The organism is Natranaerobius trueperi (assembly GCF_002216005.1).
In the GTDB taxonomy this organism is placed as follows: Bacteria; Bacillota; Natranaerobiia; order Natranaerobiales; family Natranaerobiaceae; genus Natranaerobius_A; species Natranaerobius_A trueperi.
Genome location: NZ_NIQC01000021.1, coordinates 1 through 42,062 on the forward strand (window position 1 = coordinate 1; position 42,062 = coordinate 42,062).

At 33.3% G+C, this 42,062-nt stretch carries 34 protein-coding genes, 4 tRNA genes and 6 pseudogenes; 9 read left to right on the forward strand and 35 right to left on the reverse strand.

The window, feature by feature from the left end:
* Positions 1-399: IS66 family transposase (locus CDO51_RS09125; RefSeq protein ID WP_143824706.1), on the forward strand; the 399-nt coding region annotated here is incomplete at its 5' end.
* Between the two features lie 245 nt (positions 400-644).
* Here CDO51_RS09125 and ltrA read toward each other — a convergent pair.
* From ltrA to CDO51_RS09165, 7 genes and pseudogenes are all read right to left on the reverse strand, one after another.
* Positions 645-1,919 (reverse strand): annotated as a pseudogene (gene ltrA, locus CDO51_RS15435) (group II intron reverse transcriptase/maturase).
* A gap of 764 nt (positions 1,920-2,683) precedes the next feature.
* Positions 2,684-2,935, reverse strand: a complete 252-nt coding sequence (locus CDO51_RS09140) for a zinc ribbon domain-containing protein (RefSeq protein WP_089023973.1) — start codon at positions 2,933-2,935, stop codon at positions 2,684-2,686.
* Positions 2,936-3,267: 332 nt separating this feature from the next.
* Positions 3,268-4,533: a M20/M25/M40 family metallo-hydrolase gene (locus CDO51_RS09145; RefSeq protein ID WP_089023974.1), complete on the reverse strand. Its 1,266-nt coding sequence runs from the start codon at positions 4,531-4,533 to the stop codon at positions 3,268-3,270.
* A 1,338-nt stretch (positions 4,534-5,871) separates the two neighbouring features.
* Positions 5,872-5,949: transfer RNA gene (locus CDO51_RS09150), tRNA-Cys, on the reverse strand.
* Between the two features lie 7 nt (positions 5,950-5,956).
* A tRNA-Gly gene (locus CDO51_RS09155) sits at positions 5,957-6,031 on the reverse strand.
* Between the two features lie 6 nt (positions 6,032-6,037).
* Positions 6,038-6,114: transfer RNA gene (locus tag CDO51_RS09160), tRNA-Asp, on the reverse strand.
* Positions 6,115-6,182: 68 nt separating this feature from the next.
* The gene (locus CDO51_RS09165) at positions 6,183-6,851 is read right to left on the reverse strand and encodes a redox-sensing transcriptional repressor Rex (protein WP_089023975.1); all 669 of its coding nucleotides are present in this window, start codon (positions 6,849-6,851) and stop codon (positions 6,183-6,185) included.
* A gap of 211 nt (positions 6,852-7,062) precedes the next feature.
* On the opposite strand from CDO51_RS09165, the gene CDO51_RS09170 reads away from it, so the two are divergent.
* Positions 7,063-7,737: a manganese catalase family protein gene (locus tag CDO51_RS09170; RefSeq protein ID WP_089023976.1), complete on the forward strand. Its 675-nt coding sequence runs from the start codon at positions 7,063-7,065 to the stop codon at positions 7,735-7,737.
* A 19-nt stretch (positions 7,738-7,756) separates the two neighbouring features.
* Here the strand turns inward: CDO51_RS09170 and CDO51_RS09175 are convergent, their stop codons facing one another.
* From CDO51_RS09175 to CDO51_RS15440, 3 genes and pseudogenes are all read right to left on the reverse strand, one after another.
* Entirely contained in the window at positions 7,757-8,425 is a 669-nt protein-coding gene (locus CDO51_RS09175) for a DUF2225 domain-containing protein (RefSeq protein ID WP_158212409.1), read from the reverse strand.
* 4 nt (positions 8,426-8,429) lie between these two features.
* Positions 8,430-9,008: a 2'-5' RNA ligase family protein gene (locus CDO51_RS09180; protein ID WP_089023978.1), complete on the reverse strand. Its 579-nt coding sequence runs from the start codon at positions 9,006-9,008 to the stop codon at positions 8,430-8,432.
* Between the two features lie 139 nt (positions 9,009-9,147).
* A pseudogene (locus CDO51_RS15440) lies at positions 9,148-10,090 on the reverse strand (IS30 family transposase); the annotation flags it as partial.
* 93 nt (positions 10,091-10,183) lie between these two features.
* Between CDO51_RS15440 and CDO51_RS09195 the strand changes: the two are divergent.
* The 3 genes from CDO51_RS09195 to CDO51_RS13825 all read left to right on the forward strand — a co-directional run bounded on the left by CDO51_RS09195 (position 10,184) and on the right by CDO51_RS13825 (position 11,393).
* Entirely contained in the window at positions 10,184-10,843 is a 660-nt protein-coding gene (locus tag CDO51_RS09195) for a transposase (RefSeq protein WP_089023981.1), read from the forward strand.
* Between the two features lie 55 nt (positions 10,844-10,898).
* Positions 10,899-11,072 (forward strand): hypothetical protein, encoded by a 174-nt coding sequence (locus CDO51_RS15445; RefSeq protein ID WP_420811490.1) that lies wholly within the window; start codon positions 10,899-10,901, stop codon positions 11,070-11,072.
* Between the two features lie 165 nt (positions 11,073-11,237).
* Positions 11,238-11,393 carry a hypothetical protein gene (locus CDO51_RS13825; RefSeq protein ID WP_158212410.1) on the forward strand — a complete coding sequence of 52 codons (156 nt, stop codon included), beginning with the start codon at positions 11,238-11,240 and terminating at the stop codon, positions 11,391-11,393.
* Between the two features lie 630 nt (positions 11,394-12,023).
* On the opposite strand, the pseudogene CDO51_RS09205 reads toward CDO51_RS13825, so the two are convergent.
* Positions 12,024-13,044: pseudogene (locus CDO51_RS09205) on the reverse strand (IS6 family transposase).
* 46 nt (positions 13,045-13,090) lie between these two features.
* Between CDO51_RS09205 and CDO51_RS09210 the strand changes: the two are divergent.
* Positions 13,091-14,452, forward strand: coding sequence for an L-cysteine desulfidase family protein (locus CDO51_RS09210; protein WP_158212411.1), 1,362 nt, complete (start codon positions 13,091-13,093; stop codon positions 14,450-14,452).
* Positions 14,453-14,497: 45 nt separating this feature from the next.
* On the opposite strand, the gene CDO51_RS15050 is transcribed toward CDO51_RS09210, so the two are convergent.
* Entirely contained in the window at positions 14,498-14,632 is a 135-nt protein-coding gene (locus CDO51_RS15050; protein WP_276207017.1) for a hypothetical protein, read from the reverse strand.
* 154 nt (positions 14,633-14,786) lie between these two features.
* Here CDO51_RS15050 and CDO51_RS09215 point away from each other — a divergent pair.
* Positions 14,787-15,537 (forward strand): annotated as a pseudogene (locus tag CDO51_RS09215) (IS30 family transposase).
* A 49-nt stretch (positions 15,538-15,586) separates the two neighbouring features.
* On the opposite strand, the gene CDO51_RS09220 reads toward CDO51_RS09215, so the two are convergent.
* Both CDO51_RS09220 and CDO51_RS09225 read right to left on the reverse strand, forming a co-directional pair.
* Complete coding sequence (locus CDO51_RS09220) at positions 15,587-16,330, reverse strand: ABC transporter permease (RefSeq protein WP_089023984.1); 744 nt, start codon at positions 16,328-16,330, stop codon at positions 15,587-15,589.
* Positions 16,323-17,306: an ABC transporter ATP-binding protein gene (locus CDO51_RS09225; RefSeq protein WP_089023985.1), complete on the reverse strand. Its 984-nt coding sequence runs from the start codon at positions 17,304-17,306 to the stop codon at positions 16,323-16,325. The genes CDO51_RS09220 and CDO51_RS09225 overlap by 8 nt, the downstream gene beginning before the upstream one ends.
* A 158-nt stretch (positions 17,307-17,464) precedes the next feature.
* On the opposite strand from CDO51_RS09225, the gene CDO51_RS09230 reads away from it, so the two are divergent.
* Positions 17,465-17,779, forward strand: coding sequence for an ArsR/SmtB family transcription factor (locus CDO51_RS09230; protein WP_089023986.1), 315 nt, complete (start codon positions 17,465-17,467; stop codon positions 17,777-17,779).
* Between the two features lie 187 nt (positions 17,780-17,966).
* Here CDO51_RS09230 and CDO51_RS09235 read toward each other — a convergent pair.
* The 16 genes and pseudogenes from CDO51_RS09235 to CDO51_RS14725 all read right to left on the reverse strand — a co-directional run.
* Positions 17,967-18,052: transfer RNA gene (locus CDO51_RS09235), tRNA-Leu, on the reverse strand.
* 49 nt (positions 18,053-18,101) lie between these two features.
* The gene (locus CDO51_RS09240) at positions 18,102-18,665 is read right to left on the reverse strand and encodes a lytic transglycosylase domain-containing protein (protein WP_089023987.1); all 564 of its coding nucleotides are present in this window, start codon (positions 18,663-18,665) and stop codon (positions 18,102-18,104) included.
* 84 nt (positions 18,666-18,749) lie between these two features.
* Positions 18,750-19,349: a dephospho-CoA kinase gene (gene coaE / locus CDO51_RS09245; protein ID WP_089023988.1), complete on the reverse strand. Its 600-nt coding sequence runs from the start codon at positions 19,347-19,349 to the stop codon at positions 18,750-18,752.
* 16 nt (positions 19,350-19,365) lie between these two features.
* Entirely contained in the window at positions 19,366-19,983 is a 618-nt protein-coding gene (ytaF, locus tag CDO51_RS09250; RefSeq protein ID WP_158212412.1) for a sporulation membrane protein YtaF, read from the reverse strand.
* A gap of 1,075 nt (positions 19,984-21,058) precedes the next feature.
* Complete coding sequence (gene mutM / locus CDO51_RS09255) at positions 21,059-21,898, reverse strand: bifunctional DNA-formamidopyrimidine glycosylase/DNA-(apurinic or apyrimidinic site) lyase (RefSeq protein WP_089023990.1); 840 nt, start codon at positions 21,896-21,898, stop codon at positions 21,059-21,061.
* Positions 21,899-21,904: 6 nt separating this feature from the next.
* Complete coding sequence (gene polA / locus CDO51_RS09260; RefSeq protein ID WP_205842191.1) at positions 21,905-24,619, reverse strand: DNA polymerase I; 2,715 nt, start codon at positions 24,617-24,619, stop codon at positions 21,905-21,907.
* Between the two features lie 29 nt (positions 24,620-24,648).
* Positions 24,649-25,287, reverse strand: a complete 639-nt coding sequence (locus CDO51_RS09265) for an anti-sigma factor family protein (RefSeq protein ID WP_089023991.1) — start codon at positions 25,285-25,287, stop codon at positions 24,649-24,651.
* Positions 25,288-25,291: 4 nt separating this feature from the next.
* The gene (locus CDO51_RS09270; RefSeq protein ID WP_089023992.1) at positions 25,292-25,906 is read right to left on the reverse strand and encodes an RNA polymerase sigma factor; all 615 of its coding nucleotides are present in this window, start codon (positions 25,904-25,906) and stop codon (positions 25,292-25,294) included.
* 105 nt (positions 25,907-26,011) lie between these two features.
* Entirely contained in the window at positions 26,012-27,118 is a 1,107-nt protein-coding gene (locus CDO51_RS09275; RefSeq protein ID WP_089023993.1) for a M20/M25/M40 family metallo-hydrolase, read from the reverse strand.
* Between the two features lie 90 nt (positions 27,119-27,208).
* Entirely contained in the window at positions 27,209-28,507 is a 1,299-nt protein-coding gene (gene yfmH, locus CDO51_RS09280; protein WP_089023994.1) for an EF-P 5-aminopentanol modification-associated protein YfmH, read from the reverse strand.
* Positions 28,507-29,805, reverse strand: coding sequence for an EF-P 5-aminopentanol modification-associated protein YfmF (gene yfmF / locus CDO51_RS09285; RefSeq protein WP_158212413.1), 1,299 nt, complete (start codon positions 29,803-29,805; stop codon positions 28,507-28,509). Before yfmF ends, yfmH begins: the two co-directional genes overlap by 1 nt.
* 162 nt (positions 29,806-29,967) lie before the next feature.
* Positions 29,968-30,819 (reverse strand): glycine betaine ABC transporter substrate-binding protein, encoded by an 852-nt coding sequence (locus tag CDO51_RS09290; RefSeq protein WP_205842192.1) that lies wholly within the window; start codon positions 30,817-30,819, stop codon positions 29,968-29,970.
* Positions 30,820-31,088: 269 nt separating this feature from the next.
* Positions 31,089-32,354, reverse strand: a complete 1,266-nt coding sequence (gene hisD, locus CDO51_RS09295) for a histidinol dehydrogenase (protein WP_089023997.1) — start codon at positions 32,352-32,354, stop codon at positions 31,089-31,091.
* Positions 32,355-32,490: 136 nt separating this feature from the next.
* Positions 32,491-32,805 carry a divalent-cation tolerance protein CutA gene (cutA, locus tag CDO51_RS09300; RefSeq protein ID WP_205842193.1) on the reverse strand — a complete coding sequence of 105 codons (315 nt, stop codon included), beginning with the start codon at positions 32,803-32,805 and terminating at the stop codon, positions 32,491-32,493.
* A 21-nt stretch (positions 32,806-32,826) separates the two neighbouring features.
* Complete coding sequence (locus CDO51_RS09305; protein WP_089023998.1) at positions 32,827-33,420, reverse strand: exonuclease domain-containing protein; 594 nt, start codon at positions 33,418-33,420, stop codon at positions 32,827-32,829.
* Between the two features lie 356 nt (positions 33,421-33,776).
* Positions 33,777-33,893, reverse strand: a pseudogene (locus tag CDO51_RS14725) (IS30 family transposase); the annotation flags it as partial.
* 351 nt (positions 33,894-34,244) lie between these two features.
* Here CDO51_RS14725 and CDO51_RS09310 point away from each other — a divergent pair.
* On the forward strand, positions 34,245-35,660 hold the full coding sequence (locus tag CDO51_RS09310; protein ID WP_089023999.1) for an FMN-binding glutamate synthase family protein: 1,416 nt from the start codon (positions 34,245-34,247) through the stop codon (positions 35,658-35,660).
* Positions 35,661-36,001: 341 nt separating this feature from the next.
* Here CDO51_RS09310 and CDO51_RS09315 read toward each other — a convergent pair whose 3' ends face one another.
* The 5 genes and pseudogenes from CDO51_RS09315 to CDO51_RS09350 all read right to left on the reverse strand — a co-directional run bounded on the left by CDO51_RS09315 (position 36,002) and on the right by CDO51_RS09350 (position 41,740).
* A complete protein-coding gene (locus tag CDO51_RS09315) occupies positions 36,002-37,177 on the reverse strand; it encodes a permease (RefSeq protein WP_089024000.1) in 1,176 nt (391 codons plus the stop codon).
* Positions 37,178-37,239: 62 nt separating this feature from the next.
* Entirely contained in the window at positions 37,240-37,470 is a 231-nt protein-coding gene (locus CDO51_RS09320; RefSeq protein ID WP_089024001.1) for a thioredoxin family protein, read from the reverse strand.
* A 74-nt stretch (positions 37,471-37,544) separates the two neighbouring features.
* Entirely contained in the window at positions 37,545-37,847 is a 303-nt protein-coding gene (locus tag CDO51_RS09325) for an ArsR/SmtB family transcription factor (protein WP_089024002.1), read from the reverse strand.
* 1,062 nt (positions 37,848-38,909) lie between these two features.
* Positions 38,910-40,471: pseudogene (locus CDO51_RS15455) on the reverse strand (IS3 family transposase).
* A gap of 111 nt (positions 40,472-40,582) precedes the next feature.
* Positions 40,583-41,740, reverse strand: coding sequence for a YkvI family membrane protein (locus tag CDO51_RS09350; protein ID WP_205842194.1), 1,158 nt, complete (start codon positions 41,738-41,740; stop codon positions 40,583-40,585).
* Between the last annotated feature and the right edge of the window lie 322 nt (positions 41,741-42,062).

The following is a 42,062-nucleotide window of genomic DNA, read 5'->3' on the forward strand; positions in this document are numbered from 1 at the left end:
TGGCTAGAAGAACAAAAATCTAAAGCTTTACCTAAAAGTGCATTTGGAAAAGCTATCTCTTACTGCCTAAATCAGTGGAAAAAACTAAATACATTTTTAGAAGATGGCAATTTAGAACTAAATAACATCAGAGCTGAAAGGTCTATAAAGCCTTTTGTCATAGGTAGAAAGAACTGGATGTTCGCTAATACACCTAAAGGAGCTAACTCTAGTGCTTTAATTTATAGCATTATTGAAACAGCCAAATTAAATGAACTTAATCCATTTAATTATTTACAGTTCTTATTTGAAAATTTACCTCAGATTGACATTAACGACCAAGAAAAATTAGATAAATTTTTACCTTGGTCAGAAGATCTACCAGGAAACTGCAAGTTGCAAAAAACTCAAAGCAAATAGCAAAAGTCAATCATAACAGGCACTCCCACTTATTTAATGAGATGGGAGTTTTTTATTAAATCAATGTGGGGATAGTTTGACGCTTACGAAAGTTTTTACATAAAACATTGCGGTTTTATTATCTGATTTAAACATTATAAATATACAGTGAGAAATCACTCATAATAATTAAGATAGGGGGCGGTGACTAACCGCCGTCCCTCTTACACCACCGAACATACGGATCCGAATACGGCGGTTCCAAATTATGTCTGACGTAAGAATTCATATCTAGACACAAGACTTTTAAGCCCTAGACCAGTCCAATAGGTTCGGTCTAGGGTTCTTTGTAGTATTGGACTTTTAGCTATACGCCAATAAGCTTTCCGGGAATTACCCCATTCATACGCTTTACATGGAGAAACTCCAAGTGAGATAAGATTCTTTACCTTTGTTCGTGAAAACCTCCATTCCTTCCACCTAATCATTCTCAACCTACGACTTAACCACGATTCGAGACTCTTCAGTTTGCTTTAAGTATCATTTAGTTGATAATAGCCAATCCATCCTATTAGGTAGCGATTCAGCTTCTCTATTCTTTTCTGCATACTAATCCGGTCCTTTGCGAGATGTTAGTTGTTTAATTTTAGCTTTAAAAACGGTTTATTATTTGTACTAGCTAGTCGTATCTTAGGGTTCTTTTTGTGATGAGTGAAGCTAAATCCTAGTAGTTTACGCTTCCATGGTCTATCCACCGCACTTTTCTCTTTGTTTACTTTTAGTTTTCAGTTTCTTCTCAATATAAGTTGTAATAGACTGTATTATTCTTTCTCCTGCTCTTTTGGATTTCACATAAATGTGAAAATCGTCAGCATAACGAACGAATTTATGACCTCGTTTTTCAAGTTCTTTGTCTAATTCATCTAAAACTATGTTAGAAAGTAACGGACTTAATGGACCACCTTGAGGCGTACCTTCTGTGTTGGGACTGACTAGGCCTTTTTCCATAACTCCTGCTTGAAGATATTTGCGGATTAATCTTAGTAATTGTCTATCTTGGATTTCCTCTGATAGTCTGGCCATGAGTCTGTCATGATTAACCTTGTCGAAAAACTTCTCTAAGTCCATGTCTACTACCCAACGATATCCTTCTTTGATGTATTCCTTCGCTTGGTTAACTGCATCGTACGCCCTTTTTCCAGGACGGAAACCATAACTATGTTCCGAGAATGTTCCGAGAACGTTCCGTCGAGTAGAAGAGATAGTTGTTGGGCTATTGCTTGTTGGATGAAACGATCTGTTACTGTAGGAATACCTAACTCCCTAGTGCCTCCATCTAACTTCGGGATTTCGACTCGGCGGACGGTTTCTGGTTGATAGGTACCCGACAGAATCTGTTCACTTATTTCAGTCCAATTTTGATTGAGATGCACTCGTAGGGATTTGACGGGTATCTTGTCAACACCATGACTACCCTTATTCTTTTCTACCCTCTTTAGAGCTTCGTTTAGATTCTGCCGTAACATGATCAATTTCAACATTAGATATGACCTCCTACGTGAATCACTCATACGATTGTGTCATCTGTTCTCTCCACCCTCCTCAAGTCCCCCGTGGGAATCACCACTTCCTTCTCAAGGTAGGAACTTTGTTTTCTGCTTCTTTGAGACAGATGAACGCCTGGTAATGATTCTCCATAATTAGTTCGGTCCTTCTTTGATATCTTAAGCTACCAAGTACTATAACCTCTGCTGACGTCTGCTGTTCAACATAGCCTCTCGACCATGCTTACCACTTATCTGTGGCGTTCCAGCAGATTCTCCCCGGGTAAGGGCATAAACTTTCTTTCCATATCCCCGCCTCATTTACTCGGTAACACCTTCGGTAGTAAGGACTTTGTCTTGATATGCAGACTAATCCAGTGTTGCCTAGTCTTGTATGAGATTCGTTTCCCTCGGGGCGGAAATTTGCCGCTGACTTCCTTCAGATGATAGAGTCACCTCCACCACCCTTGTCTTGAGCTACAGCTGCTACTACCTTCGCTGTTCGGGACTTTCACCCTATAGCTTATACCCATGCCGGGCACACACAATAAAAGCTAGCTATTAATAAAATAGCTAGCTTCAAATTATCTCAAAGCATTTTATATTTTTTCAAGCTCAATTAATTTAACTATTAGTACCTGTACTATCAATCATTGGGATATGATCCAGTTTTGTTTTGATAACTTCTTTCCATAACTGGTTTTTTTCATCTAAATTTAAAGTAGTGATTAACCAGTAGTACCTGTAACTACAAGAGGATGTCAACCAAATAAAACATCAGCTAGATCATTCCCATCAAGACCAGTTTTATTTCTTAGAATATTCATATCATACATTTCTGAATATCCACAATAATCACAAGAAACAGTAAGAAATTTATTATGCTGAATATCAAATAATTTTGAAAGTCCAGTTCCAGTTACAGCTATTTCTTTTAAGACTGGATTCGTTCCTTCACATTTACTACATACAAATCGCTCTTCAATGGCATTTTTAATTTGTCTATCTTCCAATTAACTTCCCCCCCTTTATAAATATATGAAATTTATACGAAACTGTAATAAAAAAAGTTTCCAAATAAAAAACTCCCTAAATGGGAGCTTTTAACGATTAATATGTTTGAAAATGTTACTTCACCAATCATTAAAAATTACCATCTTAAAATAATCCAACTCCAAAAGCCTGAATTTCTTAAAACCTAATAATCAAGTTACACCATCTTAATTGCTGATACATCTTATTCCAATAGATCTAAAACCTTCTGACTACTACATAGTCAGCGAAATTATTTAAATTTGCAAACAAAAGATCTTTTTTTAAAAACTTAACAACCCAATTATTCATACTAAAAATTAAGAGTCTCTTGTTTATCTAAATCTAAAACTACTTTTATCAACATATCAGAAACTATTTTCAATTTATTCGGATCAACCTTTTCAGGGGTGTCTTGTGGACTATGGTAATAAATATCATCAGGTCCCCATATCCAAGTGGTAGGAATACCTGCTGCTGAAAATTTACCGCTATCTGGTGTTCCAAAATCATTGAATCCATATTCCACGGCATACCCATGTTCCCGCGCTTTTTCGTAAATAAACTGACAGACTTTGTCTGGGAAATTTACTGTTTTGTCTGGCCATTCACCTCCTTTCATAACACATAGTGAATTCCCACTACCAACCATATCTAATTCAACAGCAGCTTTTATATTATTAAGTTCATTTTTATGCCTATTTATATATTCCTGTGCACCTGCAGCCCCTAATTGTTCTTCTGCCCCCGTGGATAAAAATTCTAAAGTTCTATTTAATTTTATATCCTTAAAAAGACGAGCAAGTTCCAACATTATAACTGTTCCTGATCCATTATCATTCGCTCCAGGAGTTCCAGCAGAATCTCTATGTCCATATATAAGAATTTTTTCTTTATTTTTTTGGCTTCCGGCTTTAACCCCCCTTATATTGGATGAACGCATTTTTTCGTTTAGCGTGTTAACGAAAATATCTACAATAACTTTTTCTCTATTCATTAAATCAAGGATCATTTCACCTTTATTTTTGCTAACAATAACAGATGGGATTTGATTTGGTTCTATAGGCAAAAATCTTTTAGATTGTTCAAAATAGCCAGTTTCAAGAGTAGTTATAAATTCCCATTCATCGAAATTAATAAGAATTGCGCCAATTGCTCCTTTTTTGGAAGCTATCTTTATTTCAGGCCAAAAATGATCTTTAATTTGTTTGTCATCTCTATGGAAAATTACTACTTTTCCTTCAACATCTTTACCTTCATAATCTTGTTCTAAACCATTTTTTACATAAACTAATTCGCCTTGTAATCCATCTTTATCAGTACCCGGTGAATAATACATTGCTCTGGTCTCGAGTGTAAGCTCTAACGGTTTTCTTAACTTTATCTGAGATTTTTTTTCATAAAAAGAAAATACATCAAAAGCTTCTTCATATACTTCAAATCCAGATTGTATAAATGATTTTTTAACCATTTCACCAGCTTCTTTTTCTGCAGTAGATCCTGCAAACCTATTTCCTAAAGCTGCTAAATCTACAATATCTTCATACATTCTCAATCCATCACTTTCAAAAATCTCCATTTTTACAACCTCCCGATAGATAAATTGCTACAAACGCACTCTTCAGCCAAAAATCCTGTTACTGTTATCAGTTCTACTCAGGGGTCTCAAAATCTTTTCTGCTTCCGTTATTTTCTTCATAATTTTCTATCTAAATAAGTACTTCTGTTAAAGCTTCATATTGTCATCGAATTCCTTACTTTTTTAATGTAGTTTAAATTTACTAAAATAGTTTGAATCCCTGCTTGCTTTAAAAACGGCTAGAGTCTAACAATATTGACCATTGGTTCTATAACTACTAGTACTTCTTCTTTTAACTCAATCTTTTTTAATAATTTCTAATCAACATAAAAACTTTTAGTATTTTCAAAAAGTAATTGATTGCGAACTCTACACCCAAAAACCCTTATCTCTTTCAACATAAGTTTCTTTTGCATTCTCTGCTCCGATGATCAAAGTTAATTCCTTTACTTGCATAACATTCATTTTGAGTATACCGGAAGCAGGTAATTTTTTTATCAATCTTCATTTTAATTATTACAAAAATAGGCTTTAAAAGATATAATGTGAAGTAAAAATAACAGATATCTTAGATCCTTTTTTGACCTTTTATTTATTATCTAGAGTTTTAATTTGACTTATATAAACACCATTGACTGTCATTTCACTCTAATTTACTCACTTTACCAGCAAAGTGAGTAACCAGCTCTTAATATTATATTTCGCTTTTTATCGGTCAGCCTCCTTTAACAATTTTTGTCTAATAATGGTAAGTTGTAAAATAATTAGATATACAAATAATCATCACTATCATTAATAATACAAAGTTAAAAAGGATCTAGTCACATTTACTCACGTTAACACCACGTTTCCGAACTAGTTGTTATAAATCCGGCACATACCAATGCAAATATGACCTTCTTATTGGTATCTGCAATATTAACTTTAACTTCAATAATGTGAATTGTTTTATTGTTCTGAAAATTGATATACTCTCAACAACAAATGCTAATAATAATACACTATATACTGTTATTTACTCACCCATTTGCAATTCTCCTGTCATTATAATTATAAATTAAAAAACTGAATTATATATTTTCAACAAAATATTAAGTCCTTTAAAGTTATCTGTTCTTTATATCTGGAGTCCTGCTTATCTATGATTTTACAAATTTATTAACCCATTATTACTCCATGCTTCCACATACTATAAACTTTTGTTACCTTTAACTATAACATATTAATTTGTGATTTTCTAGAAAACAACAAGAAACTTTAACAAAGCCTTCAAAATAAAAAAAGGGCTCTCGAAATCACTTCGAAAGCCCGTCGTTCCTACTTTTACTATTTGAGATTTGGAGGTGGGAGCGGGATTCGAACCCGCGCATAACGGATTTGCAGTCCGCGGCGTTAGCCAGACTTCGCCATCCCACCATGTATCTGGAGCGGGAAACGGGATTCGAACCCGCGGCCCCCGCCTTGGCAAGGCGGTGCTCTACCACTGAGCTATTCCCGCAATAAGTGGCGGGGCTGACGGGATTCGAACCCGCGGTCTCCTGCGTGACAGGCAGGCGTGTTAAGCCGCTTCACTACAGCCCCGCGCTCCTCATTGACAATATTCATTATACATAACATTTCCTTCGAAGTCAATAGGTTTTTTATAAAAATTATTCTTCTTTGTTTTCTTCTTTATCTCGATCTGCTGAAAGTTCTTCACGTGCAAAATATATAAGACTCTGAAGTTCAATAGTTAGGTCTACATTATGTATTGTTACATGTTCAGGAGCATTTAATTTAGCTGGAGCAAAATTTAAAATAGCTTTCACATTTTCTTCGACCATGCGATCAACAACTTCTTGAGCATGAACTGCTGGAACGGTAACTACTCCAACCTGAACTTTTTCTTGTTTAATCATATCTTGTAAGTCATTTAAATGGTAAACAGGTACACCTTCAATTTCGCCTCCAACACTATCGGGACTTACATCAAACAAACCTACTACATTTGTATATGGGTTCTCACGTATATTATATCGTGCAAATGCTGTACCCAAGTGTCCTGCTCCAATAATCGCAACATTAGTTTGTTTATCTAAACCAATGATCCTTAAAATTCTTTCACGTAAGTAGTTAGTATTATAACCTGTTCCTCGTGTCCCGAAGGCGCCAAAAAACGCCAAGTCTTTTCTTATTTGTTCAGCAGAAAATCCTGTTTGTTTACTTAAGCTTTTTGAAGATACAACTTCAATATCTCTTTTTACTAAATTATCGAGTACTCGCAAATAAACTGGAAGTCGTTTAATAACAGAAATTGGTGCTTCGCCTCTTTGTGGCATATTTTACCTCCTTTTATATTGAAGAACTTATTCAGAATCTTTTTACCCATACCTTATGATACCAAAAAAATAACAAGTTTTCATTATTATAACACAACAAATTTAATTTTCTATAGGTAAATTTAATACATACTTAAAATTTTTTCGAACAGAATATAATTAGGAGTCAAAATCAATTTGGCTTCTACTCTCTATAAAAGGAGGTGCTCAATTGTTTACTCATGACAAACAATTACTTCATCAAGTTAAGGTAGATCGCCCCAATCCGACCTATGCTGCTATGTTACAGGAACAATTAGGTGGTGGAAACGGTGAATTAAAAGCAGGCCTGCAATATATCGCACAAAGTTTTCGAATCCAAGATCCTGAAATAAAGGATCTATTTTTAGATATTGGAGCAGAAGAACTTAGCCATATGGAAATGGTAGCCACCACTATAAATATGTTACACGGACATGACCCAGATTTAACATCAGTTCAAGGAGGAAACGTTCAAGCTCACGTTCTAGGTGGCTTAACTCCTCTTCTCAATGACGCTTCAGGTAATCCATGGACTGCAAATTATATAAACAGTACTGGTGATTTAGCTGCCGATCTCTTATCTAATATTGCTGCAGAGCAACGCGCCAAAGTGGTGTATGAGTATTTATACAGGCAAATTAATGACAATGGAGTCAGAGAAACTATTGATTTCCTATTGAATCGAGAAGAAGCCCATAACGCTTTATTTAGAGAAGCTCTAAACAAAGTACAAAACAAAGGCTCTAACCAAGATTTTGGTGTTGATGAAAATGCTAGATTGTACTTCGATCTATCAACTCCTGGTCAATATTTTAGTGCTCCAACTCCTACTCCTCCAGCTTTTCAAAATCCTAGAAACTCTTAAAAAAAGAACAGGGTTCTTATTACCCTGTTCTATCATTTTCCTTTTTAATAAGCATCCATTGATCACGAGCACGGGTAATCATTTTTTCATCTTGTATATTTCTATCGCTAACTAATTTTGAAAACCAAGTAACAGCTTCATCACTTCCACCAATTCTTTTGCTTAATTCACCTAAAAGAAACAACAATTTAGCTAAATTAACTTCTTTTGATGTATCCTCTTGATAAACTTTAAGAAATTGTTCTCTAGCTAATTTTAAGAATCTCATTTCATTTTGCTCATCATTTTGTTCTCTATAAATCCAGGCAGTATGTAAAAGTAAAGTAGCTAAAATATTATACTTTTCTCCTTGAATTTGTCCACAGAAAACAGCTAGCTTCAATGAGTCTAGAGCCATGTTGAAATCTCTAACGATACCAAAATCTCTAGAAACCCAATTGTTAGATACTTTTTTCTCTATTTCTTCTTTATGAGAAGGTTTTGGTGAAGTAAACTGATCAGTATAAGCATACCCACATTTAGGACATACGTTCACTAAATAGTAGTTAGGATTGATACCTTCATATTCTCTATAAAAATCACTATGTTCTTTAATTAACCTTAATCGTGAATGACGTACTTTTTTCGTTTTAAACTTATATTTACAAAGTAGACATGTTAATTTTTTGTCATACAATACATCGGACATTATCTCACCCCTCATCACCTTTAAGTTCAAAAAAATCTTCTATTTCTAAATGGGGTTCATATTTCGGTTTCCATAATTCTAACCACTCAATTGTACATTTCATATTTATATTCCATTCCTTGACTATTTCTTTTGCTTTATAAAATTCTTCATCGGTCCATTCCCTACTAGCAAAAGTAGTATTAATTAAACTAATATGAAACTCCCACTCTTCAGGAAAAGGCCGGCTAGATAATCCTTCTTCTTTTAGCTTTGTATGTATCCCTTGCGATAATTTTTGCAAACAATCAGTCTTTTCAACGTATAAATTAATAGATTTATAAGGGGGATCAAAAAAACTAAAACCTTTTACGAATAATTCAAAAGGGTTCTTATTATCACATTCTTTTTTAATTATTTTAATAGCCTTGTCATACTTGTATTTGTCATCTATACTAATATGATCAATGGTCACATGTAAAGGAGGCAACTTTGAAGTATATATATTAAACTTTTGGTTCAGTTTTTCTTGTATACTTTGAGCTACCTTTAATAGTCTTCCTCGTGGAATAGCTACTAAAAATAATTTATTTTCAATACTCATAACAATCACCTATCTTTTCTAATACAAAATTAGTCATAGTAATTTTATCACATCAATTTGTAATAATAAACTAATTGAATTAAGAGTTCTAAGTTGCAATATTAAATTGAACTAGTTTCCAACTGTAATATAAAAATTGTTACTCCAGTAGAACACTACACTGTTCTAAGAACGCCTCGTCCGGAGATAAGTAGCCAAGGATCCGTCTGGGTAAGGTATTGCACCAGGTTTGAACTCTAGCAATTGCTTGTGATGAAAAATCAGAGAGACTCTTCCCTTTTGGGATGAAACGTCTAATCAAGCCGGTATGTCGTTCGTTAGTTCCTCTTTCTCCAGAAGAGTAAGGATGTGCAAAGTAAACTTTGGTGTTACTAGTTTTCTCTAAAGATGCTAGATCTGCAAACTCTAAACCATTATCAGCAGTAAAGCTCTTGAAGACTTTTGAAAAACTATCACCCATTTCATAAGTCAGGTTTGCTAAAGTTTCTTGTACAGCTTCAGTCGTTTTAGCAGGAATCTTACGTATAATTTCTTTGCGAGTTTTCCTCTCAGTAATAGTTAGTAACACAGGTTCAGTTTTTGTTTTCTTACCAATCACGGTGTCAATTTCCCAGTGACCCAAATACTTGACGATCATTTACTTCTTTAGGTCGTTCGCTAATACTCGTTCCTAAAATCTTTTTATGTTTTCTAATTCGTTTAGGTTTAGTCCTGCGTCTAGTTTTTAGCGGTAGATCGATTTTTTTAATATTGAGTAAACCTGCATCAACGTAATTATAAAGCGTTTTAGTTGATACCATAGTTTGTTTAGGGAATTTGTTTTGTCTTTTGAGAGACCCACAAATAGAATCCAAAGAAAACTTGGAATTCCAAAACAAATTTGTAGCATGATTGATGAATTCTTCACATTGTAAAAACTTAAATTTAGGTCCGCAGTTCTTTCGGTTCTTTTCATATATTCTTTTAGCTGTATCTGGATAATAAATTTGACATAGTCTAAGAGCCTTGATTTGAGTTACTGTGCCTCTTTTTAGTTCATTTCGAATAGTGTTTGATGCTCTATTTAAAATTTTTCCAATAGCGTCAGACTGTCTAACAATTAAACGAATATTTATTACAAAAAAGATGAAATTAGCCATTGCTGTCGAATTTATATAATAAAGGAGTTGATAGCGATGGCTTTTATTGAAAGCATAGATAGAAATTTATTTCCAAATACATTAGATGACTATGTTAGTGAAGATAATCCTGTAAGAGTAATTGACGCTTATGTTGATAGCCTTAATTTAGAAGAAATCGGATTTAAAACTTATTCTGGCAATAATGCTGGACAAAAGCCATATAAAAGAAAACACTTACTTAAGTTGTACATATATTGTTATATGAATAAGATAAGGTCTTCACGTAGAATAGAAATGGAAACAACTAGAAATATGGAAGTGATGTGGCTGGTAGGAAAAGTTACACCTGATCATGGAACAATCTCTGCTTTTATGAAAGTTAATCGGAAAGCCATAAAACAATTATTTAAGGAATTCACCCTTATGCTAAAAGGTTTCGGTCTTGTAAATGGGGAAATTGTTGCCATAGATGGGACAAAAATAAAAGCCAGTAATTCAAAGAGCAAACATTTTACCGAAAATATCATTAAAAAGAAAATTGAGTACTATGAAGCTAAAATTGATGAATATATCAATGAGTTCCTAGAAACTCCAGAAAACCATGATATGAAACAAGTTATGGATGAAAAAGTTGAAAGTTACAAAGCTAGAATTGATCAACTTAATTCCCTCAAAAAAGAACTTAAAGACGAGGGAAAAAGCAGGTCTGTTTAACCGATCCGAAGCTAAATCTATGAAGAATAATGAAAAATATGAAGTCTGTTATAATATGCAGGCAGTAGTCGATAACAAATATAAATTCTTGGTGGACTTTGAAGTAGTAAATGATATAAATGATCAGAGCCAATTATCAAATATGATAACAAAAACAAGGAGTATATTCAGTGATCAAAAAATTACGGCACTAGCAGATACAGGGTATTTTATATGTCTGAAATACTAGCAGCATCAGATGAAAAGACAGAAATATTGATTAAAAACAAAATCAGGTTTTGAAAAAACGAATTTTCAATATGACAAATCAAAAGATATTTATAGATGCCCATTAGGTTATCCACTAGAGTTCAAATGGAACGGAAAGAACAGAGGAAAAAACAATAGACGTTACGTGTGTAAGGGTCACCTGGAATGTGGAAAAAAATCTGAATGTACATCAGCAAAAGCGGGACGAATTATAGCAAGATTTGAAGATGAAGAGTTTATAGATAAAGTACATGAAAATACCATTAGGAAGAAAGATCTCTACAACTTAGGAGCTCTATAGTTGAGCATCCTTTTGGAACTATCAAAAGATCTTTTACATATTTTTTAACAAGAGGGCTAAACTCTGTAAATGCTGAAGCAGGGTTTATTAGCCTTGCTTATAATCTAAAAAGATTGATTAATATCATGGGAGTTAGGGATTTGGTAAGGCTCTTCAAGCAAGTACTACCTTCTTTAAAATTGCATTTTACTATTTTTGGAGTAATATACCGCAAAAGGTATTATATTATGGGGCTGCTAAATTAATCGTTAGACAATCTGACGTACGGAGTGTAGCCTTGCTTATGCAGTAACTCAATTTTTCCTTGCTCGAAATCATTTAGGTGTTTATTCTTGCGGGAAGTCGGTGTATCATAAAGTGATCCATAGTGTGCACCCTTCCTGTAATTAGTTTTTTCTGGCGAATTAATTATATTACAGTTGGGTCCACTATGGAGTTTTTTATTTAGTTCAATTTGATTTTACAATTAAGCTTGAATTAAGAGTTTTTAATATTGTGATTTAAATACAGGACTTTTGTTCTTCTTATAGAATACTATATAGAAAGAGTAGTATTAAATAAATCAGGAGTCTGTTAAGTTATTATTAAAAATGAGCTCACTTAATCGCAAGATTTTAAAAGATTTGGCAGTCATGCGGCATTACCATTTAAAAGCCAAAAAGTTCTAGTACGATTAGAGTACTTAATACCAGCAACTTGAGCAAGAGTAGACTGGTTTAAATCATTGCTTGTCCTAACAAAGTTAAAAAGCAAAAATAAAGACAGCGATAAGCTTGTTAGCGGACTGGTAAGAAGCAAAGCCTCTGCGTTGCTTAACCCAACTTTTAAGAATTTGAAAAAAAGATTCAATTAAGTTGTTAGAGATATCATCTTCAAAAGACTCGACTCTGATGTGATTAGAATTAGGGAACAAAACTTTAATTGGAGCATTATAAGCCCAATATCTATCTGTAACGATGCTTTGAGGTTGTCCAAAATGTTTCTTAGCATAGTTCAGCACTTTGAAAGCAGCCTAGCTATCTCTGTAATGCAAGCACAAATCTAGTTTCAGCATCAATAACAGTCCAGGCATAAAATTTTTTGCCTTTAACTTTAATTATAGTTTCGTCAACATGCCACTCATCAGAAGAGTCAAGATCAGCAGGCTTTAGATATCTAGAGATATAAAGAAAAAGAGGTGCAAATTTTTTAGTCCAGTCAGCAATAGTAACATGAGACACTTTAATTCCTTCACAATCAAGAAAGAACTGAGAGACATTTCTATTAGAGCTACCGTTGATAAAGTACAGGTAAAGAGCTCTAATAACAGTATGAAGAGAATGTCTCATGTTAGAAAAGTCTACTTTCCCGTTAATATCAAGTTGTGAAGGCTCAGGAATACTTTGAGGTTTAGGGACATAAAAAGAATGATTACACTTTGTCCCAACACCTCAAATTAGAATAAAATTCATAGTCGTGATGTAAAAACGATGCTTTACCGCATTTAGGGCAAAAGGGATATTTGCGAGGCTTATTAGGCCTCTTTTATCCCCGCCCTCAGAAAGTGTCTAGGTGCCCAGTGACGACCACATTTTTTGCATAAAAACTTTTCATTACCGTATTTGTCATACCCATAACCGTAAAGGTTGTTTGAATAGCATCTAGGACACACAACTTAAGCCATGGATCAGTCTCCTTTTTCCAGGAGGGTTTATTTTATGCCTAAAAACATCATAACTCCGGGACGGAGACTAATTCAAATATCATACAACTTTAAAGAACTTAAATCAGAAACAGGAGGGATGTTATTGGAAAAGATTGAAATAATTAATACCTTAAAAGAAGATAATGTTGTAGCTGCTGGTTGCACAGAACCAGTTGCTGTTGGTCTAGCTGCAGCTGCTGCCTATGAACAGGTAGAAGGGACTTTAATTAAAGTTGAAGTTTGGACTGATCCGAATATCTATAAAAATGGCCTTGGAGTTGTAATACCTGGGACCCAAAAAGCAGGTTTAAATCTTGCAGCTGCATTGGGAAGTTTAATAGGGCAAACTGATAAAAATTTAGAAATTTTCAGTGATGTCAAATACGATTTCCTAAATAAAGCACAAAAACTAATTGAACAAGATAAAGTAATAGTTAATCCTCTGGATAAAAAATCTCCCCTTTATGTAGAAGCTATTGTTTCTACAGACAAAGGTACAGGAAAAGCAATTATAAAAGAAAGTCATGATAATATCACTTATTTAGAATGCAATGGAAAGCCAGTTTATAAAAAAGACATTAATACAGCAAAATCAAAGGATCAAAAGATTAATTACTCTGAGTTTAATATAGCGGAATTTATAGAACTGGTAGAATCAATAGATCTAAAAAAAATTCAATTTTTAAATGAAGGAATACAATTAAATATGAAAATTGCAGAATATGGCTTAAATAAATCACCAGGTTTTGGAGTAGGATCAAAAATTTCTAACCTAATAGCAAATCAGAAACTACCTAGTGATCTAAGTAACAAAATAAAAGCTTGGACAGCTGCCGCCTGCGATGCTAGAATGTCTGGTGTTAACTTACCAGTAATGAGCTGTTCTGGGAGTGGCAACCAAGGTATAATGACAACTATACCTCTTGCTATAACAGCAAGTGAATTAGATTGTACACATGATCAATTGTTGAAAGCGCGTGCTATCGCTATTATTTTAACTAATTACATTAAACACCACATAGGAAATTTATCAGCAATATGCGGAGGGGCTGTAGCAGCTTCAATAGGTGCATCAGCTGGAATAGCTTATTTATTAAAAGGATCAACAGATCAAATAGTTGCTGTTATAGATAATATTATAGCTAATAATTCAGGTGTGGTCTGTGATGGAGCGAAACCAAGTTGTGCTATAAAACTAATGACAGCAGCTGACTTATCATATCAAACTGCTCTCCTGTCAGTTAATGGGTTACATATCTCTTGCGGGAATGGAATTATTGTTGGAAAAACTGAAAAAACGGTACAAAACCTAGGACAACTTTCTCGTGAAGGTATGGAAAAAACTGATGAAACTATATTTAAAATTATGTTTTAATAAATAAAGCCCATCTTTTCAATAATACAAACGAAAAGATGGGCTTTATTTATTAATCATTAAATTCACATGAATGTTCTTTATCATCACCATGACACTTTTAACTTGTTTTGGACTACATTTTTCAGGTTTATCTTTTAAATTGTTCGGATATTTGCAAGTACTTTCTTTGTCACACATAACACTTCCCTCCTTTCTTTAATAAAATAAATAATAATTAATCAATCCGCTTAATTGTAAAATCAAATTGAACTAAATAAAAACTCCATAGTGGACCCAACTGTAATATAATTAAATCACCACAAAATAACCAATTACAGGAAGGGTGCACACTATGGATTACCTTAATAATACACCAACATCCCGCAATAATAAACAATTAAATGACTTTGAGCGGGGACAAATTGAGCTAGTAAATAGACAAGGGTACAATCCCAACTATATAGCAAAATTCTTGAACAGATCACCTAACACCATTCGAAATGAATTGAAAAGAGGCACTGTTACTCAGATCAAGCAGAATAAAGTTGTGAGATCTATTACCCTGATGTAGGCCGAAAAAGAATTTAGGTACTAGTATTAGTGAACGCCCTAAAGAGGTAGATAACCGCCAAGTCTTTGGTCACTGGGAAATTGATACTTTGATTGGTAAGAAAACAAAAAATGAACCAGTTTTACTTACCATTACTGAAAGAGTAACTCGTAAAGAAATCATACGTAAGATTCCAGCAAAAACAACAGAAGCTGTGCAAGAGTGTCTAACAAACATAGCTATTGAAATGGGTGATAACTTTTCAAAGGTATTTAAAAGTTTTACAGCTGACAATGGCTTAGAGTTTGCTGAACTAGCTACATTAGAAGCAAATAACGAAATCAAGGTTTATTTCGCCCATCCTTACTCTTCTGGAGAAAGAGGCACTAATGAACGTCATAATGGACTTATTAGACGATTCATTCCCAAGGGCAAGAGCCTATTGGATTACTCATTAGATTCGATAGCTAAAGTTCAAGCCTGGTGCAACACTTTGCCCAGACGGATATTTGGTTATTTATCTCCAGAACACTGTAGCGCTCTAATTAAGTGACATATATTACAGTTGGAAACATGTTCAATTTAATATTGCAATTTAGCAATTAATCAATCCATTTATATCTTACTGTTTTTATACTATAGAGAAATAAACCTATACAAAACACAAGTAAAATAACAAAGTTTATATATAAAGGTAAATTTCCTGTTTGATTAATTGCTTCTCTTAAAATATCAACACCATATGTTAGTGGTAAAATATATGAAACCGGTCTTAATATTAAAGGTAACTCAAAAACTGGTACGAATAAGCCACATAAAAACATCATTGGAAATCTAAAAAAATTAGAATATGTTTGTGCTTGGAAAACTTCACGAACAGAAACAGCTATAAATAGTCCGAGAAAAGTACAACTAACAGCTGTTAAAAAGACACTTCCCATTATTATTAAAAAGTTTATAAAAGTAACCTCAATGAAATAGGTAATTATTATTATAGGAAGTACAGCATTTATCATTCCAAAAATAATAGCTCCCATAGTTTTAGATAACATTAATAAATTCAAATCAATAGGTGCTAGTAATAGCCGTTCGAATGATCTACAACGTTTTTCAAAGGTAATAGTAACTGCTAACATAGAAGTTGTGCCAAATAAGATGGAAATTGCAATTACCCCTGGAAAAACATCAATTATTTCTAAATGTCCTTCTGATCTTATTAAAAACATCAACATCCAGGCAAAAGGAAATATCAGGCCCCAACTGATATTTGGAGGTTTCAAGTAATAACTCTTGACATCTTTTGTTAATATATTAACAAAAGCTATTAATTCAGCTTTACTAATCATGGGTGCTCTCCCCCTTCTCAGTTTTTAAAAAGTTAGATTCAATCCCTGTCATCCTAACAAAGACATCTTCTAATGACAATTTTAGTACTTTCGCTTCTAATACATTAATTTTTAGTTTATTAAAAAATTCTATATAAGGGAAAATAGTAGTAAAGTCTTCTGACTCGATAACAACATAAGATTTAGATTTAATATTAACTAATTTAACATTGAATTGTTCTTTTATTTGCTTTTCTATACCTGGAGTGACCTTATCAACAACAAACTCTATTGTTTTTCCTTTATTTTCGTCTATTAGTAGTTTATTTGTCTTGTCAATTTTTACGATCTGACCATTTACTATAAAAGCAATTCTTTCACAAAGACGTTCAGCTTCTTCAATATAATGTGTAGTTAAAAAAACTGTTTTCCCATCATAATTTAACTGTTTAATTAATGATCGAATATCCCTCGCACTCTGGATATCTATGCCTGTTGTAGGTTCATCTAAAAATAATATTTTTGGTTGGTGCATTAAAGCTGCTGCTATAGTAAGTTTTCTTTTCATTCCTTTAGAATAATATCTAAATAATTTATTTTTGACTTCAGACAAATTAAATTTTTTAAGAAGCTGTTTTGCCCTATCAGCTCTGGTTCTTTTATCAATACCATATAATGAGCCTGTGAAAAATAAGTTTTCAAAACCAGTTAATTCATCATACATATTACTTTCATCTGGTACTACACCAATTATTTTCTTCAATTCTTTATGGTTTTTCTCAAAATCATTCCCTAACACAAAGTACTCACCTGAAGTTATCCGGGAAAGTCCTGTCAACATATTTATTGTAGAACTTTTTCCTGCACCATTTGGACCTAAAAATCCAAAAGTTTCACCTGATTCTATGTAAAAACAAATATTATCTGCAGCTTTAAAATCACCAAACTTTTTAGTTAAATTGTTCACTTCAATTAAAGGTTGTTTGTTATATTTCACTTTTATTTACCTCCATCTATTTAAGTCATCGCTTAATCAGATATTAATTCGCTTAATTGTTTTTGTCAACAGTCTAATTTAATGGATTTTAAATTGATAAATGTTAGGTAGTATAATATAATTCACTTAAGATTAATTAAAATGAGTGGTGAGTTTTCATGTTAAATAAACTTAAAATTCTTAAAGCCTTATCTGACCCTACACGTTTCAAAATAATAGAATTATTATTAAGAAATGACTTTTGTGTAGGTGCACTATCAAATCGCTTAAATATAACTGAAGCTGCTATTAGTCAACACTTGAAAGTTTTACGAGAAGCAGGTCTTATTTGGGGTGAAAAACGAGGATATTTCACTCACTATTCTGTAAAACAAGAGGTTTTTAAAGAGCTTTCAGAAGAGTTCTCAAATCTATATGAACTGTGTATCGAAAAGAATAAAACTTGCAACAATTCTTGTCATAAAAAATGTTAAGAGAAGTAGACCATTGATAAGCTGTCAGTAGAACATATCTACAACCATCAATACTTTTGATCATTAAATAATGCCGGCTTTTAGCCGGCATTATTTAAAACTTTTATATAGCTATCTCAAATATTTTGCTAAATATAAAAAGTGCTGTCTCCTACTCGGATTCAGCACTTTTAGTTACTTTGAATATTGGTGCGGAAGGCGGGATTCGAACCCGCAAGCCCATTGGGCACAGCCCCCTCAAGACTGCGTGTATGCCTATTCCACCACTTCCGCTTAATTAACTTACAACAAAATTAATTATACAACCGATATATCGGTTTTGTCAAGATTCACTATATATATCCTCATATCTCTTATAATTTAATAACACTCGTTCAATATAAGATCTTGTTTCTCCATACGGTATACTTTCAATATCTTCAGTTGTTCCATCCCAAACATTTGTTTCTATCCATTCTCTCACCTTTCCTTGCCCTGCATTATAAGCTGCTAAAGTTTTTACTAAATCATCATTAAATTCATTTTTCAGATAATCAAAGTACCAAGCCCCAATTTCTAAATTTGTTTTGTGCTCTAATAAATCATCATATTCAAAAGACTCTATAGAGATCTCATTAGCAGCCCATGCACCTGTTGAAGGCATTATTTGCATAAGGCCTAATGCTCCACTGTTAGATACTGCTTTTGAATCAAACTTACTTTCGACTTTAATAATAGAAAATAATAAATAAGGATCAATATCATGCTTTTCTGATACGTGGTAAATTTCTTGTTCATAGTGAAGAGGATAAAACATTTCCCATAACTTTGGAATAACCAAATTAATAATTACAGTTATTACAAGCATCAAACTCAATATGATAAATAAGTATTTACTAGATTTCATTGTGACACCTCAGTCCTAAAACATTGTGTTATATCTATTCTAATACATATTATTAAATATTACTATATGATTAAATTATTTTTACTATTCTTTTGAAGAAACTTTATTAAATAATTCTTTTACTTGTCGGTTTGTATGATTAATTGATCCACTATTATCTATTACACGATCAGCCTTCTTTCTTTTTTCATCAAGAGGCATCTGAGCTCTAACACGGTTTTTTGCTTCCTTATAGGATAAATCATTTCTTTTCATTAAGCGCTCTAATTGAGTTTTAAAATCAACCCAAACAACCCAAACTTCATTGAATTGTTCCTCTTTACCAACCTCATATAATAGTGGTATATCTACCACTATTAATTTAGATGGATATTCCTTTTGGTATTTATCAATTAAGTATTTCATTTGTATATCAATTTTTGGATGAAGTATTTGTTCTAGTCTTTCTTTAGCTAGTTTATCATTAAATATTTCGTCTCCTAAAGCTTCACGTTTAAGTTTACCATTTTTATCAATATATTCTTTGCCAAAAACTTCCTTGATTTCATTTAATGCTTGTGATCCTTTTTTGGTAGCTTCTCGAGAAATCTGATCTGCATCTATTGTTATAGACCCTAGATCAGCTAACATTTTTAATACAGTTGATTTCCCAGAAGCAATTCCTCCTGTCAGACCTATGATCATTTTTTATTTCATCTCCTTAAATTAAGTTTATCAATCCTAGTAGTAGTAATATTGCACCCGGAAGGAAAACTATTTTAGGATGATTTGTAACTGACTTAATATTTAATCCCGCTTTAGTACCTAAAGGTACAAGTAAAAATTTACAAAGACCAACAAAGATAGGTGTTAATAATGAATGAAAGCCCATTAAAGAAGCTGCAAAGCCTGCACTAAAGGCATCCATTGCTAAAGCAACACCTAGTATTATTGCTTCTTTTAGTGAAATAGACCCTGATTTATCAAAGTCAGCTTTTATAGGATCATCTAATACATCACCAAAAACAGTTTTATTGCTCTTATTAAATTCCATTTTGTTACTCTTAGTTATAATGGATATATTTTGATATATCAACCAAATACCTAGACATATTAATATCACACCACCTAAGTTTTCTGCAACATTAGGTGTAAATAAGTTACCTACTAACCTACCAAAAAACATAGAAAACCAAATTGATATACCAGATGTCACACTTAATAATATCAAAGAACCCATTGGAATTCTAATATTTTTTACACCATAAGCAAACCCTGCTGCAAATCCATCTAAACTTACTGCTAATGCAAGAGCAAGCAAGGGAAGCATTTCTATCATATTATTCCCTCCCATTTTCTAATATCATGGTTAGTAATTTACTATATGGGGTGGTTAATATTATAGTGCACGTCCTATGCATACTTCCCTTGGTGCTATTCATAATCGAGTAGGAGGTAGATAATTAATTTATCTACCGACCTCTCACACCACTCAAGCGTACCGTTCGGTACTTGGCGGTTCAATGATTTGAGTGCAGTACCTCGTATCAATTGGATATGTCATCATATCCAATTGATGCGAGGTATTCGTTTGTTAATGACTTATAATATCCAGCTATTGGCTATTCGCCAGTACCCCTTTCCGGGTGTTTGCCCATTCCCAAGCTTCCACTTCTCAGGCTCTTTTGAAATGCGTCCTTATTTTAAGTATGGCATTAGCTCATCGACTGTCATCCCGTCAACGCCTGCCGCTCCTCTGTTTTGCTTTACTCTTTTGTAGGCTTCATTTAAATTCCCTATATGCATTAATTTATCAAGTAAGCTTTCTGCACCGTCTTTCTCATTAGGTTCCAGTGAGCTAGTACTCCGCTCCCTTGGTACTCTCTGGTTCCACCATACCCTCGCAAGGGTAGCCTGTTTTCACAGTTTTCTGCTCTCTTTGCACTATCTCACCTTCTCTCTGGTTTAAAAGACTACCATTGTTCGGTCCTTCCCGTCTCCGGTACTATGACCTCTGCTGACTTCTTACGATTCAACCGTGCATCACTGCACGGTTTGTCGCTGTGGGTTGTTGGTTAACCCTCTTGTCAGCGACCCCCGTAAGACCTCCCCTGTTAAGAACGGTAACTTTCCTCTCATATATCTGCCACATTTACACCGTAGGGTTCGGGTGGTATTGGACTTTGTGTTGTAGTGCACACTCATCCACCCCACATATGCCTTTTATGTGGTTTCTGTTCGTCAGACCGAGAGTTTTCATTAGGCTTCCTTCAGACTCCATCTCGCGGTGGACGCCCTTGCCATCTGCTAACAGTTCCTACCACCAAGCCTGTAGCGGACTTTCACCGCCTAGCTGCCGCTCTTGCAGGGCAAACAATAAAAAATCTCCCGCTTATCTAACGGGAGATCAATCTTTATTTTTGACATTTAGGACAAATAGTAGTCCCGCGATTAGCTACTCTTATCTTCTCTAAAGGGTTTTTACAAATAAAACATAACTCTCGAGCTCTTCCATATACCTGTAATAGTTCCTGAAATCCACCTTTATTACCATACGAATCACGATAATCACTAAAAGTTGTACCCCGTTCCTTTATACCTTCTGATATTACTTTTTTTATGGAAGAAAAAAGTTGCTTTGCTTCTTGTTGGGATATTTCTTCACCTGCTTTTTGAGGATGGATACCTGCACGAAATAAAGCTTCATCTGAATAAATATTACCTAAGCCACAAACAAGCTTTTGATCAAGTAATATCGCTTTGATACTTTTTTTGGATTTTTTAAGCCCTTTATAAAAGGTTGTTAACTCAAAATCATCTGATATCGGTTCAGGTCCTAGTAAAGCAATACCTTTCCATTTAAATTCTTCTCCTTTATTTACTAAAGCCATAGTAGCAAATTTGCGTTGATCACAGAAGTCTAAATACCGCCCGGATTTTAAGAAAAAACGACACCGTAAATGTTTATCCACTTTTGTATTGTCATTTATCACTAAAAGTCTACCTGTCATCCGTAAATGAATTATTAATACCTTTTTAGTATCTTCCTGTAAAGAACCTAAATAAATGATTAAGTATTTTCCTATACGGCCAATGTGTTCTATTACACGGTTACTAACAAGATCGACAAACGCTTTGGGGGTCGTGTTTTGTAACATTTTTGAAAAATAAATTTCTATATTTTCTATTTTATCGTCTAAAAGTTCATTCGTTAAGTTTTTTCTTACTGTCTCAACTTCTGGTAACTCAGGCATTTAGTATCACTCTCCTGGTTCATAGGACGAAAGTTCAAACCAGCTCGGCCCTTTCTTTAAATCAACAGTTAATGGAACATCAAGTTGTAAAACAGTTTCCATAATATCTCGTACTTTAATTGAGATCATTTCTAGATAATTTCTATCAACTTCGAAAATTAATTCATCATGAACTTGTAGCACTAAACTTGCCTTTTGAGTAAGGTCTTCATCTTTTAAATGTTTTTCGACCTGTACCATTGCAGCTTTAATTATATCAGCTGCTGTACCTTGAATTGGTGTGTTAATAGCAGTTCTTTCTGCTGCTGATCTAATATTAAAGTTTCTATGAGTTATATCTGGTAATTCTCTTCGCCTATTATAAAGGGTAGTAACATATCCATTTTCTTTTGCGTTTTTAATAGTTCCATCCATATACTCTTTAACTCCAGAAAATCTAGTTAAATAGTTATCTATATAAGTTTTCGCTTGTTTTCTAGAAATACCTAGTTGTGTAGAAAGTCCGTAATCACTAATACCATACACTATACCAAAGTTAACAGCTTTAGCATGAGATCTCATTTCATTAGTTACTTCTTGAGGTGGTACTTCAAAAACTTGTGAAGCTGTTTGAGTATGTATATCCTCTTCGTTTTTAAAGGCTTTAATTAAGTTTTCATCTTGTGATACATGTGCTAATATCCTTAACTCGATCTGAGAGTAATCAGCAGCTAAAAAATCATGATTTTCTTTTTCAACTACGAAAGCCTTCCGAATCTTTCGTCCTTCTTCTAACTTAACAGGTATGTTCTGTAGATTAGGTTCTGTACTGCTTAACCTACCAGTTGCAGTTATAGTCTGATTAAATGTAGTGTGAATTTTTCTAGTTTTTTCTGAAATAATTTCTTTAAGACCTGTTAAATATGTAGTTTTTAATTTGTAAAGCTGCCGATAATCTATTAATAACCTACCTATTTCATAATCTTGAGCCAAAATTTCTAGAGTTTTAGCATCAGTAGAATACCCTGTTTTAGTCTTTTTAATAACAGGTAGTTCAAGCTTTTCAAATAGAATATATCCTAGCTGTTTTGGTGAATTAAGGTTAAATTCCTCACCAGCAATATCATATATCCTTGTTTTAAATTCATCTAATCTTTTGTTGATATCATGTTCCATGTTAGTTAATACATCATTATCAACTTTAATCCCTCGGTGTTCCATTCTAGCTAAAATTAAAGCGAGCTGCAACTCAATTTCAAAGTACAAGTCCCATTGATTTCTAGATTTCAAGATATCACTAATTGGATCAACTAAATCAATGAGAGCGATACCTCTTTCGCAAATAGTCTGCCAATCAGTTTCTAAAGCTGATAAAGTTGCGCCTTCTAAGTAATCGCTTGTTAAATCTTCAATACCATGAGGTGCACTAGTTGGATCTATTAGATAACCCATTAATTCGGTATCATAAAGGTTGATTTTATCGGTATCTAAATATAGTTCATATAAATCAATATCACAGCAAGAATATACAAGATGCCATAATTCTTTAATACCATGAGTTATAATTTTCTCTGGTAAGTAATGGTAGACAATATCATTTGTAACCTCTGATATTAAATTTTCAGGAACAAAAAAAGTTTTTTCCTTGACTGCGAGTACAATCCCACCTTTTGGTTCAGGGTAAGTACTTTTCTTACTTGTTTTAACATTTGGAGTATGCCTGTAAATACCTAAATAGTCATCGTTATCTAAACTCTTCAATATATCTTTTAATGAAGAATATTCTTCACTGTTAGTCTCTTGAACATAGTAACAGTAATCCCAATTGTCATATTGATTGTTTAATACTTCATTATTATTTTCTTCAAATACTCTATCTACAATACTTTTCATTTCCCAGTCGATCAGCAACTTTCTTGCATCTTCAGTTTGGAAATTAAATTTTGATAACTCTTCCCACGAAAAATCAAAAGGAACTTCTCGTGTAATAGTAACTAATTCTTTACTTAAAAAAGCCTCTTCTTTATTTTCAGATAGGTTTTCTTTAAGTTTTTTTCCTGAAACTTGGTCTAAATTTTCGTATATCTTTTCAACACATCCAAAGTTATTTAGTAACTTTAGAGCGGTCTTTTCACCTACACCTGGAACTCCTGGAACATTATCTGATTTATCTCCGGTCAAAGCTTTTAAATCTAAAAAGTTATCAAGTTTTACCCCAAAGTCTTTTTCAACACGTGATTCATCATATTGTTCCATATTTGTAATACCTTTTTTAGTTAATACAACTTTTGTGTTATCACTTATAAGCTGTAGTAAATCTTTATCACCTGTTACAATCAAGGTTTGTTTACCTTTATTTTCAGCTTTTTTAGAAAAAGTCCCCACTAGATCATCAGCTTCATATCCATCTTTTTCAAAATAACAAATATTCATAGCATCAAGGAGTTCTTTTAACATTGGCATCTGTGGAATCATTTCTTCAGGAGCTTTATCTCTGTGTGCTTTATATTTTGGGTACTGTTTATGACGAAAAGTCTTAGCTTTAGTGTCAAATACAACAGCTAAATAGTGTGGCTGTTCATCTTCAATTAACTTATTTAACATCTGAATAAATCCATAAATAGCGTTTGTATAAAATCCTTGTTTAGTTTGTAATAACGGTAGCGCATAAAAAGCTCGATTTAACAAACTATTCCCATCAATTACAACAAATTTTTCATTAGCTTTATCTTGATTCATCATCCAAATCCTCCTACATAAAAAACAGGGGGTTATTCCCCCCTGTTACGGTTTTTTAATATCATAATCGTAGAAACTGCTAAAGGTAGATACATTCCATTAAAGATTAGAAATGGTTTAGTAATAGTCTCTTCGTCATCATTACCGTTTTCTTCATACTTACTCATATCAATTTGTGAAATAGAAGAAGCCATAGTTACATCAGCTTCATTTTCACCTTCCACATAAGTTCTATATGGACCGCCCGGAAGATTTCTAATAATTTCTACTTGATCAGAATTACTTATTTCTAGTTCTCTCTCAATATCTTCTGCAACTTGTTCTCCTGATATGTCTTCGAATAAGGCAAAAAGTACACCATTTCCTAATAAAAATATACCTATTAATGCTGCTGCTACATTCTTTAACTTAAAAGCACTATTTATAAAAGTATTAATGTCTTTTTGCTTCTCTTCATTCGAGGTATTACTGATTACATCAGTTAAGAAATCTTCCGAGGGAGAGATTTCGTCAAGAGATCCTACTAACTTATTAACCTTCCGTATTTGATCAAATTCATCTCGACAGTGATCACAATATTTTAAATGCTTTTGAACTTTTTTTACATCTAAAGGGCTTAGCTGGTTATCTACATATGATGAAAGTCTTTCTAGAATCCAATTGCAATCCATACTGTTACACCTCCTTACCCTTTAGATGTGTTGTATCTGTAAAAAGTTCCGTTTTTTGGGTTAAAATTTCCTTTAAATTATGCCTTGCTCTATTTAACCTAGATTTCACTGTTCCAATAGATACATTTAAAGCTTCAGCTAATTCTTCATATGACAGCCCTTCTATCTCTCTAAGTAGTATCGTTATTCTTTGTTCTTCAGGTAGTTCTTGAATCGCTTTATGTACTATATCTTGCACATCTTTTCTTTCCGTTAGTTGTTCTGGGTTGAATTTTTGATCGGGAAGATTAAAATACACTTCACCCTCATCGGTTTCCATGGGGGAATTTATAGAAACTGATGAAGTTCGCTTCTTTTTTCTTATTTCATCTAGACAAACATTTGAAGTAACCCTATACAACCAAGTGGAAAAGGCAGATTTAAAATGAAATTTGTCTATGGAATGATAAACCCTAATAAAAGCTTCTTGTGCCAAATCATTTGCGTCATCATGATTACCAGCAAATCTATAGCAAAGTGAATAGACTTTTTGCTGATACTTATTAACAAGATCTTCAAAGGCATCTAATTTGCCCTTTTGACATTTTTTAACTAGTAATTCGTCTTCTTTAACTTTCATAGACTCACTTCCTTTGCCAGTTCCTCTATACTATACACTGTATTATAAGATTGACAGGTTTACCACCCCATTTAGTTGTCCTATATTCAGTTGCTAAATGTTTTATTAGAGTGTAATTAGATTATATGCTAAATCCGCAACATTTTCTAGTTCTTTTACTGGTATAAATTCATCTGTGGTATGAACCTTTTGATAACCCATCCCTAGATTCATTGTTTTAATCCCATTACTATTGAAGATATTAGCATCACTGCCACCACCAGTTGCTTTATATGCAGGTTCTAATTCTAACTTTTTAACTGCCTCTGTACAATGGGAAACCAAATCATCTTCTTTGTCTAGTTTATAGGATGAATATAACCTGTTATCTTCAAACTCTACAGTTGCACCATAGGAATCTGCTACTTCATTACATATCTTTTTAAATTCTTGAGTTATTTCTGAAAGTTTTTGTTCATCACGACTCCTAGCTTCTCCTTTCATTTCCACTAAAGGACAGACGACATTTGTTGCCTCTCCACCATTAATTATTCCAATATTTGAAGTAGTTTCTTCATCTATTCTTCCAATTTTTAACTTTGTGATAATTTCACCAGCAACCTTAACTGCATCAACTCCATCTTCTGGACTAAGGCCAGCATGTGCTGGTTTACCTTTTATCTTGATATCATATTTTTCTTGACCCGGAGCCTCAACGATCATTGTTCCAACTTTTCCACTACTATCTAAAATATATCCTTTTTTAGCAGTTAATTTGTCGAATTCAAGTCTTCTTGAACCATTTAGTCCACCTTCTTCATAAGCAGTAAAAACAACCTCTATTGGTGGATGTGAAACACCTTGTTCTTTTGCTGTTCGAAGCGCTTCTAAAATAGCTGCTAATCCAGCAGCATCATCAGCACCTAATACCGTATCTCCTTCACTTCTGATTACATCACCATCTAAAACTGCTTTTTTTCCAATTCCCGGTTTTACAGTATCCATATGAGCACTTAAGATTATAGGCTCTTTGTCATTATCACCATCAATCTTACAGATTATATTACCAGCTTCAGTACCCATCTTTTCACCAGCACTATCTTCATAGGGCTCTCCGCCAAGATCTGAAAGTTCCTTTTTAAGACGTTCTGCCATTTTACCCTCTTTTGATGACTCACTATCGATTTCTACAAGTTCAAAAAACAACTTTTTAAGTCTTTCTTTATTAGTCATATATATCACCCTCCAGACTTATTTGTGATCCTACTGCATTACTATTCTCCATAATCACCTTTTTTTCCTGTCTTTAGACGGAGAATAATCTTAATTGTTCGGATACAAATAAGATGCGGTTTTACTTTCATTTAAAAGGTCATTAATTAGTCTATCTTGAAGCTCATCTATACTAACCTTGCTTATTATATCAGAGTAATCAAACAAAAAGTCTTGTGCAAAATATAAATTCAAGAAAGTATTAGATAAATATTCAAGGGAATTGAATCCCTTTAAATAAGCACCCATTAATTTATTTCTCACTCTAATAAAATCTTGTTTTTTTATTCCTTCTTTAGCAGTATTTCTAATACTTTCTTCCAATTTATGTATTAGCTTATCTGGGTCATTAGTAGATCCACCTATAGTAGTAAAACCAAACCCTCTACCATATGCGTAAGATTTATGGAAGCTATTATCTATCAATTGTTTATCATATAGTTCTTGATACAGCTTTGATCCTTCACCAAATATCAATTCAAGTAATAAATCAGTTACTACTTCATCATATAGTTTAGGGTAACTATTAGATGCTAGTTGTTCTTTAATTCCTAAATAAACTCTTGGTTTAGAGACATTTAGTTTTTTTGAAACTTTTGATTTAAATACACTTTCAGGTTCCTTGGGTACTATTCGTTCTTCTAGATCAAATTCTTCAAAGTGTTTTTTATTTATTATATTACTGACGTGTTCAATACTTTTTTCTGGCTCTAGGTTTCCAATCATAAATAAAACCATATTTGAAGGGTGATAAAATGTTTTATGACATTCATACAACAAGTCTGGAGTTATTCTTTTTATCTCGCTCTCTGTTCCGGCTATGTTTGTCTTTACCGGATGGCTATGATATATACCTTCTAGTAAATTAAAAAAAACAACCCAATCAGGATCATCTCGATACATACTTATCTCTTGATCAATTATTCCTTGTTCTTTTTCCACATTTTCTTTTGTAAAGTATGGTTCATGTACAAAATTTAGTAATAAATCTAAACTCTCATAGAAATTCTCAGTGGCACTAAAAAGATAAGCTGTATGACCAAAAGTAGTAAAAGCATTAGCACTTGCCCCAAGATCAGAAAAATCATTAAAAATATTACCATCTTTTTTCTCAAATAACTTATGTTCTAAAAAATGCGCTATTCCATCAGGTACTTTTTTTACTTCTCCATCTGTTTTACGATAATAATTATCAATTGACCCATAATTAACAGCATAAATTGCATATGTTTTGTTAAAGTTTTTTCTTGGAAGTACATATATGTCTAGACCATTATCTGTTTTACTTTGATAAATTGTTTCTTTAACTAAAGGGTGATAATGCTTCTCTATTCTAGCTTTTGTTTCCATTACGTCACACCTACCTTTTCATTACTTGTTTTTGCCATAAGATAAATAGTGTCTAAATGAACATTTTTACCAGCTTTTGTTATCTCTGTACTGTCTACAGCCTGTAATTTATTCCTTACTTCTTCTGGAGTAACAGGTTTTTTGCCGTTTATAATACCCTCTAACAATGTTTCAGCAATTGCATCTGGATTATCTTCTAGCTGAATCAGAGCTGATAATATAGCTTTTCTTGTCATTTCAAGCTCTTTATCTGTAAAGTCCCCATTCTTTAAGTTCTCTAATTCAGTCTTAATTAGGCTATTTGTTTGATCATAATCTTTAGGATCTATACCTGCATTTATCACCATGATACCTTTTGATTTTTCTAATCTAGAAAATACGTAATAACATAGACTATGTTCTTCACGAACAACTCTAAATAATCTAGAATGAGAAAAGCCACCTAATAAACCATTAAATAACATTAAAGGGTAGATCTTAGGTTGTTTGTAATTTATCTGAGTTCGAAACCCTAAACACAGTTTTCCTTGATTAACATCTTGATACTCATTAATCTCTTTTTCTTCAAACAGTTCTTTATTTACCTGCACATTAAAATCTGGAGTATCCTTTCTATTAGAAAATTTGAGTTTATCTGTTACAGCTTTCTCTGCAACAGATTTAGAAAAGTGTCCCATAACAAAAATATCAATTGGGGCAGATTCTAATAATCTTTTGTAACTTTCATATAAGCTTTTTCCTGTAATTTTTTCTATTTCTTTCTCATTACCAAACTTTGATTCCCCAAAGGGTTCATCTTGACACATATGCTTAATCATTCTTTCAACAGAATAATTAATTTTATCGTCTTTTTGATTACTTATTCTATCTAGCTGATTTTGTTTTTCCTTTTCTACAGTACTAGTTGCAAATCCATCTTCTTCTAAGACAGGTTCAAACAATACTTTTGATAGTAAGTTTATTCCTTCATTGAATGAACTTTTTTGTCTATCTTGTTCTAACAAGAAATCTTCCCCTACCATTTCAAGTCTTAATTCTATTAATTGTCTTTCTCCTTTTTTATGTAACCCAGTAACAAAATCAGCTCCATACATTTCTTCTAATTTTTCATTAAACTCTAAAAAAGTTGGATAATCTTTCGTCCCCCTTTTTAATACTCTAGGAACAATCCCCATATGACCATTAAAATTACCTAATGGCCAGTGGAAAAACACTTTAATTAAGGTGGTCTTCAAATTATCTTGTGGAATCATATGTAACCTTACATCCTGAGCAAGTTCTTTTGTTATAACTTCCATTATCATCGCTCCTTTCTTAAAGATCTTGTTATTTATATTTTCCCAAAAAGTTAATTTATTAATCTTTTTTAGATGATAATGAAGTTTTATAAATAGTAAATATAATTTTCGATATAAAAAAGGTGGAAATAGATAAGTCCTATTTCCACCTAAAATTTTCCCTTATTCATTTAACCATTCTTCTACTAATTCTTCGTTATCATCAATCCACTGCTGTGCACCTTCAACAGGATCATCAAGCTCTTTTATGACACTCATCAGTTCTCCTAAACTTTCATCATCCATTTCCCAGTCATTCATCCAATTAAGAACTTCTTCTTGATCATTTTCAAAATTATCTCTAGTTATAAACACTATATTATCTGCTTCTCCATAGGATAATACCGGGTCATCTAAATATTTTAGATCATATTCAGCAAAAGCCCAATGGGGACTCCAAAGTGTTACAACAATAGGCTCTTCATCTGAATAACGATTATCTAATTCACTCATCATCCCAGCTTCTGAACTATCAATTAAATTAAAATCTAGATCATATTCCTCAATAGTATCTTGTGTCATATCCATTATACTTGCACCAGCGTCAATTCCGATTATTTCACCATCAAGTTCATCTCTATATTCACTTAACTCATCAATACTATCTACTTCCATATATTCTGGTACTACCAAACCAAGATCAGCACCTTCGTACCAAGTATCTTGAATATCAAAATCATCGCCATATTCATCAATATAATACCGATCCGTATACGGGATCCAAACTTCCATACCAATATCTAAGTCACCTTGTGCTACACCACTAAATAAAACAGCCTTTTCTACATCTACTAGCTCGACATCATAACCTTGATCTTCTAATAAAATCTTCCACATATTTGACACAGCAATATTTTCAGCCCACTGATTATAACCAATCTCTATAGTGTCATCTGTTTGATCTTCCTGACAAGCTACTACCAACGTTAAACTTAAAATAAGTACAAAAATAGAAATTACGATTTTTTTCTGCACTATATAATGCCTCCTTATGTAATTTGTTTTTTAAAACATTTCTTATATAATATACTAAAGCTACTAACAAGTCAAAACTACTATGAGGTTCTCTATACCCATAGTTATTCAGTTCTTACTCTCTCGATAAATGTCACAATTTAATTTCCTATTCACTTGTTCATACTTGTTTTTTATCACATTTTTCCTTTTTTTATAACATATCAAATGAAAAAAGAGAGACCTTTCAAAGGTTCTCTCTCCTATTCTATATTATGTTATTTTTATTATTAATCTATTCTTAAATTACTTGATTTTTTATGAGCATCAAGTCCTTCAAGATCAGCTAGATCAGAACAATGATATGCTAAGCTCTTTGCGCCTTCTTTAGATATTTTTTGAAAAGACGAGGTTTTTAAAAATGTACCGACTGTTAAACCAGAATTAAATCTTGCACTACAGCCAGTAGGAAGAATATGATTAGTTCCTGAAACGTAGTCACCAAAAGCAACCGAAGACCACTCTCCAACAAAAAGGGAACCGAAATGCTTAACTCTATTCATAAGTTGGTCATTATATTTAGTTAATAATTGCAGGTGTTCCGGAGCTACTTCATCAGAAATTTTAATTGCCTCATCAAGACTCTCGACAATAATAATTTCACCATAGTTAGACCAACTATCATTAGCAGTATCAAATGTATCTATACTAGTTATAGTTTTTTTAAGCTCTATTTCGACATATTTTGCAATTGACTCGTTCGTAGTAACCAAAATACATTTAGCATCAGGGTCGTGTTCTGCTTGGGCTAATAAATCAGTCGCAACTTTCTTGATATCAGCCGAGTCATCAGCAATGATAAGCACCTCACTAGGACCTGCTAATTGGTCTATCCCTACTATACCATTTACTTGTCGTTTTGCTTCTGTAACATATCTATTTCCTGGTCCAACTATCATATCAACTTTATTAATCGTCTCTGTCCCATACGCTAATGCAGCAATGGCTTGAGCTCCACCAGATATATATACTTCGTCAGCGCCAGCAATATACATAGCAGCTAAAACTACAGGATGTATACTATCGTAATCTCTAGAAGGTGGTGCAACAGCAACAACACGCTCTACTCCTGCAACTTTCGCTGGAACAATAGACATTAAAGCAGAAGATGGGAGTGGATATCTTCCAGCAGGAACATAGCAACCACAAGATGAAACCGGTATTATTCTATGCCCAAGAGTTACACCAGGAATATTTTCACTTTCAAGATTTTGATATAATGAAAGCTGTTTATTTGCAAAAAATTCTATTTGATTTCTTGCAAATAATAAGGCTTCCTTTAACTTTTTAGGCATTGCCTCATAGACTTGTTTTCTTTCTTTTTTCGAAACATATATATTGTCTATTTTAACTTGATCGAATCTTTTAACAAACTCTAGTAAAGTATTATCACCCTCTAATTTTACTTTAGCTATAATATCCTTTACTATTTCATTAGTGTTATCATCTAAATCAAATTGATAATTGTTATGTTTTGCTTCTTTATACTTATACATGATTACACCTCCAGTATTTATTTTATTGTTTTAAAGTATTAAATAATTCTATCCTAGCATTTAAATATATTCTAGTCAACAAAAAAGCACCTCTTATATAGAGATGCTAGCCATATTTAAATATCAAAAATTTAATTTATTTAACTTCACTGTCAATCCAATGAAGGAATTCTTCATTGCCCTCTGTTATTTCCCAGGAAACCACACAAGGAACATCATAAGAATGCAAATACTTAACTCTTTCTACTAATTGATCGACTACATCAGTTCTTGTTTTTCCTAATAATAGCAATTCTTCTTCGGATTGAGCTTTCCCTTCCCAGTAAAAGAAAGATTTAATTTTTGGTACAACATTAATACAAGCCACCAATCGTTCTTCAACAAGCTGTTTTGCTAATTTTTCTGCTTCTTCCATGCTATCACATGTTATATAAAACATCGAACGACTCAATAGTCACACCTCCTTCTAAAATTATCCAGCTTCATTAATTCTAGCAGGTTTATATCCTCCTGAATACAGTTTTCCTTTACTCATTTTAAGGACATCTATTAAATGGTATAGACAATTTATATTTCTTTCTTTGCAAATTGCAAGGGCTATTTTTGCACAAGCATAAGAGTCTTCTAAAGCATCATGATGTTTAAAGTTAACACCTAATGTATCCGCAATATAATTCAATCTGTACTTTTGTAAGTTGGGCCAAGCCTTTTCAGCAAGCTTTTGTGTGCACATATAATCAAAATTTGGATAAGGTATATCATACTCATCTAAAACGTGTCTTAATACACTAATATCAAATGATGCATTATGTGCTATTATTAACTTTTCTTCTAAATAAGGATAAACTTCATCCCACAATCTATTAAATTCAGGTTTATTTTTAACATCTTCTGGCTTAATACCATGTATGTAAATATTATAAGGTTTGAAATCCATATTTTTGGGCCTAATTAACCAATGTTTTTTTTCTTTAATCTCTCCCCTCTCTACCACCACTATACCTAAAGCACAAGCGCTTCCTCTACTACTATTAGCTGTTTCAAAATCAATTGCTACGAAATCCATCTTAATCCTCCTCCATCTCCCTAAACTAAAACTTGCTATATAATGATTCGTCTATTACTATTAAAAATCCTGTTAAAAAAAAAATTAAAAATGTCACATTTCACTTATTTCTGCATATGATAGTTTTTGTGGACTTAAATAAATTTCTATAAGGAGGAAGTATGACTTTAAATTTTCCTTTTTTAGGTAATAACAAGAAAACACTGAAAAATATTCACAAAATCTATAATAAGGAAAAGATCGCCCAACAACTAAAGAAGCCCATAGTTCATAACAAAAAATTGTTTTTTTAAATTAATATTATTAACGTAAATTGCAATATTAAATTGAACTAGTTTCCAACTGTAATATAAAAATCATTCAAGTAAGGCCTCACACTGTTCAAGAAAAGCTTCATCTGGTGTTAAGTAATCAAGGATTTTCCTAGGCAAAGTATTGCACCAGACTTGAACTTTAGCAATTGCTTCTGTTGAAAAATCAAATAGGCTGTAGCCTTGCTTATGTAGTAACTCAATCTGTCCCGTTCGAAATCATTTAGATGTTTATTCTTGCGGGAAGTTGGTGTATTATTAAGGTAATCCATAGTGTGCACCCTTCCTGTAATTGGTTATTTTGTGGTGATTTAATTATATTACAGTTGGGTCCACTATGGAGTTTTTATTTAGTTCAATTTGATTTTACAATTAAGCATTAAAAACTGCAAAAATAATAGTCGGTACTTTTAAAAAAAGACGGTTTTTCACAACCGTCTTTTTTAGTATTTAGACCACTATCTGTATATACTAAAAGATAGCAATAATTTACTTACAAGAGGTGCCTTTTATATGAAGTTTAATAAACTAATGAATCTTAAGAACTGGCCAACTTCTGCTAAAATTTTAGCTACTTCAGCTTTAAGTATCTTTAGTGCTAAATATAGTGCTAGAAAAGCAATTGATTCAACTTCTAGTAAAGCACTCACTAGGCTTACAAAAGATAACTATGATGAAAACTTATGGGAACTTGTTTCAGCTACTAGGAGGTTTGGTCCTCAAAATATAGTAGAAACAAACTTAAGGGCTGAAGAAGGTATAGCTATCGGAAGACCTCTCGGTAGTCCAATAAGAGTTTTAGATTTCAAAACATTATATTTTAATATAGCTCAGCTTCATACTTTACCTACCCCAGGTAATTTCAATATCGATACAGATGTAACTATTGGACCAAGAGCCAAAAGACCTTTAATCTTAAATACACCTATTCTAATATCAGGTATGGCTTATGGTATGGCTTTAAGTGAAAAAGCAAAAGTAGCTATTGCTAAAGCTACTGCAAAAGTTGGAACAGCTACAAATACAGGAGAAGGCGCATTCTTACCTAAAGAAAGAAAAGCAGCAAAATATTTAATATTACAATTTAATCGTGGAAAATGGAATAAATCTCCAGAAATCATCAAACAAGCTGACATGATAGAGATTCAATTAGGCCAAGGTGCTATTGCCGGGGTTGAACATGCAACAAAATCTAAAGATATGAGTAAAACTGTTGAGAAAAGATTAGGAGTTAGACCTGGTAAGAAAGCAGTAGTCAAAGCTCAAATGGAAGGAATTGAGTCTATGGAAGATTTAAAAGGACTTGTAGAAGATCTTAGATCAATCACAGATGGTGTACCTATTGGTGTAAAAATGGGGGCAAGTAAGTATCTTGAAAAGGATTTAGAAATCGCTGTTAATGCTGGAGTTGATGCAGTTGTACTTGATGGTGCAGAAGCAGCGACTTATCAATCACCACCAATCCTTCAAGATGATTTTGGAGTACCCACATTGTTGGCTATTGGTAGAGCAAATCAATTCTTTAAAAAAAACGGTCTAAATGGTAAAGTATCCTTGATAATTGGTGGCGGATTATATACCCCAGGAGATTTTCTTAAAGCAATTGCTCTTGGTGCAGATGCTGTTTATATTGGAACTGCAGCAATCTTTGCGCTAGGGCACAAAGAAGTTTTTAAAGCTCTCCCCTTAGAACCACCTACTCAAGTAATTTGGGAAACAGGGCATTTTAAACATAAGTTTAATTTGAATAAGGGAGCTGCAAATTTAGAAAAATACCTTAAATCATCAACAAAAGAGATGGAAGAAGGTATTAGAGCTCTTGGTAAAACTAGTATAAGCAATGTTTGTAAAGACGATCTATATACTATCAATCCACAAATTGCTGATATCACTGGTGTTAGTCTAGGGTACTCTAAAAACAAGAGATAAAATAAACAGTGTAAACCTTCTGAAATGATGTATAATAAGAAGTATAATTACCAGAAAAGGAAAGAGAGCAATGAACATCACAAAAAAATAGACTATTAGAACAGAAATTAGGCTTAATTAAGCATTTATTTTGGAGGACGAATATAAGGAGGAAAATTTTCTTAATAATTGATATAGATTTCTTTGCGCACTAGTTAACATATAACAAAATGATAAATCAAGGGAGATGATCCCTTTCTAAGGAAACTCCCTCGATTTTTTCAGTATTCTATCCTGTAATTAAGTCATTCTTATAGGTCATTATCAGAAAGTTTACACAAACTCCTAAAAAATCGTTAAACCTAACTTACAATTAAATTACCGTAAATTAATCCTGCAGTAGTTGCCATTATAACGACTAATACTACAAAAACAGCAGTTTTTTTAGTTCCTAGTACACTTTTTATAACCAGCATATTAGGAAGACTTAAGGCTGGGCCTGCAAGTAATAAACTAAGCGCTGGGCCACTTCCCATTCCTGAACCCATGAGCCCTTCAAGTATAGGTACTTCAGTTAGAGTTGCAAAGTACATAACTGAGCCAATTATAGAGGCTATAAAATTAGCTTGAACTGAGTTACCACCTACAAGAGATTCGATATAGTGTGCAGGTATTAAACCAGCATCTGATTCCGGTCTTCCCATTAATATACCTGCTATAAACACACCAGCAAAAAGTAAAGGGAAAATTTGTTGAGCAAAACTCCAGGTAGATTCTACCCAAGAAATTCGTTCGGATTTATTAAACCAGGAGTATAACATAACACCTAAGAAGGCTAATAATACTATAACTACATACCATCTCAAACCATATAATAATCCCCAAAAACTTTCTGGATTGGTAGGTTCACTTAAAGTTAAAACTAACAAAATTGCAATCATAGTTACAAAGTAAAGTATGTTTTGTATTAGTGTTCTACTTTCTTGTTCTTCCCCCATATCAAACGACTGAGGAGTACGATTTTCTTCTTCCTTTTTAAAGATAATAGCCATTAGTAATCCAATAATTATAGCAAAAATAATAGCACCTATAGCTCTTGCAATTCCAAGTTCAGGCCCTAATACTCTTGCCGTTAAAACTATAGCTAATAAGTTTATAGCTGGCCCTGAATATAGAAAGGCTATTGCCGGACCAATACCAGCTCCTCGTTTATAAATTCCTGCAAACAGTGGTAAAATAGTACAAGAACAAACTGCTAATAAAATTCCAGAAACTGAAGCAACTGAATATGATACTATTTTTTTAGCTTGAGCACCAAAATATTTTAAAACTGCACCTTGAGAAACAAAGTTTGCTATAGCACCTGCTACAAAAAAAGCTGGAATCAAGCAGGTCAGCACATGTTCTTGAACATAATACTGGAGCATGTAGAAACCTTCCATAATAGAATCAATAACATGCTGATTATCAAAAGGTATAAAATACGCTCCAATAAAAACAGTTACTAAAATCAAAAGTTTTTTTATATTCTCTTTCATAAATACACCTCCACATTCAAAGGTGGAGACTGTTTCTTACAGTCCCCCACCCGCTTTTAAGTTTAACTTATAAGTTTACCGACTTCCTCTTTAGAAGGCACCTTACCTGATACCTTAACTTCTCCATCGATTACTAAACCAGGTGTCATTAATACACCTGCATCTGTAATCTTGTTCATGTCTGTCACCTTTTCTAGATCTGCTTCTACTCCTTTTTCTGCTAGAACCTCTTTCACTAGATTATAAAGCTTTTCACAGTTAGGACAACCTGGTCCCATTACTTGAATTTTCATAATAAAGCCCTCCTTTTTTTTATATATAAAGAAGATTCTTTAGAGAACCCTCTTTAAAATCAAAAGTACAATACTTATCTTTTCGGATCACGTTTATCAGGTTCTATTGCCAATGAAGCAAAGATTTCATCCACTTTAAGCTGAAGACCTTCAACACTCTCTTTATCAACACAATAGAAAATCCATTTTCCAGCTTTTCTGCTCTTAATTAAATTTAAATTCTTTAGTACTTTTAGATGATGTGAAGCTGTAGATTGGGACATATCCATTTTTGCCATGACTTCACAAACACATAATTCACTATCACTTAAAAGTGATAATATTTCTAGTCTATTTTGATCACCCAAAGCTTTAAAGGTCTCTGCAATATTATTCATATATCCACCACCTATTGTGATTTTTATCACGCATCGACATATCCAAATTCATCGATTTAATTCGATTATACAATTACCAATTTCTAATGTCAATACTTCTCAATTAAATTTGTAATTGTTCTGTGATATTGTCACCCTAAGACTGTGCTAATTAGATATATAATACTTGCTAAAGTAGGAATTAGTAGTATTGGATATATATTTAGCAAGAGGTGTAGGTAAAATAATTGGAGGGTTGACCGGTGGTCTTTTAGCAAATTTAAAAGAAGAAAAAGTTGAAAAAAGATGAAAAACTCCTAAAAATCCTGACATTGTAGAAAACTTGTAATCACACCATAAGCTAAAGTTACAAAAGAACTTTTGCTGATGATCAATTATTTGTTTTTTCAATCTCAGTTTTTTGACGTGTCAACTAAATTAGACTTCCTAGAAGTAAATCTACTTGTAAATGTAGTGCCCAAGGTATAGCGAAATGTAACCATTCACGCTCTTTTTCCAGCCCGACTGCTTCAGATTGGCACAAATTAGGGAAAGATTCTTCAACAGATACCATCTCTACAAATCTTTTAGGGGGTTATGTAGATGTTTCTTTAATAAGTGAAAATAACATTGCATATTAATGCACTCTATTATTTAACTATCTATTACAACCACTCGCAGTTACAAAAGCCACACCACTTGCAACAAATAAAAGAATAATATTCTGCAGCTATTAATATTACCATAGATTTTTCTCCGAAAGAGATATAATTAAATGTTTCATGAGCAACAGCAAATCCCCAGCCATAATAGAAAGCGAGACCACAAAGAAGCATAGATATAATTGGAAAAAAGCAACATACCAGCAAAAATTTACATAAAATCTATCAACTGACGTCCTGAAGTAAACCCTCCACTAAATGAGTAGTGAATTAAACAAAGGCCAGATCAGCAGTAGGACGTAACAAGCTTTTCATTGCCCCCACTCTCTTTCACAATAAATCTATAGAAGCCTTTAATAATTCACTACTGCACATTGAACTGCCCCATGTCAAGTAGACAGTGGAAATAATAAAAACACAATTAAGCGACTAGACCCCAATATTCCATTGGGCTCTGGTCGTTTAGTTTTTCTTGTAGTCTCTCATATTTATAGAAATATATGTACTCGTTAATAGCATCATTTAGCTCTTCAAAGGTTGTATAGCTTTTTAAATAATACTTTTCACACTTTTTTATTCCAAAGAAGCCTTCCATCGGACCATTATCAATACACTTTCCCACCCTAGACATACTCTGGGTTATTTTAGCAACATCTAGCTTCTTTTTAAATTGCTTAGACGTATATTGAAATCCTCGGTCACTATGGAATAAAGGCTTTGCCCCAGGGGAAAATGTCAAAGCCTTATCAAGAGTTTTAAATACTAGTTGATTGTTGTTGGAGTGCCCAAAAACATATGCAACAATAGACCTGTCATACAAGTCTAAAATAGCTCTTAGATAAGCCTTTTGATTATTGGCATACCTAAATTCAGTCACATCAGTTAGCCACTTTTGATTAGGGCTTTGAGCTTTAAAATCACGATTTAGTATATTCTCTGCGATGTGCTGGAGTAGACTTTACGTAACGCTTCTTTTTCCTGCGGATTACTGATTTTAAACCTACAATTTTCATAAGGCGATATATAACGTTTATGGTTAAACTTTTTCCAAAGCTTTTTATTTAAGTTTCTCTTTAACCTTCTATAGCCGTAGGTTTCGTCTACCTTTTCGTAAAGCTTGACCATTTCTTTGATTAATATCTTATTTTCAGCTTCGATTTTAGTTTCCTTTCTATTCGTCCACTTGTAATACGCAGAGCGAGAAATACCAGCAATAGCACATAGTAGGACGATCGAAAGCTGTTGTTCATCATGTAATTGTTTGACTGCAATATACTTGTTTTCCTGTCTAATACTACTTAATAGCACCTCCTTTCGAGTTCTTCCAACTTTTTTAAGAAGGTATTCTCCGCTCTTAACCTCTCATTTTCTGCCTTAATTCTCTTCATCTCAAGCTGAACCTTTTCCTCTGGTGTTAATTCCTCTTGATCTTTTTTTCTTCCTCACCGGTCTTTTAAGGCATCCTCACCGCCAGACTCATACTTCTTAACCCACTGATATACTTGCTGATAAGAAACCTTATATGTATCTGCAGTACCTTGATAGTCCAGTCCATTTGAAATACAAGATAATACGATTTCTATTTTTTCTTTCCAAGTAGTTGTTCTTCCCTTAGTCATAGATTGGCTCATTCCTTTCCGTGTTGCTTTAACTTCACTATGACTATTATACTTCTTTAACCATTTAAGAAAAACACTGTGATTTAGATATTTCATATTTCATAACTACTTCTGTTAGCTGTAGTTCCCCTGATAGGTAATCTCGTATAGCATTTTCCTTTAATTCCTGCGAGTAATTTCTCTAAGTAGAGGAGTCAACTAAACCTTCTGTTCCATACCTATCGAACTTATATATCCACTGTGTAATTGTCTTTCTATAGATGTTATATTTACATGCAATATCACTAAGGGTGCCTAGGCCCTCCTGGTACTCCCGTATAATTTGATATTTTTCCTCCGCGGTATACTTCTTTCTTTTAGACATAAAAATACTCCCCTTTGGTGACAGATTTTTATTTTTTTACCTGTCTACCATAAGGGGAGCATATCACATGTGCGGGTGTTCGCCCTTTAATGTTTTTAGAATTTAAAATATTTAGGTGGATTCTTCTTCAGTGCCTGCACTATTATCATCATTTGAATAACCATCTCCTATAGGCCATTCTTTACTCTTTAAGACTCCTTTAACGATAAAAGGAATAACAATTAAGAACAGGCCGACATATCCTAAATAACCATATCCTATTTGAATAAGCCATATCAATCCTAATAACGCTATTGCCCAGGTAAGGAGTACATATAATACAGAAGCAATGATATTTGTTCTTCGATCATTAGCTTCATTTCCTTTAGAAAAGTTCGACACAATTCTTTTTACCCCACCAAATACCAGGTTAACTCCAGTAGAAATTACTCCCAACAATATGAGTAAAGAAGTAGCATATGTCGCAAAAAGTCCGCCAAACCCCCTCTCAGCAACATATAATGTCGGGACTTCTTCAGCTAAAATATCAGGATAATACCCTAGTATACCTATCGATGCTAACAGCACTAACAATCCGTTCACAAGAGTTCCTATAGTAGCAGCCTTTTTTGCATCAGCCTTTGTTTTTAAAGGTTCGGCTACAGCAACACAAGCACAGAACAAAAACGATTGAAAACCAACGTATAATAACATTTGCCAAAGTGCAGGTCCAAATCCTGTGTTAGTTTCACCAGCACTTATAACCCCTGAAACTCCTTCAAAGTTTATAATAATATTACTACCAAAAATTAGTACTAACCCAACAATTACAATAATTGCAATAGAAGTAGCTGCATTTCGCACAACACGCGCTCCATAGATTGTTAAAAAGAAAATAACTACTGCTATTACTATGGTATTAATAATATATGGAGTCCCTATTGCATCTTTAATAACTTCTCCTCCAGTTGCAAAAGCTACAGCAGTGGCCACAACCAATAAGATTATATATGCAATTTCGAAAACTATTGCAATTGCCCTATTTCCATAAAATTTTTCTCCGAAAGAGGCATAGTCAAATGTTTTATGTGCAATTGCATATAACCAACCGTAGTAAAAAGCAATACCTACGATAAGCATCGAGAAAAAAGGTAGAAACGCAGCATATCGCCCGAAATTTACGTAGTAATCAATTAATTGACGCCCTGCAGCAAACCCCCCACCAAAGTGAGTTGTAAACCAGACAAATGCAATTGCTGCACTAGGTCCTAGTATTTTTTTAACATCCATTACTTTTCACTCCTTGTCTGTTATAGTTATTTATAGAAGGGCAGGAAAGCCCCTCTTGGATCACGTAATAATAAAGTAAAGGTGGCCATCCGGGGAAAGACCAATCACTCCTAGTCAGTACGACTGCTTTTGAAAGAAATGTCTTCCCCGGATACCATAAGTAGCAGTTACGGACTATAGAGAAGTTGTGCCTCGAGCACTGATGCTAGACAAGGCTTACCTCTGCTACTAAATACCATCACCTTAAGGAGGTCTTAGAATGTACTTTGTTGGGATTGATTGGGCTGATACAAAACATGATATCCTGGTCATGAGTGGCGAT

Coding starts and splice junctions, on each gene's coding strand:
- polA (WP_205842191.1), bottom strand. CDS start 24,619: ATGATGAATCAAGATAAAGCTAATGAAAAATTTGTTGTAATTGATGGG.
- CDO51_RS09165 (WP_089023975.1), bottom strand. CDS start 6,851: ATGCCACAAAGAGGCGAAGCACCAATTTCTGTTATTAAACGACTTCCA.
- yfmF (WP_158212413.1), bottom strand. CDS start 29,805: ATGGAAGTTATAACAAAAGAACTTGCTCAGGATGTAAGGTTACATATG.
- coaE (WP_089023988.1), bottom strand. CDS start 19,349: ATGATCATAGGTCTGACAGGAGGAATTGCTTCTGGGAAATCAACTGTA.
- CDO51_RS09210 (WP_158212411.1), top strand. CDS start 13,091: ATGCCTAAAAACATCATAACTCCGGGACGGAGACTAATTCAAATATCA.
- CDO51_RS15445 (WP_420811490.1), top strand. CDS start 10,899: ATGCAGGCAGTAGTCGATAACAAATATAAATTCTTGGTGGACTTTGAA.
- CDO51_RS09350 (WP_205842194.1), bottom strand. CDS start 41,740: ATGGATGTTAAAAAAATACTAGGACCTAGTGCAGCAATTGCATTTGTC.
- CDO51_RS09195 (WP_089023981.1), top strand. CDS start 10,184: ATGGCTTTTATTGAAAGCATAGATAGAAATTTATTTCCAAATACATTA.
- CDO51_RS09240 (WP_089023987.1), bottom strand. CDS start 18,665: ATGAAATCTAGTAAATACTTATTTATCATATTGAGTTTGATGCTTGTA.
- CDO51_RS09310 (WP_089023999.1), top strand. CDS start 34,245: ATGAAGTTTAATAAACTAATGAATCTTAAGAACTGGCCAACTTCTGCT.
- CDO51_RS09145 (WP_089023974.1), bottom strand. CDS start 4,533: ATGGAGATTTTTGAAAGTGATGGATTGAGAATGTATGAAGATATTGTA.
- CDO51_RS09175 (WP_158212409.1), bottom strand. CDS start 8,425: ATGTCCGATGTATTGTATGACAAAAAATTAACATGTCTACTTTGTAAA.
- CDO51_RS09180 (WP_089023978.1), bottom strand. CDS start 9,008: ATGAGTATTGAAAATAAATTATTTTTAGTAGCTATTCCACGAGGAAGA.
- CDO51_RS15050 (WP_276207017.1), bottom strand. CDS start 14,632: ATGTGTGACAAAGAAAGTACTTGCAAATATCCGAACAATTTAAAAGAT.
- CDO51_RS09230 (WP_089023986.1), top strand. CDS start 17,465: ATGTTAAATAAACTTAAAATTCTTAAAGCCTTATCTGACCCTACACGT.
- yfmH (WP_089023994.1), bottom strand. CDS start 28,507: ATGGAAACAAAAGCTAGAATAGAGAAGCATTATCACCCTTTAGTTAAA.
- CDO51_RS09275 (WP_089023993.1), bottom strand. CDS start 27,118: ATGACTAATAAAGAAAGACTTAAAAAGTTGTTTTTTGAACTTGTAGAA.
- CDO51_RS09320 (WP_089024001.1), bottom strand. CDS start 37,470: ATGAAAATTCAAGTAATGGGACCAGGTTGTCCTAACTGTGAAAAGCTT.
- CDO51_RS09220 (WP_089023984.1), bottom strand. CDS start 16,330: ATGATTAGTAAAGCTGAATTAATAGCTTTTGTTAATATATTAACAAAA.
- CDO51_RS09265 (WP_089023991.1), bottom strand. CDS start 25,287: ATGGATTGCAATTGGATTCTAGAAAGACTTTCATCATATGTAGATAAC.
- mutM (WP_089023990.1), bottom strand. CDS start 21,898: ATGCCTGAGTTACCAGAAGTTGAGACAGTAAGAAAAAACTTAACGAAT.
- CDO51_RS09270 (WP_089023992.1), bottom strand. CDS start 25,906: ATGAAAGTTAAAGAAGACGAATTACTAGTTAAAAAATGTCAAAAGGGC.
- CDO51_RS09305 (WP_089023998.1), bottom strand. CDS start 33,420: ATGGATTTCGTAGCAATTGATTTTGAAACAGCTAATAGTAGTAGAGGA.
- CDO51_RS09325 (WP_089024002.1), bottom strand. CDS start 37,847: ATGAATAATATTGCAGAGACCTTTAAAGCTTTGGGTGATCAAAATAGA.
- ytaF (WP_158212412.1), bottom strand. CDS start 19,983: ATGATAGAAATGCTTCCCTTGCTTGCTCTTGCATTAGCAGTAAGTTTA.
- hisD (WP_089023997.1), bottom strand. CDS start 32,354: ATGTATAAGTATAAAGAAGCAAAACATAACAATTATCAATTTGATTTA.
- CDO51_RS09315 (WP_089024000.1), bottom strand. CDS start 37,177: ATGAAAGAGAATATAAAAAAACTTTTGATTTTAGTAACTGTTTTTATT.